We start from the raw sequence: 55,799 nt of genomic DNA, 5'->3' as shown, positions 1-55,799 counted from the left end.
GGTGAGCGCGCCACCTCGACGGGCGCGACCAGGGTCAGCGTCCCCGGCCGCCGCCGCGGGCGCCGCGCGGGCGGGTGAGGGTGAAGCGGTCGACGGGGACGAGGTCTCCGTACGGGCCGCTGACGGAGTAGTAGGTGACAGCGATGGTGGTCCGGCCGCCGCGCTCGCCCGGGTCGACCTCGAAGGCGGCGAAGCCGTACGGGTTGTCGGCGTCGCGGAAGGCGGACCAGGGGGCGTCCTCGATCACGTACTGCGGGGGCCGCTTGCCGGTGGCCGGGTCGACGGCGCCGACGCCGGTGATGACGCGGGCCTTGGCGGGCTCGAAGAAGAGGTGGTTGGAGGGGGCGGAGGTGCCGCCGCCGCCGATCACCATGTGAACGGTGCCCCGGGTGGTGTCGATGGTCCGGGTGTCGGTGGCGACCGGGATGGGGGTGCGGGTGTCGGTCTGCTGCTGGCCGCGGATCGGGTGCGAGCGCTCGTAGTGGTGCTCGTGGCCGCAGACCACCAGGTCGACGCCGTACTTGTCGAACAGCGGCACCCAGGTCTCGCGGATGCCGAGGTCGGCGCCGTTGAACTTGTCGGCGGTGGAGATGACGACCTGGTGCATGCAGACCACGATCCAGTCGATCTCGGGGTTCGCGTTGGCGGCGGCCAACTCCCGTTCCAGCCAGCGCTGTTGGGCGCCTCCGGAGTAGCCGTGGACGTAGGAGTCGCCGGCGTCCTGGTAGGCGACGTCGTCGTTGTTGAGGCTGATGACGCGGACCGCGCCGGCGGTGAATGCGTACCAGAGGCCGTGCAGTTCGTCGTCGGAGCCGGACGGGGGGAGGTCGAAGTAGGCCTGGTAGGCGCCGTAGCCGGTCGGGCCGTTGCCGCGCTCGTTCTCGTGGTTGCCGGCGGCGGGCATCCAGGGGCGGTGGCGGGCGGAGCGGCTGTTGTTCTCGAACCAGTCGGACCAGGTGCGGACCCGGTCGGTGGCGAGGTTGGCGTAGCAGAGGTCCCCGTTGACGAGATGGAACAGCGGGGCGATCCGCTCGACTCCGGCGGTGGTGTCGCCGGCGGCGGGGCTGCCCAGGTTGTCGTTGGCGTAGCCGTTCGCGGTCTTCTTGCCGAGGGTGGGGGTGCCCTGGTCGCCGAAGCTGGTGAAGGTGAAGGCGGCCCGGCCGCGCGGGGCGGTGCGGACGGTGCCGAGCTCCGGGGTGGCGCCGTCGTGGACGGCGGCGTACACGTAGTCCGTGTCGGGGTGCAGGCCGCTCAGCCGGGCGTGGTGGATCTGGACCTCGGTGCCGGACTTGGCGTCCCGGTAGGTGCTGGTGTCGGCCTGTACGCTGCGGCCCAAGCCGCCGTTCGAAGTGCCGTACCGGACACGGGGGTTGCCGACCGAGGCGGTGGTGTGCCAGGAGACCACGACCTCGCGCGAGGCGTCCGAGCCGAACTGGAGGTGCAGCCCGGCGACGCGCGGGGCGCCGGAGCGGTCCGGCCGCTCCAGCAGCAGCGGGGAGGCGGCGGCGGGCGTGGCCGCGATGCCGGAGAGGGAGACGGCGCCGCCGAGACCGAGACCGGTGGCACCGGCCAGGATCCCGCGGCGGCTGACGGGGGGATGTCCACTGGAAGCGTTCATGGCCGCCAGCCTCACCGGGCGTTGGTGAACCGCGCCGGGCCCGTGACGTGAACTTCCCGCCCGCCGGGCTCGTGACGTGGACCTCCCGTCCGTCGGGCCCGTGACGTGAACTTCCCGCCCGCCGAGCTCGTGACGCGAACTTCCCACCCACCGGGCCGCATTGGCGGCGGGCGGGGCCGGCGGTCCGGACGGGCGTGGCAGACTGCCTGCCGTGACGAGTACGAACGGTGTGACGAGTGCGAACGGTGAGTGCCCGCGGATCATCCGTACGCTGATCGCGGACGACCAGGAGGGCGTCCGGCGCGGCGTCCGTCGGATCCTGGCGGCGCAGCCGGACATCGAGGTGGTGGGGGAGGCCGCCGACGGGCTGGCCGCGCTGGAACTGGCGGCCGAACTGCGCCCGGACGTCGCGCTGGTGGACATCCGGATGCCGCGGATGGACGGACTGGAGCTGACCCGGCGGCTGGCCGGGCCGGGGGTGGCGGAGCCGGTGCGGGTGGTGGTGCTGACCACCTTCGACCTGGACGAGTACGTGTACCCGGCGTTGCGGCACGGTGCGTCCGGGTTCCTGCTGAAGCGCTCGGGGCCGGCGCTGCTCGTCGAGGCGGTGCGGGCGGCGGCGGACGGGGAGAGCCTGATCAGTCCGTCGGTCACGGTCCGGCTGCTGCGGCAGGTGACGGCGCCGCGCCGTCCGGAGCCCCGCTCGGCGCCGGTGGTGCCGTTGACCGAGCGGGAGGTGGAGATCGCCGGTCACGTGGCGGCGGGCCGGACGAACGCGGACATCGCCGCCGAACTGTTCATCTCGCCGGGCACGGTGAAGACGCACGTGGCGAGCGTCCAGCGCAAGCTCGGGGTGGCGAACCGGGTCGGCATCGCCGTCCACGCCTGGGAGATGGGCTACCCGGTGCCGCAGTGACGGGCGCCGTAGTGACAGGCACCGCCGCGAAGGGCCCCTGCCGCGACGGACGCGTCCACGGAGCCGAGGGGGCGCTCCGTGGACGCGGGGAACCTACGAGGCGGGGGTGGCCTCCGGACATCGTGTCCTCCGGCCGGCAGTTCGATCGTCGACCGAGGTAGTACCAGTGGCAGACCCTGATCCGTCTCGATCTGTCACCACTGCCTCCTGCGGTCGAACTCCTTCAGCTGCCTCGCAGGTCCACTTCCCATCATGCGCTTCCCACGCCGCGTGCACCAGGGGTCAACCGCCCGAAATCGGATGGATTTCGCAAGTCGGGAGATTTCGGGCGGCGTTACGGCTTCGGCCAGCCGTCGACGAAGGAGAGCGTGCGGTGGTACGGCCCGTCGGGCCCGGTGCTGTGGTAGTCCTCGGTGCTGGTGCCGGTGCGGACGGTGGAGTCGCCGTCGTGGCGGCGGGCGGTGGGGCGCAGGGTGTGGTCGACGGTGGAGCGTTCGGTGACGTGGCCGCCGGTGGCCGCGGTGCTCTCGCGGTGGTAGCCGAGGTCCATGGCGGTCTGCTGGTCGGTGTTGCCGGCGGCGTCGTGGGTGACGCGGTAGGTGACGTCCAGCGGTTCGCCCTCGCGCACGGTGGTGGTGCGGTGCGGGCCGCCGCCCCAGGTGGCGGTGGTGCGGGCGAGGTCGGTGCGGTTGTGCAGGGTCACGTCGTTGCCGCTGTCGCGCAGCTGCTGGGCGGAGCGGAAGGCGAGGTCGTCGCGGACCTCGGTGGTGATCCGGCCGTGCGAGGTCTGGACCCAGCCGCGGGCGAGGTCGTGCCGGCCGGCGGAGACGGTCCAGTCGCCGCTGCCGCTGCCGCTGCCGCTGCCGCCGCCGTGGTCGGTGAGCCGGGTGTCGACGGCGGCTTCGGGGGCGACCCGGTGGTCGGTGAGCTGCCCGGTGGTGCGGGTGGCGCCGTGGTCGACGTCGGCGAAGAGGTTGATCTGGCCGGTCCAGGTGTCGTTGTTCTGCGCCTCGCTGGCGTTCACCGCGATGCCGACGGTGTGCGGGCGGCCGTCGAGCAGCAGTCCGACGTAGGGGGTGAGGTCGAGCCGGTAGGCGGGCAGGTCGAAGGCGAAGACGCCGGGGACGGGCCGCCAGAGCAGTGGGTCCCACCCGCCGGTGTAGATGACGGGGTAGGGCCAGACCGCGCCGGCCGTCCGCCCGTCGACGGTGAGTCGCAGTTCGCGGAACGGGCCCTTGCCGCAGGAGCCGAGGCCGGGGTTGGCGCTGACGAAGGCGTCGGGCGCGGAGGCGTAGGCGAACTCCTCGCAGGCGCCGCCGCCCCGGGTGTAGACCTCGGCGGTGAGGCGTTCGAGGTTCTGCGGGAAGGTGAGCTCGCGGGTGGCGGCGGGGGCGGCCTGGGTGAGCGCGAACGGCCCGGTGGTGAGCAGGCGGTCGGCGGCGCGGGCGGCGGGCCGGCGGTCGTTCGCGGTGTAGAAGGTGACACTGGCGCTGATGGTGAAGACGCCGGTGTAGGTGGCGTCGGTGACGTTGGCGAGGTCGAGGGAGAACGGCTGCGGTCCGGCGGCGAACAGCGGGGCGTAGCGGGTGAGATCGCGCTCCAGCTTCCATTCGATGCCGTCCTTGGACGGCTCGGGGGTGGAGGAGAGCAGCACCTGGACGCCGCCGACGCGGGCGCTGAAGATGCGGTCGAACTGCCGCCCGGCGACCTGCCCGTGGAGGTCCAGGACCACCGCCGACCAGGGTCCGGCACAGTCGGCGGGCGGGGTGAGGGTGGTGGTGTACGGGGTGTCGGGCGGGTTGCCGTACCCGTTGCGGAACTGCTGGTCGTGCATCACCTCGACGGTGCAGGAGCGGGTGTCGGGGCGGGTGAGCGGCCGGGTGGCGGTGACCGGGTCGTGGTAGTCGGTGCCGAAGTCGGCGTGGGCGGGGGCGGCGGCGGTGAGGGTGCCGGCGAGGGTCAGGGCGGCGGCGCCGAGGAGGCGGGCGGCGCGGCGAAGCAGCGGGCGGACGGCCAAGGCTGGTCCCCAGGGGTCGGGCGGCCGGCGGGCGCTGCCGCGGGCCGGGTGGGCGGTCCGGGCATCCTTTCGGCGGTGGCATGCCAGCGTCAAGGATTCGCCGGAGAGGGGGACGCTTCGGGTGCCTGGCGTCGCGGGCCCGGCAAGGGCCTAGTCGACCTCCAGGGCCGCCGCCTCCTGCCGGATCAGGTCGCGCAGGGTGGCCAGCCGGGGCCGGCGGTCGTCCAGCCGCCACTGCATCTCCAGCGGCAGGGTGGCCCGGCCGTCCAGCCGGACGGTGGCCACGTCCTCGGTGAGGTGGCCGGTCATCGAGCCGGGCACCAGCGAGAACGCGCGGTTGCGGGCGAGCAGGTAGAGCCGGGAGCCGACGATCCGCGGCGGGCTGACCAGCACCGGCGGGTCGACGCCGTGGTCCGCGCACAGGCCGAGCACGTGGTCGTAGTAGCGCGGGTGCTGCTCGCGCGGCCACAGCAGCAGCGGCAGGTCGCGCAGTTCGCCGAGGCGCACGCTCGTCCGACTGGCCAGCGGGTGGTCCCGGCCGAGGGCGACCCGTACCGGCTCGTCGGCGATCCGCTCCAGCCGGTAGCCGGCCACCTCGTCGAGGAAGCGGCCGAGGCCGATGTCGGCGAGTTCGGCGGCCAGTGCGGTGGAGACCTGGCCGGTGTCGACGGCGACCTCGGCGGTGGTGAGCGCGGGCAGCTCCTGTTCGGCGCGGCTGACCACGGCGGGCAGCAGCCGGTTCACCACGCTGGGGGAGGCCACGATCCGGGCCGTCCCCAGCCGGGACTCCTCGTGCAGCCGCACCCGGGCCAGCAGCGTCTGGGCCTGCCCGAGCAGCCGGGCGCTCTCGGCGGCCATCACCTCGCCGGCCTCGGTCAGCGCCACCGAGCGGCGGCTGCGGTCGAAGAGCTCGACACCGACGGTCCGCTCCAGTCGGGCGACCTCCTGGCTGACCGTCGGCTGGGAGATGTGCAGCCGTTCGGCGGCCCGTCCGAAGTGCAGTGTCTCGGCGACGGTGAGGAAGACCTCAAGTTGACGCAAGGTGAAGCCCATGGCCCAAGCCTAAGCCAACTCATAGGCCAGAGCCTATGGAAAGCCCCAGGACTCATTCTGGATTCCGATGCGAACCGTCCATACGCTGAGCGACACGTTGCCCCACCGCAGTGGCATCTCACAGAGAGATCCGACCATGACCGGACTGCCCCCCAGCACCCCCGAAGCCGCCGGCTCCGCGCCGGCCACCCGTTCCGCGCGGGCCATCCACGTCTCCGAGGAGGTCGCGCAGGCCGTGGCCGACGGCCGGCCCGTGGTCGCGCTGGAGTCGACCATCTTCACCCACGGCCTGCCGCGCCCCCGCAACCTGGCCGTCGCGCTGGAGGCCGAGCGGCAGCTGCGCGAGGCGGGCGTCGTCCCGGCGACCATCGGCGTGCACGCGGGCGTACCCACGGTCGGTCTGAGCACCGAGCAGATCACCGAACTGTCCGCGACGGACGGCCTGGACAAGGTGAGCCTGCGCGACCTGCCGGTGGTCGCCGCGCTCGGCCGCCACGGCGGCACCACCGTCGCCGCCACCGCCTTCCTCGCCCACCGGGCGGGCATCCGGGTGTTCTCCACCGGCGGCCTCGGCGGCGTCCACTTCGGAGCCTCCGAGAGCTTCGACGAGTCGGCCGACATGACCACCCTGGCCGCCACGCCGGTCACCGTGATCAGCGCGGGCGTGAAGTCGATCCTCGACATCCGGGCCACCCTGGAGCGCTTCGAGACCTTCAACATCCCGGTCATCGGCTACCGCACCCGCAAGTACCCCGGCTTCTACGTCACCGACTCCGGCCACGAGATCAACTTCAGCGTCGAGTCGCCCGAGGAGGCCGCGCGGCTCATCGAGGCCCGCGACCGCCTCGCCCTGCCGCAGGCCGTCCTGATCGCCAACCCGGTGGACCCCGCCAAGCAGCTGCCGCCGGAGGAGCTCGACGGCATCCTGGCCCGCGCCTGGGCCGAGGCCGAGCGCCAGGGCGTCACCGGCAACGCCTCCACGCCGTTCCTGCTCGACCACATCCAGCGCGACACCCAGGGCCGCAGCCTGGAGGTCAACGTCGAGGTCTACCGGGGCAACGTCCGGCTCGGCGGCCAGATCGCGACCGCGCTGGCGGCCGCCGCCCGCAGCGGGGCCTGACCCGTGCTGGGGGTGCTCGGCGACCTCGTCGAGGACATCGTGGTCTGGGTCGACGGCCCGCTGCGGCACGGCACCGACTCCAGCGCCCAGGTCTTCCGGCGGCGCGGCGGCAGCGCGGCGAACGTCGCGAGCTTCGCCGCCGGTCAGTACCCGGCCCGGTTCATCGGCTGCGTCGGCGCCGACCCGGTCGGGGACGGCATCGTCGCCGAACTGACCGGGCACGGCGTGGACGTACGGGTCGCCCGGCGCGGCCAGACCGGCAGCATCGTGGTCCTGATCGACCAGGCCGGCGAACGGACCATGCTGCCCGACCGCGGCGCGGCCAAGCTGCTGGACCGGGTGCCGGACGAGTGGCTGGCCGGCCTGACCCACCTGCACGTGCCTGCCTACTCCTTCGACGGTGATCCGGTCGGCCGCTCCGCGGTGGACGCGCTGGCGCGGGTCCGGCGGGCGGGCGGCACCACCTCGGTGGACGCCTCCTCGACCGGCATGCTGGAGCAGTACGGGCGGGAGCGCTTCCTCGCCCTGCTGGCCGAGTTGGCGCCGACCTTCGTGTTCGCCAACCGGTCCGAGGCGGAGTACCTGGGCCTGCTGGTGGGCGGGCTGCCGGGGCCGGAGCGGGCCCGGCTGGCGGCCACCACCGTGGTCACCAAGGCCGGCGCCCAGGCGACCACCGTCGACGTGCCCGGGGACGCGCCGTTCACGGTGCCCGTGCCGCCGGTGAGCGAGGTGCGCGACCTCACCGGCGCTGGGGACGCCTTCGCGGCGGGATTCCTGGCCGGCTTCCTGGAGACCGGCGACCTGCACCTGGCCGCCGGCCTCGGGCACCGCAGCGCGGCCCGGGTGCTGGCCACGCCGGGGGCCTCGTTCGCGGAGCGGTGACCTCGGGGGCGGCGTTGAGGCTGCGTCGGGGCTGAGCCGGGGCTGCGTCGGGGTGGGCTCGGGGCGGCGTTGAGGCTGCGTCGGGGCTGAGCCGGGGCTGCGTCGGGGTGGGCTCGGGGCGGCGTCGAGCTGACCGTGCGGTGGGCGGCCCCGTGCGTGGGGGCCGCCCGCCGGGGTGCCCGGCGGCTCGCTCAGCGCAGTGCGTCCTTGCGGAGGAAACGTTTCAGCCGCTGCCAGGGCCAGGTGTTGATCACGTCCTCGGCGGTGAGCCAGCCGCGCTGCGCCGTACCGATGCCGAAGCGCGGGTAGGCGAGCTGCCCGGTGGCGTGGGCGTCGCTGTCGATCGCGAAGCGGACGCCATGCCGCTTCGCCCGCAGGACGTCCTCGTCGCGCAGGTCGAGCCGCTGCGGGGAACTGTTGATCTCGATCGCGGTGCCGGTGCGCGCGGCGGCCGCGAACACCGCGTCCAGGTCGACGTCGATCGGGCCGCGGCGGCCGATCCTCCGGGTGGTGAGGTGGCCGATGACGTGCACGTGCGGATTCTCGCAGGCGCGGATCAGCCGGCGGGTCTGGGCGGCCCGGTCGGCGGTGAAGTGCGAGTGCACGGAGGCCACGCAGACGTCGAAGCCGGCCAGGAACCCGGGCGGCCAGTCCACCCCGCCGTCCGGGCCGATGTTCAGCTCGGTGCCGTGCAGGAGGCGCAGCTTCCGGTGGCGGTCGGCGAGTCGGCGCAGCCGCTCGCGCTGGGCGAGCATCTTCTCGTCCGTCATCCGCTGCATCACCAGGTCCGGGGCGTGGTCGGTGACGGCGTAGTAGGAGTAGCCGCGGGCGGCCGCGGTGTCGATCATCTCCTCCAGGGTGGCCAGGCCGTCGGTCAGGTCGGTGTGCGTGTGCAGGTCGCCGCGCAGGTCCGACTCCTGGACCAGATCAGGGAGTTCACCGTGCAGGGCGGCCTCGATCTCGCCCCGGTCCTCGCGCAGCGGCGGCGCGATCCACGGCAGGCCGAGCGCCGCGTACACCTCGTCCTCGGTCGCGGACGCCACCTTGGCGCCGTCCTCTTTCTCGCCGTCCTCTCCTTCGGCGGCGGTTCGGAACAGGCCGTACTCCGAGAGCTTCAGCCCGGCCCGGACGGCCATCGTGCGCAGCCTGATGTTGTGCGCCTTCGATCCGGTGAAGTAGACGAGCGCCGCGCCCCAGTCCTCCTCCGGGACGACCCGCAGGTCCACCTGCACGCCCCCGGTGGTGCGCACCGAGGTCTTGGTCGGACCGCTCGCGATCACCTCGGCCACGTACGGGAGTCCGGTGAGCGCGGCCATCAGCGGGGCGGAGTCGGCGGCGGTCGCCAGCACGTCGACGTCGCCGACCGTCTCGCGCATCCGGCGCAGCGACCCCGCGTACGCGCAGCGGGTGCAGCCGGGCACGGCGGACAGCGCGGCGACGAGCTGCTCGGCCAGCTCGGTGGCCGCGTCGAGCAGGGTGCGGCCGCCGGAGCGCCGCAGCAACTCGATGCCGTGCAGGATCTTCTCGCCGCTGCGCTCGCCGAAGCCCGCCACGCCGGACAGCCGGTCGGAACGGACCGCCTCGGCCAGGTCGTCGACGGAGACGATGCCCAGGTCGCGGTGGAGGGCGAGGGCGCGCTTGGGGCCGACGCCGGGTACGGCCGTCATCTCCCGGACCCCGGACGGGACTTCGGCGCGCAGGGCCTCCAGGGCGGCGATCCGCCCGGTGGCGAGGTACTCGGCGACCTTCTCGGCGGTGGACTTCCCGACGCCGGGGATCTGCTGCAGGCCCTTGACGTCCAGGCCGGCGACGTCCTCGGAGTGGCCGCCCACCGCGCGGGCGGCCTTCTCGTAGGCCCGCGCCCGGAAGGCGTCCCCGCCGGTGATGTTGATCAGGTCGGCGTACTCCTGGAGCAGCTCCCGCACCTGGTCGTTGAGCCGGGGCATGGGGCCAGTCTAGGGCGGGTCCTCGGGCTCCGGCCTGGGCGGCGGCCCTCCGGGCGGGCGAAGGGAGTTCGTGAGGCCCGGCCCGGGGCCGGCGGCGCTGCGTCGCGGGCCCGGGGCGGGCCTGGCCGGGCCGGTGGCCGGGCCTGCCCCGCCGGTCGGCGGGTGTGGCATCGGCCGACCGGCGGGGGTGGTGCCCGGTTCGCGTCCCGGAGCCGGATTGTCACCCGAACGAGTGAGGTGCAGGCTGACAGCAGGGCCTGGGAAGCGGCCCGCGCCGGTCGGCCGCGGCACTGATGACGGCCGCCGGCGATGCGTGAGGGGCAGGGCGATGGCAAGCGGGAAGCTCTGGGGCTATGTCGCATCGGGGGCCAGGGCGCTCGGCGCCCTCGGCGGGCCGGGTGGCCCCGGCCGTACGGGAAGGCCCGGCGGCGCGGTGGCGGGCGAGGAGGCCGGACCGTTCAGACCGGGCGAGATGGCCGGGCCCCGGGCGCTGTCCCGGCCGGAACTTGAGCGCGTCGAGTGGACCGACCGGCAGGCCGGCTGCGAGCCGCAGGCGCGGCACGTCCAGGTGACCGAAGTGGTCCGCAGGGTGGTGCGCGGCGGCGGCCGGGCGGCGGCGGTGACGGCCCGGCTGGCGCCGGGGCTGCCGGTGGTGGTCGGGGACGCCCGGCGGCTGGAGGCCGCGCTCGCCGGCCTGGTCGACCACGCGATCCGGCGCAACCCGCCCGGCGGGCGGGTGCTGGTCCGCGCCGAGGTGGCGGGCGGGCCGGGCCCGGCCGCGACGGCCCTGCGGGCGGCCGGGTTGAGCGGGGCGGCGCGACCGCGCGGGCGGGTGGAGATCCGGGTGGCCGACCGGGGGTCGTCCGAGCTGCCCGGGGCGCGGGAGTGGCTGCTCGCGGGCGCCCGCGCCGACGGGCCGGTCGGGCCCGCCGTGCACAGCCTGGTGCTGGCGGCGGGCGGACGACTGGCGGTGGAGGCCACGCCGGGCGGCGGATTGACGGTGGTGCTGCTGCTGGTGGTCGCGCACGACTGACGGACGGCCGGCGGGCAGCTCTTCGGGGCTCCATCCTTCACCGCAAAGACTTCTTCGCAAAAAACCCTTTGCAAAGATGTATTTGCGGTTCTACGCTCCTGCCATGACCGATGAACGCGGCTGGATGCACAGCGATGACCCGCACATCGTCCTCACGGCCAAGGGCATGCGGGCGATGGCCCACCCCGTGCGCATGCAGCTGGTCGGGCTGCTGCGCAAGCACGGTCCCTCCACGGCGACCAGGCTCGCCGAGCAGCTGGGGCTCAACTCCGGGGCGACCAGCTACCACCTCCGCCAGCTCGCCGCCGCGGGCTTCGTCGAGGAGGATCCCGAGCGCGGAAACGCCCGGGAGCGGTGGTGGCGTTCGGCCCACAAGTTCACCGTCTGGACGAGTGACGACATGGCCGACGAGGAGCTCGACACGGCCGTCGGCTTCCTGCGGTCCGTCCTCACCGCCCACGCCCTGGCGGCACAGCGGTCGGTCGACGCCTTCGAGACGATGCCGCGGGAGTGGCGCAAGGCGGTCGGCCTCAGCGACGTGCTGTTGCAGCTCACCCCCGAGGAGGCCGGGCAACTGGCCGCTGATCTGTCCGCGGTGGTGCGGCGTTACCGCGCGCTGGATACGGAGGGGCCGGCCCCGGAGGGCACCGAGCGGGTCGCCGTGGTCGTCCACGTGCTGCCCGACGCGAGCGTCGGCACCGGCGCTGGTACCGATGCCGACACCGCTGCCGACAGCGATGCCAGCACCGACACCGATACCGGTGAGGCGGGGTCCCGATGACCACCGTCGTCGACGCGCCCGCGCGCAGCCTCCGGCCGTTGGTCGGGGTGCTCTCCGCCATGGCCGTCTCCATCACCGGGACGCGTGTCTCGGCCATCGCCCTGCCCTGGTTCGTCCTGGCCACCACCGGCAGCGCCACCATGACGGGCCTGGTCGCCTTCGCCGAGATGGCGCCGTACGTGCTGGTCAAGGCGCTGACCGGGCCACTGGTCGATCGGCTCGGGCCGCGGGTGGTGTCCTGGACGACGGACTTGGTGAGCGCCGTCGCGGCCGGGCTGGTCCCGTTGCTGCACGCCCTGGGGCTGCTGCCGTTCGGGGTGCTGCTGGCGATGGTCGCGGTGATCGGCGCGATGCGCGGCCCGGGGGATCTGGCCAAGTCGGTCATGGTCCCGGAGGCCGCCGACCGCGCCCGGGTGCCGATGGAGCGCGCCACCGGTCTCTCCGGCGTCACCGAACGGCTGGCTTCCACGGTCGGCCCGGCGGTCGGTGGTGGGCTGGTCGCGCTGATGGGCCCGCTGGCCGGGCTGGCGCTCAACGCCGCCACCTTCGCCCTGGGGTCCCTCGTCATCGCCTTCGCCCTGCCGCGCGGGATGGGGCGCGCGGCGGCCCCGGCACCCGCTGCCGCGCAGGCCGCAGAAGCCGAGGCTGGGATCGGGACCGGAACCGGGGCCGGAACTGAGGCCGGAACTGGGGCCGAATCGGCGGGTTACTGGCGGATGTTCCGTGAGGGCTTCACCTTCCTGCGCTCCGATCCGCTGCTGCTCACCGTGACGGTGCTGGTCGGCATCACCAACCTGCTCGACGCGGGGTTCCTCACGGTCCTCCTCCCGGTCTGGGCGCGGGAGTCGGGGAACGGCCCGGCCGCCATCGGCCTGACCGGCACCGCCGGGGGGATCACGGCGGTCGTCGGCAGTCTGATCGCGGCGGCCGTCGCCCACCGGCTGCCCCGCCGGACGGTGTTCTTCGCCGGCTTCCTGCTCGTCGGGGCCCCGCGCTTCCTGGTGCTCGCGTGCGGCGCGCCGCTGTGGGTGGTGCTCACGGTCTTCGCGGTCGGCGGCTTCGGCGGCGGATTCCTCAACCCGATCCTCGGCGCGGTGCTCTTCGAGCGGGTGCCCCGCCACCTGCTCGGCCGCGTCCACGCCCTCGGCGACTCCCTCGCCTGGGCCGGTATCCCGCTCGGCGGCCTGCTGGCCGGCGCAGCGGTCAGCCTCGTCGGGCTGATACCCACCCTGGTCGCGGGCGGCACCCTCTACTTCGCCTCCACCAACCTGGCCGGGTTGCGGCCGGAGTGGCGTGAGATGGACCGCCGGCGCGGCCGGACGGGCACCGTCGACGGGGCGAAGCCCGAGCCCGAGTCTGAGCCGGGGACAGAGCCCGAGCCCGGGACAGAGCCCGAGCCCGAGCTTGCGCCCGCGTCGATCCCGGCACGCCCGTAGGCCTGTCGCGCAGGGGCGGCGAGGCGGGCGTGCGGTCGGAACCAGCCGGTCAGAACCAGTGCAGACAGTGCGGGGCGCGCTCGGCGCTGAAGAGGGCGTCGGCGAGGGCGGCCGCGCCCGGGCGGTGGGCCCGGATGTGCCCGGCCCGCACGAGCGTGCTCGGGGTGGTGCCGCCGAGGTAGACCGAGCCCAGGTCGCTCACGTCCAGGGACAGATCGGGCTCCCGGTCCGTCGGGACGCACTCGGCCTTCCCGTCCCGGACGGTCAGCAGGTAGCGGCCGTGCTCGCCGAGGAACGGGTCGTCGACGTCGAGGACGATCTCGCCGTCCACGAACCAGCCGCGCGAGGTCAGCGCACGCGGGACGTCCAGCAGCCGCGCCCAGAGCCAGTCGGTGCTGCTGCTCCTCTCGCCGGCGTTGAAGTCCACAAGCTGCCAGCGCAGCGGGTGGTCGGACGGAACGTGCTTGAACACGACCTGGGAGACCAGATCGTGTTCGAGCGCGAACCGGGCCAGGGCCGTGGCGACGGCGTCGTCGGTGGCGATGGTCTCGTCGACCGTCAAGGTGCCGTCGCCGAGCGAGTAGCAGGCGTAGCCGTCCGGGACACCGCCGGCATCCCGGTGGACGGCGACGTAGCGCGACGCCGAGGAGACTGGGGGCCGCCCCGCGCCCGAGGCCCACCAGCGGTGCGGCCGGGACAGTGCGCCGGGCTGCGTGCGGCGGTACCGGTCGTAGACCGCTTCCAGGATCTCGCCGCACTCGGCACGCCGCAGCAGCTCGATCGAGCCGGTGTCCGGGCCGGCCTCCGGGGTGGCGGCCGGGGTGGCGGCCGTTCCGCGTGCCCGGGGGAGGGCGAAGGCGGCCCGGTGGCGCGGCACCGTCAGCCGCTGCGTGTAGGTCGCCGGTCCGTAGCCGAACCTGCGGTAGATCACGGCCTCGGAGGCCAGCAGTACGGAGAGGAACTCCCCGCGGGCCCGAAACCCGGTGAGCTGGCGCCGCATCATCGCGGTGAGCACGCCCTGGCGCCGGTGCGAGGGCAGGACGCCGACGCCGGTCACCCCGCTGGTGGGGACGATGGCCTCACCGGGCAGGGTGAGCTCGAAGGTGTACGCGCCGGCGGTGCCGACGGGCCGCCCGTCCGCCGTCACGGCGAGCAGGTTGCGGTCCATCTCGGTCGCCGACCACCAGAGCCCGCCGCCGTCGGTCGGGGTTTCCGGGAAGAGCCCGAACGCGGCATGGAGCGTGTCGACGTAGACGTCGAGGTCCTGATCGGTTGTCGGACGGATCTCCATTGCTGCCGCTTCCTCCCCTGGATGACGACGGCACCACGGCTCGTGTGCCTCGCCACAGTGCAGCGTTGACCCGTGGCCTGGTCAAGCGAATTACGCTCCGGCCCCGGAGCTGTGCCCCGGGTCGTTCGGGTTCTCGGCCGGACTGTTTCCCGGACGGCTCCCGGGGCCTTCCGCGGGCCGCTCGTCCTCCGGCGGTACCCCGACGCCCTCCAGGGTTTCGCGGACGCTGCCCGGCATCGCCGGGTGGCGGCCGATCACGATCACCCCGACCACGATGGCCAGCAGTCCGGCGGACTGCCAGGCAAGCGCACCCGGCGTCACCCGCAGCCGGTCGCCGAGGAAGCCGACCGCGCAGGCGATCCCGGACAGCGGTTGGGCGGCGGTCAGTGCCGGCAGGGACATCCGCAGCGGCGCGGCCTCGAAGGCGCTCTGCACCAGCAGCAGCCCGACCACGCCCGCCGCCACCACCGCGTACGGCTGCCAGCTGCGCAGCACCGCGTCCAGTCCGCTGTGGTCGAGGCGCTGGGTGGTGGTGCGGGTCAGCGCGTCCTGGAGGCCGTAGAGCAGGCCGGCGGCGAGGGCCAGCAGGGTGGCCTCCTCGAACAGCGGCAGCCGCCGGGCCAGCGAGACCAGCAGCAGGGTCAGCCCGACCACCGTGCCGACCACCAGCCAGTGCCGCAGTTCCCCGGCGGGCGCACCGCCGCCGGTGGGCCGGCCGGCCACGATGAACGCCGTCACCCCGAGGCCGAGCAGCAGCACTCCGACCCAGCCCGAGCGGCCGAGGGTCTGGCGGGTCAGCACCCGGGAGAGCGCCATGGCGAACAGCAGGTTGGTCGCGAGCAGCGGTTCGACGAGCGAGACTTCGCCCTGGTTGAGGGCGAGCGCGGACAGGATCAGTCCGCACACCATGAACCCGGTGCCGAGCAGCCACTCGGGCATCCGCATCAGGTCCAGGAGCAGCCGCCAGTGCAGCAGGTCGGCACGGGGCGCCCGCTGCGCCGCGTGCTGCTGGAGGACGAAGCCGAGGCCCAGGCAGCAGGCGGCGCCGAGGGCGAGGAGGAAGACCGCCACGGAGGGACCACCCGGTTGTCACTGCCCGCGCCGCGCCGGCGGGTCCGGGTTCGGTCGGCGGTCGCGGCGCGCTTTCGTCAGCGTACCGTCGGGTCGGCGGCGGGGCCCGGTCGGCGGGGAGCAGGCGGAGAGCAGGCAGGGAGCAGGCGGGGCCCGGAGCTCCGGGGCGGGGGAGCTGGTTCCGGGGGCCGGGCCCGCAGCCCCGGGCCGGGCCCGCTTGCCGCCATGGGTCGGACGGGCGCACGCTGGTGTGAGCGGCCGCCACGGCTCACCGTCCGTGCCGGTCCGGACAGGCGCGAGGGGGCCGCTGCCAGGAGGTGTGGCATGCACAACCAGTGGGACGTGGAGCTGAGCTTCGAGGAAGACGGAGTGCACACGGCGTGCGAGGCCAGGCTGACCGGTGCGCGGGCGCCGGGCCTGCGCGCCCACGGGGAGTCGATGAAGAGCACGGACGACCGCCCGCTCGCCAGGATCGGTGAGGAGGTCGCGGCCTCCCGCGCCCTGGAGGAACTGTCCCGCAAGCTGCGGGCGCAGGCCACCGGGGAGATCGACGACGAAGGACACCGCCCGGGGTACCTGATCTACTGATCCCCGCCCGCCGCCGCCACGCTTGCGCGGGGCGGCTCGGGGCCACGCGGACGTCAGGACCAGGGGTTGGCCGGCTGGTCGTTGATCGCCGTCCAGAACCGGGTGCCCGCCGGGAGGGTGCCAGCCGCCCAGAGCGACCAGCCCTGCCCGTCGTGGAACTCGGCCATTCGCCAGCCGGCGCCGAAGGAGTCCTCGCAGAGCCCGTCGGCGTCGTCCCGGCTGGTCAGGTCGGACCCGGCCGTCGGGGCCGTCGCGGCGACCTCCCCGCCCGCCCAGCTGTGGAAGCCGGCGGTGGGGATCCCGGTGGGGGCCGGGCGGCGGTCCTGGTGGAGGCAGAGCACCGGCAGTTCGGTGTCGGCGGAGGTGTCCCCGAGGTAGGGGTTGCTGGCGCCGTCGGTGCCGACGTGCACCACACCGGCGCGCTGTTCCAGGGCGGTCCAGGTCAGCCCCGGGTGTTCGCCCGCCGAGGCGGCGACGGCCGGCCCGTCGCGGTCCACGGCGAACGCGCTGCCCGGGGTGGCGGCCAGCGCGGTGAGCGCGAGCACCGCTGCGGGGGCGAGGCGTCGGACGAACGTGGGCATGGCTGCTCCAGGGAGTGGTGGGCCGACGTGGCGACGCCAGTCTGCCAGCGCCAAGTCGAGTGCGGTACAAGGGATTTGGCGACGCTGGCGAGTTCGGGCCAATCCGTCGTCGGCGGCTTGCGCGCAGCGGCCGGGCCGGTTCGGCACGGGCGTGGCGACCGTGCCGTCCGAACGGCCCCGCCGTCAGCCGCGGGAGGCGGCGAGGAATCCGGTCAGCCGGGCGTTGACCTCCGCCGCGCCCGCCATGGGCAGGTGGTGGTGCGAGAGGCCCGGCAGGACGGCGACCGTCGCCTCGGGCAGGGTGCGGCGGGCGGCCTCGGCGACCCGGGGGGCGTGGTGGGTGCGGCTGTGCTCGGCGAACAGGGCGAGGGTCGGGGTGGTGAGGGAGCGCAGCCGGTCGGGGCCGGGGCGGGGGCCGGTGATGACGCGGGTGGCGGGGAAGTCGGCGTATCCGAGGGCGTAGACCTCGCGCCAGCCGGGGTCCGGGCGGGGGCCGTCGCCGGCCTCCCAGTCGAGGTAGGAACGGGCCCGGGCGGCGGTGCGGCGGGGGAGGAAGAGCGGCAGGGCGTGCAGCAGGTAGTCGGGGCGGAAGCCGGCGAAGCACTGGGTGGGATCGAGGAGGGCGAGCCGGCCGACCCGGGCGGGCGCGTGCAGGGCGTACTCCAGGGCGATCCAGCCGCCGTAGGAGTGGCCGCAGAAGTCGGCCCGGGGGAGGCCGAGTCGGTCGAGGACGGTGTCCAGCCAGCCGAGCAGCCCGGGGACGCCGGCGAGTGGGGCGCCGTCGTGGACGCTGCGGCCCGGGTCGCCGATGAGGTCGGGGGCGAGGACGCGGTGCCCGGCGGCCGTCCACACGGCGACGTTGGCGAACCACATGGTGGAGGTGGCGCCGCCGCCGTGCAGCAGGACGAGGGGGCGGCCGTCGGGCGGGCCGCAGGCGTTGATCCGGGTGGTGCCGTGGGCTGTTCGGACGGTGAGGTGCTCGACCGGGACGGGCCAGCGGGCCAGCAGCGCGTCGTAGGCGGTGAGGAAGGCGGCGGTGCGGGTGGGGGAGGGCGTGGTGCGGGCGGACATGATGGGCCTCCGCGGGGTGTAAGGAGGCACCCGACCGGTCTGCGGGCGCTGATCCGTCTGTTGGGCGCCTCCCGGGCCGGCCGGGTGGTGCCCCCGGGCCGGCTCGGGAAGGCGTTGCGGTTGGACTCGGCGGGCACCACCGGTCTGGTGGAGTGACCGGCGGGGCGTCAGAACCAGGTCTCGCCGTAGTGCGGCCCGGGGTGGTCCTCGCGCAGCAGGCAGATGTTGGGGTCGCGCGGCGGCTCCGGCCCCTCGTGCGGGCCGACGGCCGGGCAGCGCGGCCCGACCTCGACCAGGTACTCGGGCCAGGACGCCCAGTGCAGGTCGAAGCCGACGCCCTGGACCAGCGCGGAATGGGTGCCGCCGTGCCCGCCGGCGAGGTCGCAGCGCAGGCGCGGATCGATCAGGAAGGCACCGCGCGGAACGGTGTTGTAGTGGTCCACGTCCGTCTGCGGCAGCGTGACGACGGACGGACAGTGGTGGAACTCTGCGGAACGAAGGTCCGGTTGGCTCATGGCCGCCAGCATTCCACCGGGAGCCCGGCGAGGGCCCCGGTTCCCCGCTTTTGTACGGCTCGCGGGTGACAACTGTCGTGCCGTGTACGGGTGGCTGTCACCTCTCCGGAAGGCTCCGGCTACGCGGCGAGGGACCAGCTGATCACCGACAGGGTCGCCATCGACGCCAGGGTCGACCAGAGCACCGAGTCCCGGGCGAGCCCGGTGCCCTGCCCGTACTCGCGGGCGTAGACGTAGACGTTCTGCGCGGTGGGCAGGGCGGAGAAGAGCACCACGGTGAGGAGTTGGTGCGCAGGGAGGTGGAGCAGCGGGCCGGCCACCGCGAAGGCGACCAGCGGCTGTATCAGGGTCTTGACCGCGACGGTCAGCCCGACCTCGGCGTGGCGCGAACGGCCGGTGGCCGGCGGGCGGTTGTGCAGCGACATGCCGAGGGCGACCAGGGCGGTCGGCACGCCGGCGCCGCCGAGCAGCTCGCAGGAACGGTTCAGCTCGGCGGGCAGGTGAAGCCCGCCGGCGGAGGCGGCGGCGCCTAGCGCGGTGGCCAACAGGATGGGGTTGCGCAGCGGCAGGGTGAGCAGGGCCCGGCGGCCGGCCGCGCCGCCGTCGAGGACGGCCAGCACCGCGGGCGTGACCACCAGGATCTGGAACAGCACCACCGGTGCGACGAAGGAGGCGTCGCCGAGGAGCTGCATCGCCACCGGGATGCCGAGGTTGGCCGAGTTGACGTACCCGCAGGCCATCGCGCCGATCGCCAACTCGCCGGTCTTGCGCCGGAACAGCAGGCGCCCGGCGAGCAGCCCGAGGCCGATCGAGACGACGGTGCCCGCGGTGAAGGCGAGCATCGAGGGGTTGGCGAAGTGGTCCAGCGGGGTGCGGACGATCATCAGGAACAGCGAGGCCGGCATCGCCACGTGGAAGACGAACCGGTTGAGCACCGGCTCCGCGTGCGGCCCGAGCAGCCCGGTCCGGCCGACCAGGTAGCCGATCCCGGTCAGCGCCCAGATCGGGGCGAATCCGGACAGCAGGGGGTGCAGGGATGGCATGGTTCCTCGGATCGCTCGGACGGTCTGCCGGGTGGGCCGGGGGTCTCCCGCCCCGGGGCAGTAAACCAGTGAGCGTGAACGGGCAGACCACGGGCCTACGATGAGCCGATGGAGCCCGAGAACGCGCCGACGGAACCCGAGTACCTGAGCCTGGCCGAGGTGGAGGCGATCGCCCGCCGCGCGCACGAGGGGCAGGTCGACAAGAACGGCCACCCGTACGGCGAGCACATCGCGGCGGTCGCGCACGGGACGGCCGCGCGCGGTGGCAGCGACGCCCAGATCGCGGCGGGCTGGCTGCACGACACCGTCGAGGACGACCGGCTGAGCCGGGAGTGGCTGGCGGGGGCCGCGCTGCCCGGGGCCACCAAGACGATCGTGGACGCGCTCACCCGCCGCCCCGACGAGCCGGTCGAGGCGTACACCGCGCGGGTCCTGGCCACGCCGGGCGCGCTGCTGGTCAAGCGTGCCGACCTCGCCCACAACTCGGACCCGGCCCGGCTGGCCGCGCTGGACGCCGCCACCGCCGAGCGGTTGGCCGCCAAGTACGCGCGGATGCGGGAACTGCTCGGGCTCACCGGCGAGCTCTGAGCGGCGGGTGGCCCGGGCTGGGCGAACCAGGAGCAGGCTGGGCGAACGGCGGGGCGGGTCGGGTGAGCCGGGGAGCGGGCTGGGCGAACGGCGGGAGGCGCCGCGCGACCTGTGAGAGGTGTGCGCGAACCACGAGAGGGCCCGGGCCACGCGGATCGCGCGGGCCCGGGCCCTCTGGGGTCACCCCGGTGATCCCTGTCCGACCCCCGGGGTGAGGGGGGAGTGGTCAGGATGCGGGTGGAGTCCGGTGAGCCGAGGTGGTCGGCTTAGTACCAGTGGTTGGCCTGCCAGAAGTTCCAGGCGGCGTTCGGGCTGCCGTAGCGGGTGTTCATGTAGTCCAGCGCCCACTTGATCTGGGTGGTCGCGTTGGTCTTCCAGTCGGAGCCGTGCGTCGCCATCTTGGAGCCCGGCAGCGCCTGGGCCAGGCCGTACGCGCCCGAGCTGGCGTTGGTCGCCGTCACGTTCCAGCTGGACTCGTGGGCGATGATCTGGCTGAAGGAGGCCAGCTGGTTCGCCGGGACGATCTGGGCGGCCACGGCCTGCGGGGACAGGGTGGCGGCGTTCGCGGTGGCGGGCAGCACACCCGCGCCCAGGGCGGTCAGACCGGCGGCGCCGGCGAGAATCGCGGCGGAAGTGCGCATACGGAGCTTGAAAGTGGGCATGAAGAACAGGACCTCAATCAGGTTGGGCCGGGTCACGCCCCGCCTTGGACCACGGCCGGACAGGGGCCGAAACGGTCGTGGGGCGTGACCTGGCAGTAAGTCGCTACCGGCGGGACAGGTGCCGGTGCGGCTGACGACTGAGCCATTGTTGGCATGCCGGATCGGGCGCCGCCAAGACCCCCTTGTTACGACCCCCGGTCGTACGGGGGGCGGCCGCCGTGGATTCGAAGGGTCGACTGCGCGGGGCGCGCCGACCGGTCGTGACCTGTGCGAACACCCCGTCGGCAGGCTGTGGCGCGGGTGCCCGGAAGCTGCCACTATCGCCCGTCGTGGACCGCATTCCGGTGTGAGCGCACTCACCGTTTGGGCCGCTGCGGCCGTCACCCGCCGGTCTGCGGCCGGCACGTTGGGTACAGACGATCTCGGCCCCGTTGAGACCGGCGCCACACCCGCTGGGGCCCGGGGGAGACCGTCGGGCTGCGGCGGAGATCGACGGCCCCCACCGGGGGTTCAGCGGCGGTCGCCGACGTTCAGCGGAGGTCGCCGAGGCGGCGGTGACGCAGGGCCCGCGCCGCGAGGCGGTCCGGCTCAGGCAGCGCCGCCAGCCCGCCGAGCGCGGCGCCGACCGCCCGTCCGAGCCGCGCGCAGAACGCCTCCGGCTCGTCCGCCGCGTCCGGCCGCTCCTCGACCACCTCGTCCACCAGCCCCACCTCCGCCAGGTGGCCCGCGCCGATGCCCTGGGAGCGGGCCAGCTCGGCGGCGTGCCCGCCGTCCCGGTGGACGATCGCGGACGCGCCCTCCGGCGGCAGTGGCGCCAGCCAGGCGTGCCCGGCGGCGAGCACCCGGTCGGCCGGGAGCAGCGCCAGCGCGCCGCCGCCCGAGCCCTGGCCGAGCAGCACCGCCAGGACGGGCGTGCGCAGCGCCAGCAGGGTGGTTAGGCAGTGCGCGATCTCGACCGCGATCCCGTCCAGCTCGGCCTGCGCGGACAGTTCGGCCCCGGCCGTGTCCACGACCGTGACCAGTGGCAGCCCCAGCTGCTCCGCGACCCGCGCGGTGCGCCGGACGGCCCGCAGGTCGGCGGCGGTGAACGGGCGCTCGTGCTCCGGGGTCTGCCGCTGCTGGCCGACCACCAGCACCGGCCGGCCCCCGAGGACGGCGAGGGCGCGGACCAGCGCGCCGTCCCGCCCGCCGGGGGCGTCCAGCAGCACCAGTTCCTCGGCGGTGTGGCGCAGCAGCTCGCGGGTGCCCGGGCGGTCGGGGCGACGGGTGCGGCGCACGGAATCCCAGGCGTCGGGGTGTTCGGCGGTCTCGTCGGCGGTCTTGTCGGGGGTGTGGTCGGGGCCGGGGCCGGGGGCGCCGGTGCCGCCGGCGTCGGCGCTGCCCGGGGCGGGCGCGGCGGTGGCGAGGACGGCGAGCGTGCGGCGGACCAGCTCGCGCAGGTCCTGCGGTGGCACGACGGCGTCCACCAGACCGCGCCCGGCGAGCGTCTCCGCCCGCTGCACGTCCGGGGGCAGTTCCACGCCGCGCAGCTCCTCGTACACGCGCGGGCCGAGGAAGCCGAGCCGGGCGCCCGGCTCGGCGAACACCAGCTGGCCGAGCGTGCCCCAGGAGGCGAGGACCCCGCCCATGGTCGGGTTCCGTAGATAGGTGAGATAGGGGAGACCGGCCGCGCGGTGCGCCTGGACGGCGGCGGTGATCCGCAGCATGCACAGGAAGGCCGCCGACCCCTCCTGCATGCGCGTCCCGCCGGAGACGGGCAGGGCGAGCAGCGGCAGCCGCTCGGCGGTGGCGCGCTCGACGGCGCGGGTGATCCGCTCGGCGGTGGCGACGCCGATCGAGCCGCCGAGGAAGCCGAACTCGGAGGCGACCAGCGCCACCGGTCGCCCGCCGACCAGGCCGGCACCGGTGAGGACGGCCTCGTCGAGACCGGTGCGTGCGCGGGCCCGGTCGAGCGAGGCGCGGTAGCCGGGGTCGGCGGGCGGGCCTGCGGGCGGGTCGGTCGGCGGCTCGTCCCAGCCCTGGAAGGCGCCCGGGTCGACCAGCAGTCCGATCAGCTGCCGCGCGGTCAGCGGCGCGCCCGTGCCCGTGCCCGTTCCCGCACTCGGGCTCGGGTGCGCTCCCGCGCCCGCGCCCGTTCCCGTGTCCGTGCCCGTTGTCCCCGTGTTCATGCCCACCCCGTCAGCGGTCGTTCCGGCCCGACATGATCCGTCACTCTATGCGGCGCGACTGGAGCGGGGAGCGAACGTGAGGAAGCTGTGAGGAGGCCGACAGCGGCCAGGTCGCTAGTTCGACGGCGGTCGACCCATGGGGTGTCCGGGCGGTTCGTGGACGGCGCCGGCGGGGCTCGGGCCGGGGTCGGGATACAGCTCAAGTCGCTGGTCAGGCACGTGAGTTACCCGTCGGTTAATAGTTTGTCGCAGGGCTTCCGGAGTTGTCGGTGGCTGGTCACACTGGTGGACATGACCCGCACTCTACGCGCGTGGAAGACCCGCGCTGCCGCCGTCACCGCCGTCGCCCTGATGACCCTCGCGCCCGTCGCCGTCGCCACCGAGGCGCACGCCGACGTGAGCGGCACGGTGTGTCTGTCCACCCTCCCGCCCGAGGCGACCGACACCCTCAACCTGATCGCCACCGACGGGCCGTTCCCGTACTCCCAGGACGGCGTCGTGTTCCAGAACAGGGAGCACGTCCTGCCCGGCCAGTCCTACGGCTACTACCACGAGTACACCGTCATCACGCCCGGTGCCCCGACCCGCGGCACCCGCCGGATCATCACCGGCCAGGCGACCCAGGAGGACTACTACACCGGTGACCACTACGTCACGTTCTCGCTGATCGACCAGGGCTGCTGACACGCGCCCCACGCCCCTCCCGGCCCCGGCGCACGTCTCCGCCGGGGCCGCAGGAACACCGGGCCCGCAGGAACACCGGGCCCCGCAAGATCGCTGGGCCCGCAGGAACGCCAGGGGCGGCCCCCGCCCCGGCGGCCCGCCGCGACCGGCCTCAGAGCTCGGACGGCCCCCAGACGTCCACCACCAGCTCGTCCCCGACCCGCAGCGTGCCGGGCCGCAGCACCGCGAACTTGCTGCCGAACGCGACCCCGCCGCCCGCCGCCCGGCGGTAGCCGGCCAGCGTCCGCAGCGGCTCCGGACCGGCCTTGGCGCCCGTCGACTGGTCGACCAGCGTCACCGAGCAGCGGATCGCGAGCTTGGCGTAGGCCAACTCGGCGCCGCCCACGGTGATCCGGCGGGTCAGGTCCTCGGTGTGCGGCTCGTCCCAGCCGTCCACCACCAGGTTCGGGCGGAACCGGTCCACCGACATGGGGAGTCCGCCGCTCAGCGCGTTGAAGCGCTCCAGCGACGCACGGGACAGCAGGTGCACCGCGCAGCTGTCGGCGTAGCCGGACGTGCCCGGTACCAGCCCGTCGGACACCCGGTCGTGCTCCGGCGGCACCCGGACCAGCCGGCTGCGGACACCCAGCACCCCGGACAGCCAGCCGGCCACCTCCTCGCCCTGGTCGATCCCGAAGAACGGGGCGCCGAACAGCTGCACCGCCCGGCGCGGGCCCTCGGTGTCCACGGCGACGGTCACCGGCTCCACGCCCGGGGCGTCGAGGGTCAGCCGGCGGCCGTCCTCCCCGACCGTCGGGCGGACCGTGGCCAGGAGGCGGTCCCGGCGCTGGGAACGGAACACCCCGTCCTCGTCCACCACCATGAACGCCCGGTCGTGGGCCAGCCCCGCCGGAGTCAGCTCCGCGCGCGCCACCTCGACCCCGGCACACCCCTTCACCGGGTAGTACCGCAACTCCACCACTTCGGCCATGGCCGCCCCCTCGACTCACCGCGGTCCCTCGCGGGCCGCCGCGGACCCCGTGCGGAATCAACGCCTCCGTAGGGTAGTTGACCGCCGTCCGACCGTCCGACCGTCCGACCGTCCGACCGTCCGACCGTCCGACCGTCCGACCGTCCGACCGTCCGCCCGCCCGACCGCCCGACCGCCCGCCCCCGGGATTGCCAGGGGCGGGACATGGCACCGAGCGGCGCGAACCCCCGATCGGCGAGGAACACCTCGACCGGATGTTCGCCGACCTCTGGGAAGCCGAACCACCCGGGGCGTAGGCGAGCTGCTCCACGCCGTAGCGGCCCCGGAGCATCAGGGACACGTACGGAACGCCCGCGCGCGCGTCAGAGGCGTGTCAACGGGCGCCGGAGGTGCGGTGCCGGCCCGCTTTGCTGGAGGACGACAGCACGGCACGGCGGTACGGACCGAGAGGCGGGGCGAACCATGGCGGACAGCGAGATATCCGGCGCGGACGAGGCAGCGGAGCGGGCCGACCGCGCGGGCCGGATCGTCGTCGGCGTCAGCGGCTCGCTCGGCAGCCTCGCCGCCCTCCACCACGCCGTCGCCGAAGCCCACCGCACCGACGCCGAGGTCCTCGCCCTCCTCTGCTGGACCTCACCCGGCGAAGAGATCGGCTACCGCCGCACACCCTGCCCGGCCGCCATCACCGCAGGCCGCGACGCCGCCGTCGCCCGGCTCCGGCAAGCCCTCGACGAGGCCTTCGCCGGCCGCTACGCCGGAGTCCGGCTGCGTTGCCAGGCCGTCCGCGGCGACACCGGACACACCCTGGTCCGCTTCGCCGACCACCCCGACGACCTGATCGTCCTCGGCGCCGGCAGCAGCCGCGGCTGCCTCTCCCGCGCGCTGCGCCCCTCCGTCGCCGCCTACTGCGTCCGGCACGCGAGCTGCCCCGTCCTGGCCGTCCCCCGGCCGCCGCTGCAGCGCGACCTGGAGGCCATGGAACGCGGCCACGGCCTGCGCTCCCTCGTCGGGGGGCGGTAGGCCGCGCCCGCCCGCGGCGCCGCCCACCTACGACAGCCCGGCCGCCTACGACAGCCCGCCCACCTGCGACAGACCGGCCGCCTCGGCGAGGACGGCGGCGGTCCGGCGGCCGGCGCGCAGCACGGCTTCGGCGGTGGTGGGGAGGCAGCGGTCGGCGCCGGCGTCGTACACGGTCATGACGACGCCCGCGTGGTCGGTGGCGGGTTCGAGAACCCGTACCGCCGACATCTGCTTTGTCAGAGCAGCGCTCAGTTGCCGGGTGTGCTCGATGTCCAGCACCCCGTCCTCCGTGCCGTGGACCAGCCAGAGCGGGACGGGGGAGGGCTGCTCGGCCAGCAGGTCGAGGGGGGCGTCCCCGGTGGTGATCGCCGGGCGGGCGTAGCTGGAGGCGATGCCGACGGCGGCGATGGGACGCTGCTCGGCGGGGGTGTCCGGGTGAGTGGCCACGGCTATGGCCTCCCGGCCGCCCAGTGACCAGCCGGCCAGGACCAGGCGGTCCGGGTCCCCGCCGTACGCGGCGGCGATGCGGCGGGCGTGGGCGAGCGAGGCGAGCAGTTCGGCGCGGCCGCCGTCCGGCAGGTCGGAGCGCCAGTCCGGGACGAGCACCAGCAGGCCGAGCCCGGCGGCCTCCCGGGCGAGCGGCCGCAGCACGTCGCGCTCGTCAGGGCCCCGGCCGTGCCACAGCAGTACGACGGGCGCGGGCCCGACGGTGCCGGCGGGCGGGCGGTGCACGTCCATCAGCCGCCCGTCGGCGTACGGGATGGCCTCGGGTTGAGCGCTCGTCATGCGGGGTTCGCCTCCGGTTCGGTGCCTGATCACGGAGCTGGTACTGTACTTCTCGTCGCGAGGGAGATGATTCCTCGTCAGGCGTCAGTGGTGCTACCAGAGCACGTCCTACTTTCAGTAGGAAGAGTCCGTGCGATCCGGGCCTGGCGCTCCAATTGTCGGATGAGGTCCGGTGCCTTTCAAAGGGTGCCGGGCCTTGTTTGCTTTTGGGGTGGGGTTGGCGGGGGTTCGGTGTGTGGGTGTGGGGCTGGTATTGTTCTGGGTGTCGCGAGGGAGATGATTCCTCGTTAGGCGTCAGTGGTGCTACCAGAGCACGTCCTACTTTCAGTAGGAAGAGTCCGTGCGATCCGGGCCTGGCGCTCCAATAGTCGGATGAGGTCCGGTGCCTTTCAAAAGGTGCCGGGCCTTGTTTGCTTTTGGGGTGGGGGTTGGCCGGGGTTCGGTGTGTGGGTGTGGGGCTGGTATTGTTCTGGGTGTCGCGAGGGAGATGATTCCTCGTCAGGCGTCAGTGGTGCTACCAGAGCACGTCCTACTTTCAGTAGGAAGAGTCCGTGCGACCCGGGCCTGGCGCTCCAATAGTCGGATGAGGTCCGGTGCCTTTCAAAAGGTGCCGGGCCTTGTTTGCTTTTGGGGTGGGGGTTGGCCGGGGTTCGGTGTGTGGGTGTGGGGCTGGTATTGTTCTGGGTGTCGCGAGGGAGATGATTCCTCGTCAGGCGTCAGTGGTGCTACCAGAGCACGTCCTACTTTCAGTAGGAAGAGTCCGTGCGACCCGGGCCTGGCGCTCCAATAGTCGGATGAGGTCCGGTGCCTTTCAAAAGGCGCCGGGCCTCATCCGCTTTTTCGGGCTGTTTCGGTGCGCGGTCAGGACTTGGTGAGGCGGGCGAGTTCCGCCGGGGATTCAGGACGGCTGGCGGTCGGAGCCGAGTTCGCGGGAGATCCGCAGTCCGGCCTGGGCGACGACGGGGCCGAGGGCGCGGACGCGGGCGGCGGTCATGCGGGAGGTCAGGCCGGAGACCGACAGGGCGGCGGTGACCTCGCCGGCGTGGTCGAAGATCGGTGCGGCGACGCAGCGGACCTCGGGTTCGTTCTCGCGGTCGTCGATGGAGTAGCCGCGGGCGCGGATCCGGGCGAGGTCGGCGCGCAGCCGGGTCTCGTCGGAGATGGTCCAGGCGGTGACCGGGCGCAGGCCCGCGGCGACGACCTCGGTGACGGCCTCGTCGGGCAGCCAGGCGAGGATGGCCTTTCCGGTGGCGGTGCAGTAGGCGGGGGCCCGGCTGCCGACGCGGGAGGCCATGCGGACGTTGGTCTCGTCCTCGACCTTGTCCAGGTAGACGATTCCGGGGGCCTGCCAGACGGTCAGGTGGACGGTCTCGCCGGCCTCGCGCTGGAGCCGGCGCAGGTGTTCGGCGGCGACGCTGCGCAGGTCGAGGGTGGAGAGGTAGGCCTGGCCGAGGCGCAGTGAGCCGTGGCCGAGCCGGAACCAGCCGGTCTCGCGGTCGCGGTCGAGGAGGTGCTCGTCGAGCAGCGGGCCCGCGAGCCGCAGCACGGTGCTCTTGTTGAGGCCGAGCGCTTCGGCGAGCTGGGCGAGCGGGACGCCGCGCCCGTCGCTGTGGTCGCGGACGTGGCCGAGGACGGCGAGCGCGCGGCGCAGCGAGGACGACTGGTTGCGTTCGGTCGCGGGTTTGCGCCCGGCGGCCGCGCCCGAGGGCCGTTCGGCCGCCGCGCCGGTGGGTCTGTCGGCCGCCGTGCCCGCGGGCCGCTCGGTCTCCGCGTCGGGCCCCGTCTCCGTCATGGGTGGTCCGTCCCCTGTCTCGTTCCGCTGTCGAGTGCTACTGCCGTGCACTGCTGCCGTGTGCTGATGCCGCGTTCTGCCGGTGTTCCCCCGCTCGACGGCGGCGGTTGTCAGAAGGTACCCGTTCGCGTCCGCAGCGCCGCTTCTTCGACACAACGTTGTGCAGTGCAAAACTTCCCGAACCCCCTCTTGTTGGCGCCGATCGCCCGCGCTTAACGTCCCTGCCATCGAGCAGGCGACGCCGCCCCACCCGAACGGTCCGCCTTGCCGCACCCCCGTACCGGCCTGCCCGGGACGCCCCCCAACGCGTCCGGGCCGTCCTCCACCCACACCCACCATCGGCCCCGGTCAGGGCCTGCTTCGACGTACCCGTCCCCAGCGGCGCACGTCTCGGCGGCAACTGTCGGGAGGGGAGGTTCTCCACCCATGCGACTCATCAGACGGACTGCCGCGGCCGCCGTGCTCGCCGCCAGCTGCCTCGCCGCGACCGCCTGCGCGCCGGGCACCGCCGCGCCGGCCGGCGACAAGGCCGCCGACGACCGGACCGGCACCCTCCAGGTCTGGCTGTACAACGAGGCGGGCAACGCGGCCAAGGAGGCCGTGGTCGGCAAGGCGGTGAGCGAGTTCCAGGCCTCCCACCAGGGCGTCACCGTCAAGGTCAGCTACATCGACACCGACGCCTCCGCCCGCGCGGCCAAGATGAAGGGCGCCTTCAACGACCCGGGCAGCGCCCCGGACCTGGTCGAGTTCGGCAACACCGACCTCCCCGGCTACGTCGCGGCCGGCGGCCTCGCCGAGATCGGCGCCGACCTCGACAAGTGGCAGGACAAGGGCGACCTCGACCCGGCGATCGTCAAGACCGCCGTGGTGGACGGCAAGACGTACGGCCTGCCCTGGTGGGTCGCCGTGCGCGCGCTCTACTACCGCAGCGACCTGTTCACCGAGGCCGGGCTGACCCCGCCGACCTCGTACGCCGAACTGGTCACCGCCACCCAGAAGATCCACGCAGCGCACCCCGACACCTTCGGCATCGCCGTCGGCGGCAAGTACACCTTCGGGGCGCTGCCGTTCGTCTGGGACGCGGGCGGCGACATCGCCGCCAAGGACGGCTCCGCGTACAAGGCGGCCATCAACTCGCCCGCCGCGCAGGCCGGGATCAAGCGCTACACCGATCTCTTCGGCGCCGACGGCTGCCCCGCCCAGCAGTGCGCCGACCTCACCGGCGGCAAGACCGTCGACCTGTTCGCGGCCGGCAAGTCGGCGATGGCGATCCTGCCCAACTCCAGCCGCAGCAAGGTCGACGGGGGCCCGGTGAAGGGCAAGTACGGCGTGGTGCCGCTGCCCGGGGAGAAGGCCGGCTCGATCGCCCCGGCGTTCGCGGGCGGCAACAACCTCGGCGTGATGAAGGCGGCCAAGCACCGCACGCTCGCCCTCGAATTCGCCGAACTGCTGGCGGGCCCGGCGTACCAGGAGCAGATGTACGACGCGATGGGCAACCTGCCGACGCTCAAGTCCGTCAGCGGCAAGGTCGCCGCCAAGGACGCCTTCCTGAAGCCGTTCACCGACACCATCGCGGCCGGCACCAGGTTCGTCCCGCTCGACCAGGCGTGGGCGCAGATCGACGCCCAGGCGGTGATCCCGACCATGCTGCAGCAGGTGGTCACCGGCAAGGCGGACGTGGCGAAGGCCTCGGGCGACGCCGCGAACCAGATCACCTCGGCCTTCGCCGCGCACTGACGGCGGCTGCCCACCCACCCCCAACCTCTGGTCCCGTACCACCTCCTGGTCCCGCACCGACCTCCTGGTCCGCGGAAGAGAGCAGGTCCCGCACGTGTCCGCATCCACCACGACCGCCCCGACGGCGCCGCCTTCCCCGCGCGGGCGCCGTGGGGGCACGGCGCCGGCCGCACCCTCGGGCGGCCGGCGCCGCCGGCCCCCGCTGCTGCTGCTCCTGCCGGCCGCGGTCATCCTGATCCCGCTGGTCGCCTACCCGATCTACCAGCTGGGCCTGCTGTCCGTGCTGGACTTCGGGCAGGCCCAGGCCTCGGGGGGCGCCCCGACCTCCTTCGTCGGCTTCGGCAACTACTCGAAGATCCTGAGCGACGGCCAGTTCTGGTCGGTGCTGCTGCAGACGGTCGGCTTCGCCGCGTTCTGCGTGGTCGCCACCCTGGCCGTCGGCGCGACCCTCGCCGTCCTGCTGACCAAGGTCGGGCGGTGGCCCAGGCTGGTGCTGACCACCGCCGCGATGGCGGCCTGGGCGGCGCCGGCGATGACCGGTTCGACGGTGTGGAGCTTCCTGTTCGACACCAACCTCGGCCTGGTCAACCACACGCTGGTGAAGCTCGGGCTCACCGGCTTCCACGAGTTCAACTGGTTCTACGACAAGTGGACGGCGTTCCTGATCGTCGGCGCCGTCGTGGTGTGGCACTCCTTCCCCTTCGTGATGGTCACCCTCTACGCGGGGATCCGGGCGATCCCGGAGGAGATCATGGAGGCCGCCGCCCTGGACGGCGCCAACACCTGGACGACCTTCCGCCGGATCACCGCGCCGATGCTGCGGCCGATCCTGACCATCGTGGTGATCCAGTCGGTGATCTGGGACTTCAAGGTCTTCACCCAGATCTACGTGATGACCGAGGGCGGCGGCATCGCCGGCCAGAACCTGGTGCTCAACGTGTACGCGTACCAGAAGGCGTTCGCCTCCTCGCAGTACGGGCTCGGCGCGGCGATCGGCGTGATCATGCTGCTGATCCTGGTGATCCCGACGGTCCTCTACATCCGCACCCTGCGACGGACGGGGAACGAACTGTGAGCGCCCTGAACCCCGTCCGGGACTCCCGGACCGGCACCGGCGGAACCGGCACCACCCGGAGCCGCAATACCCGGAGCCGTAACACCCGTAGCACCCGCGGTCGTTGGCGGCTCGCCGCCAACACCGGCGCGATCGTGCTGGCCGTGGTCACCGCCTTCCCGATCTTCTGGATGGTGCTGTCCGCGTTCAAGCCCAAGGGCGAGGTGCGGTCGCTGGATCCGAAGCCGTGGACGGCCCACCCCACGCTGGAGAGCTTCCGCCAGGTGCTCAGCGTGGACGGCTTCGGCCGGTACTTCGTGAACAGCCTGGTGATCGCGGTGTCGGTGGTGGTGCTCTCGGCCGTCGTGGTGTTCCTGGCGGCGGTGGCCGTGACCAGGTTCCGGTTCAGGTTCCGCACCACCATCATGGTGATGTTCCTGATCGCCCAGATGATCCCGGTCGAGGCGCTCACCATCCCGCTGTTCTTCATGTTCCGTGACGCCGGCCGGTTCGCGCCGGGCATCGGGCTGAACACCCTCGCCTCGCTGATCCTGGTGCAGTTGGCGTTCTCGCTGCCGTTCGGCATCTGGATGATGCGCGGCTTCGTCGCGGCCGTCCCGGTGTCGATCGAGGAGGCCGCGCAGATCGACGGCGCCAGCCGCACGCGCATCCTGTGGCGGATCCTGCTGCCGCTGGTGGCGCCGGGCCTCGCCGCGACCAGCGTGTTCTCCTTCATCGCCGCGTGGAACGACTTCGTCTTCGCGAAGACCTTCATCATCAGCGCCACCCAGAACCAGACCCTGCCGTCCGCGCTGCTGGTCTTCTTCAAGCCGGACGAGAACGACTGGGGCGGCATCATGGCGGCGTCGACGCTGATGACGGTGCCGGTGCTGATCTTCTTCATCGCGGTCCAGCGCAAGCTGGTGTCCGGGCTGGCGGGCGCGGTGAAGGACTGACGTCGGCCGGCGCGGTGAAGGACTGACGCCGGCCGGGGCGGTCGGGCGGGTTTCCCCCGTCCGGCCGCCCCGGCGGTCGTGCCACGCCGTGCGGCCGGTACCGGACGCCGATCCGCGGGCCCACCGGCCTGGTCGTCTCCGGGGCGGCGGTTAGGCTTCCGCCATGCCTGGCCGGCACCGGTGGACGGGGCTCCCCTCCCGGGTGCGGCGGCCGGCGATCATCCACCGCGACGGCGGCTCCGCCGCACAGATGGGGAAGACGATGAGCAAGCCCACGAGGACGGCCGCGCAGCCGCCGGCGGCACCCGGTGCCGACAGTCACGACCTGATCCGCGTGCACGGCGCGCGCGAGAACAACCTCAAGGACGTCAGCGTCGAGCTCCCGAAGCGGCGGCTGACGGTGTTCACCGGCGTCTCCGGCTCCGGCAAGAGCTCCCTGGTGTTCGACACGATCGCCGCCGAGTCGCAGCGGCTGATCAACGAGACCTACAGCGCCTTCGTCCAGGGCTTCATGCCGACCCAGGCGCGGCCCGAGGTCGACGTGCTGGAGGGGCTGACCACCGCGATCATCGTCGACCAGCAGCGGATGGGCGCCGACCCCCGCTCCACGGTCGGCACCGCCACCGACGCCAACGCGATGCTGCGGATCCTCTTCAGCCGGCTCGGGCAGCCGCACATCGGCTCGCCCAAGGCGTTCTCCTTCAACGTCCCCTCGATCAGCGGGGCGGGCGCCGTCACCGTCGAACGCGGCGGGAAGACCGTCAAGGAGCGGCGCAGCTTCAGCATCACCGGCGGCATGTGCCCGCGCTGCGAGGGCCGCGGCAGCGTGTCCGACATCGACCTCACCCAGCTCTTCGACGACACCAAGTCGATCTCCGAGGGCGCGATCACCATCCCCGGCTGGAAGACCGACAGCTGGTGGACGGTGGGGATCTACGCGAACTCGGGCTTCCTCGACCCGGACAAGCCGATCCGCAAGTACACCAAGAAGGAGATGCAGGACTTCCTCCACCGCGAGCCGACCAAGGTCAAGGTCAACGGGGTCAACCTCACCTACGAGGGGCTGATCCCGAAGATCCAGAAGTCGATGCTCACCAAGGACCGGGACGCGCTGCAGCCGCACATCCGGGCGTTCGTCGACCGGGCGGTCACCTTCACCGCCTGCCCCGACTGCGGGGGCACCCGGCTCAGCGAGGCGGCCCGGTCGTCGCTGATCGGCGGGACCAGCATCGCCGACGCCTGCGCGATGCAGATCAGCGACCTGGCCGCCTGGGTCCGCGACCTCGACGAGCCGGCCGTGGCGCCGCTGCTCGGGACTCTGCGGCACACCCTCGACTCGTTCGTGGAGATCGGGCTGGGCTACCTCTCGCTCGACCGGCCCTCCGGCACGCTGTCCGGCGGCGAGGCGCAGCGGGTCAAGATGATCCGGCACCTCGGCTCGGCGCTCACCGACGTCACGTACGTCTTCGACGAGCCCACCACCGGCCTGCACCCGCACGACATCCAGCGGATGAACGAACTCCTGCTGCGGCTGCGGGACAAGGGCAACACGGTGCTGGTCGTGGAGCACAAGCCGGAGACCATCGCGATCGCCGACCACGTCGTCGACCTCGGTCCCGGCGCCGGGACGGCGGGCGGCTCGGTCTGCTTCGAGGGCACCGTCGAGGGGCTGCGGTCCAGCGGCACCGTCACCGGCCGCCACTTCGACGACCGGGCCGCCGTCCGCAAGGCGGTGCGCGAGCCGAACGGCACCCTGGAGATCCGCGGCGCGACGGCGAACAACCTGCGCGACGTCGACGTCGACATCCCGCTCGGGGTGCTGACCGTGATCACCGGCGTCGCCGGCTCCGGGAAGAGCTCGCTGGTGCACGGCTCCATTCCGGGGGGCGCGGGCGTGGTGTCCGTCGACCAGGGCGCCATCCGCGGCTCCCGGCGCAGCAACCCGGCGACGTACACCGGGCTGCTGGAGCCGATCCGCAAGGCCTTCGCGAAGGCCAACGGCGTCAAACCGGCCCTGTTCAGCGCCAACTCCGAAGGCGCCTGCCCCAACTGCAACGGCGCCGGGGTGGTCTTCACCGACCTGGCGATGATGGCCGGCGTGGCCAGCACCTGCGAGGAGTGCGAGGGCAAGCGTTACGACGCCTCGGTGCTGGAGTACCACCTCGGCGGCCGCGACATCAGCGAGGTGCTCGCGATGCCGGTGACCGAGGCCGAGGAGTTCTTCGGCACCGGCGAGGCGCGCATCCCGGCCGCGCACCGCATCCTCGCCAACCTCGCCGACGTCGGGCTCGGCTACCTCAGCCTCGGCCAGCCGCTCACCACGCTGTCCGGCGGCGAGCGGCAGCGGCTCAAGCTGGCCACCCACATGGCCGAGAAGGGCGGCGTCTACGTCCTCGACGAGCCGACCACCGGCCTGCACCTCGCCGACGTCGAGCAGTTGCTCGGGCTGCTCGACCGGCTGGTGGACTCCGGCAAGTCGGTCATCGTCATCGAGCACCACCAGGCGGTGATGGCGCACGCCGACTGGATCATCGACCTCGGCCCGGGCGCCGGCCACGACGGTGGCCGGATCGTCTTCGAGGGCACGCCCGCCGACCTGATCGCCGCCCGCTCCACCCTCACCGGCGAGCACCTCGCGGCCTACGTCGGGGGCTGACGGCCGCGGCGGTCGAACGTTTCGGCGGCAGGGTGGTGCCACGCCCCGGGCACTGCCCTGCCGCCATGGCGATCCACCACCGGGTCCAGCTCGTGCTGCCGGACCCGGTGCGCGGTGGTGGTGGACCGTTACGCGGGAGCGGGGTGGACGGTCCACCCGCCGACGACCGTGCGCTCGGGCCGCAGCTCGCGCAGCACGTCGACCGGGCAGCTCAGCGGATCGACCGGCCACACCGTCAGATCGGCCAGCGTCCCCGGCCGCAGGCTGCCGCGTTCGGCGCTCTCGCCCATCAGCCGGGCCGCGTGGACGGTGTGCAGCGCGACCGCCTCGGCCCGGTCGACGGCGTGCTCGGGCCCGACCACCCCGGCGGTGGTCCGGCGGGTCGTCATGCCCCACACCGACACCATCGCGCCGTACGGGCCGACCGGGAAGTCCGAGCCGGCGGCCAGCAGCGCGCCCTCGTCGAGCCATTCGCGCAGCGGGAAGATCCCGGCGGTGCGCTCCTCGCCCCAGGCCCGCTGCTGGGCGAGCGCGCCGTCGTGCAGCAGCGGGTGCTGCACGGTGACGGGGATGCCGAGCGCGATCGCCCGGGCCCGCTGGTCGGCCCGGGCCAGCCCGCCGTGCTCGACCACCAGCGTGCCGGGCGGCAGGCCGGGGCGCCGGCCGAGCACCTCCTCGAAGACGTCCAGCAGGGTGCGCAGGCCGCGGTCGCCCCAGGCGTGCACGCCGACCCGCCAGCAGCGCCCGACCACCCGGTCGACGGCCGCGACCAGCTCCTTGGGCTCCCAGAGCAGCCGGCCGTGGTAGCAGGGCCGGTCCTGGTACGGCTCCTCCAGCGCGCCGGCCTCGAAGCCGCCGTCGATGCCGAACTTCACCCCCCACAGCCGCAGCAGGTCGTCGTCCTCGCCGGCGGCGCGCCAGGCGTCCATCCGGTCCAGCAGCTCGTCGACCTGTTCGGGGGTGCGGGCGGCGAAGCCGGAGACCAGCGCCCGGACCCGGACGGCGAGCGCGCCGGCCGCCCGGGCCGCGAGCAGCACGTCGAGGTCCTCGACCGGGACGAGGCAGTCGCGGACGGTGCCGATGCCGGTGGCGGCGTAGTCGGCGGAGGCGGCGCGCAGGCCGGCCACCCGTTCGGCGAGCGCGGGGCGCGGCAGCACCCGCTCGACCAGTTCGACCGCCTTGTTGACCAGCCGTCCGGTGAGCCGCCCCCGGTCGTCGCGTTCGAGCAGGCCGCCGGGCGGGTCGGGGGTGTCGTCGGTGATGCCGGCGAGGCGCAGCGCGGCCGAGTTGAGCACCATGTTGTAGGCGCCGCGGCGGACCAGGACGGGGTGGTCGGAGGTGGCCTCGTCCAGTTCCGCGGTGGTGGGCAGCCGCTGCTCGGCGAGCAGCACCTCCTGCCAGTTGACGGTGGTGTGGATCCACTGGCCGGGCGGGGTCCGGGCGGCGCGTTCGCGGATCAGGCCGAGGAAGGCGGCGAGGTCGCGGGCCCGGTGGACGGGGACGCCGTGGACGCTGTGGCCGGCCAGGATCAGGTGGGTGTGGGTGTCGTCGAAGGCGGGCAGCACCGTGGCGGCGGGGGCGTCCAGGACCTCGGTGGCCGGTCCGATCAGGTCGTCCAGGCCGTGCGGGTCGGCGGACAGGGCGGTGATCCGTGCCCCGGTGACGGCGATCGCCCGCTGCGGCGGCCGACCGGGGACGAGGGTGTGGACGGCGGCGGCGCGGACGAGGAGATCGGCGGGGGCGGGGTCGGTCATCGCGGCTCCTGGTGGGGTGGGGCGCCGGCCGGCAGGCCGGTGACCTTCTCGACGTGCCGCAGGCTGGGCTCGGCGAGCAGCGCGTGCAGCTCGGTGAAGACGGCCCGCGCGGCGACGGCGTTCCAGTCGGCGGGCAGCAGCGGCTCGGGCAGGCCCGGGTCCAGGTAGGGCAGCCGGCGCCACTGGGTGAGCATCGGGACGTAGTCGCGGAACGCCTCGACCGGGTCGACCCGCGGCCGGCCGCGCAGTTCGGCGGCGACCGGGCGCCAGGCGTCGTCGAAGGCCGCGTACTGCGCCTCGATCGCCGGGAAGTCCCACCAGCCGGCCACCGCGGTGCGCAGTTCGGCGAAGCCCGCGTACTCGGCGGACAGGAACAGGTGCACGTAGGCGCTCAGCCCGAGGCGCTCCAGCAGCCGCCGGGCGTCCGGCAGCAGCCGGGCGGGCGCCAGCCAGACGCCGGGGGCGGCGTTGCCGAAGCCGAGCCAGCTCAGCCGGGAGCGCAGCTGGTGGCGGTGGGCGCGTTCGGACTCGGGCACCGAGAAGACCGCGACCACCCAGCCGTCGGCGAGTTCGGCGGGCTCCAGACTGTGGAAGATCCGGCGGTCGCCCTCCTCGAAGACCGGGCCCATCGCCGGGGCGAGCCGGTAGCCGGTGCCGTCGCGGCGCTCCTGGAACAGGGTGCCGGCCTTCTTCAGCCGGGAGATGGCCGAGCGCACCGCCGGGCCGTCGACGTCGAGTTCGGCCATCAGCGCGATCAGGTCGGCGATCGAGATCCAGCCGCCGAGGCGGCGCACGAACTCGCCGTACACGGTGTGGATGAGGGAGCTGGGCCGGGTCGTGCTCTCCGACATGGTGCGCCTCCTCCCCGGCAGCTCGTGGTGATCATAGCGGTGGGAGCTCCGCGTCAGGCGTGGGCGTAGGCGCCGGAGAGCAGGTGTCCGGCGCCGGGGGCGACGGCCGGCAGGCCGAGGGCGCGCAGCAGTTGGTGGGTGGTGCAGATCGCCGCCGAGACGACCGGCTTGCCGAGCTGCTGCTCGGCCTCCTCGACGGCGGACAGCGAGGGCAGCTGCACGCAGGCCGAGAGCACCACCGCGTCGGCCTCGGCGTGGGCGAGACGCCGGGCGATGGCGGGGAGCCGCGCCGGGTCGTGGGCGGCCACGTCGAGGTTGTCGGGGATCTCCAAGGCCGCGTAGTCGAGCACCTCGATGCCCTCGTGGGCCAGGTAGTCGACCACGGTCCGGGCCAGCGGCCGCAGGTACGGGGTGACGAGGGCGACCTTCTTGGCGCCGAGCGTGTGCAGGCCGGTCACCAGGGCGCCCGCGCTGGTGACCACGGGGGCGGGGGCGCCGTTCTCGGCGGTGCGCCGGTGCAGGCGCTGTTCGGCCTCGCGGTGGTAGCCGGGGCCGGTGGCCATCACGGCGACCAGGCAGGCGTAGCCGAGCACGTCGACCCGGGCGTCGGAGAGTTCGGCCGCGCAGCGGTCGGACTCGGCGTCCATGGCGCGCAGTTGCTCGGGGGTGACCCTGGTCATCCGCATCCGGCTGGAGTGGAAGGTGAACCGCTCGGGCGCGACCGCCTCGCGGGCCCGCAGCAGGGCGGGGACCTCGGTCTCCATGGTGACGTTGGAGCTGGGGACGATCTGGCCGATCCGGTAGGTGGTCATGGGGTGCTGGGGCTCCTCTCGGGAGCTGGCCGGGGTGGGGTGCTCCGCTCAGCGGGCGTCGACCACCGGGTTGGCGAGGGTGCCGATCCGTTCGATGGTGGCCTCGACCAGGTCGCCGGGCTGGAGGAACTGCGGCGGCACCAGGCCGGCGCCGACGCCGGACGGGGAGCCGGTGGCGATCACGTCGCCCGGTTCGAGGGTGACGCCGGAGGAGATGTCGGCGATCAGGCGGGCGATGCCGAACAGCATGTGGCGGGTGTTGGAGTCCTGCCGCAGCTCGCCGTTGACCCTGAGCGAGAGGTCGAGGTCCTGCGGGTCGGGGATCTCGTCGGCGGTGACCACGACCGGGCCGAACGGCGCGTAGCTGTCCTGCCCTTTGGAGAAGAACCACTGCCCGGAGCGGCGCTGGTCGCGGGCGCTGACGTCGTTGACGATGCTGTAGCCGAAGACGTGCCGCCAGGCGTCCTGCTCGGCCACCCGGAAGGCCGGTTCGCCGATCACCACGGCGAGTTCGCACTCCCAGTCGAGCTGCTTGGTCAGGTCGGCGTTGTGCCGGATGGGCTGGCCCGGGCCGGTGACGGCGGTCGCGGGCTTGCTGAACAGCACGGGCCGGTCGGGCAGTTCGCGTTCGGTGTCCAGGGTGCGGTGCGATTCGGCGACGTGCTCCACGTAGTTGAGGCCGACGCCGACGATCTTGCCGGGCCGCAGGGGCGCGCGCAGCGACACCTCGGCGAGCGGGCGGACGGCGGGGTGGCCGGGCCCGACGTGGGCCAGCAGCGTGCGGGCGGTGGTCAGCGCGGCCTCGCCGGCCCGGACCAGGCCGAGCAGGCCGTCGGGCAGTCGGGCACCGGCGGCGGTGGCGAGGGCGGTCAGGTCGGCGACCTGGTCGCCGAGCCGGGCGCCGAGGCGCGGGGTCTCGTCGCCGTCCGCGCAGTAGGTCAACAGGTGCATGGTCGGGGCTCCTTGGGGGTGCCGGGCGGTGGTGGGCCGGGGTGTGTCCTGCGGGTCAGGCCGGGCCCTGGTGGCCGTCGTGCTCCGGGTATGCCTCCTCGCGGTAGAGGCCGAGCGAGTGCATCACCGGGAAGTCGTTGAAGGAGAACAGGCAGGCGTCCTCGCCGGGGTCGAGGTTCGCGTGCTCGTGCCAGGCCCAGGACGGGACGACGAAGACGTCGCCCTGCTGCCACTCGAAGCGCCGCCCGGCGATCACCGAGACGCCCCGCCCCTTGGCCGCCGTGTAGACCACCGAGCCGGTGTGGCGGTGGGCGCGGGTGGCCTGGCCGGGGCGCAGCAGTTGCAGGTGGGCGGCCATGGTCGGCATCACCGGGCCGCCGGTGACCGGGTTGGTGTATTCCATGATGACGCCGTCGTACGGCGATCCCCCGGTGGCGCGGGCGAGTTGGCGCAGCGCGTGGTAGCTGGGCTCCCAGGGCCAGCCGAGCAGGGGGGAGTAGGGCCTGCTCCAGGTCTCGACGCCGTACGGGAGCAGGTTGCCGCTGTAGCTGAGCAGCGAGGAGTTCACCACCGTGCCGGGCCGCTGGTAGAGCTCCGGGTGGACCTCGTAGAAGTTCGCGTCGAGCATGTTGACCAGCGGGATGTCCAGGCCGTCCTGCCAGATCACCGGGGCGTCGTCGGACTCGTTTCCGTGCTCGTGCCAGGAGTTGTTGGGCGTGATGGCGAAGTCGCGCGGGCCGACCTTGAGCTTCTGGCCGTCCACGACCGTCCAGGCGCCGGTGCCCTCGTGGACGAAGCGCAGGGCGGCGGCCTGGTGGCGGTGCGCGGTCATCGCCTCGCCGGGGCCCATGATCTGGAGGCCGGTGTACAGCAGGCCGACGGCGGCGCTCAGTTCGCGGCGCCCGGGGTTGACCAGCATCACCACCCGGCGGCCGGCGTCGTCGGCCTTGACCAGCGGCAGCGCCTTGCGGACCAGCGGGCGCAGGTCGGCGTAGCGCCAGAGCACCGGCACCGACTTGGGCTGCGGGTACCAGGGCTCGATCTCGTTCGCCACCGTCCACAGGGCGCCGGCCTCGTGTTCGGCCAGTTCCTCGTAGTAGGCGGTGAGTTCGGGGCTGTCGGTGACTCTGGCGCGGCCGAGCTGGTCGTCGTCGTGGCCGGCCGTGCGCCCCTGGTCGGTGGCGCCGTGGGGGTCGGTGGTGCCGTGGCGGTCGGTCGTGCCGTCGTGGCTGGTCATGCCTGCTCCTCCGGGAACACCAGCGGCCGCAGCGGGCGGTTGTCCACGTGCAGCCGGAAGACGTCGAAGCGGTTGTAGTGGCCGACGATGTCGTGCATCTGCTTGGGCTGGATGCACCGGCCGAGGTCGATCTCGGCGTAGACGATGCCCTCCTCGTCCACCAGCGGCTCGCCCACCGGGCGCCCGTCGGGGCCGAAGACGCCGGACAACGCGCTGCGCGGGCGGGCGAGTTGCTTGCGCACCTGGTGGTCGTCACCGGCGATCAGGTCCACCATCTCGGGCGAGATGGTGGAGCAGGAGACCACGGTGAACAGCTTGCCCTCGAAGCAGTGCGCGGCGGCGCGCAGCGCGATCGCCTCCGCCATGTCGTAGTCCTCGGGGGCCACCGGCAGGGCGATGTAGCTGGCGGCGTGGACGAGTTCGCCCTGGGCCAGCAGCGTGAAGCGGGCCAGGGTGTTGGTGTTCTCGCCGCAGGCCAGCGCGCCGAGCGGGCCGACGGCCGTGCGGTGCACCCGCAGGGAGCTGCCGTCGCCGGGCGTCCAGGTCAGCTTCTCGGCCCAGGTCGGCACCAACTTGCGGTGCACATCGAGGAGTTCGCCGTCCGCGCCGATGATCAGCAGGGTGTTGTAGAGCACCCCGAGGCTGTGCCGGCCGCGTTCGTTGACGCCGATCACCAGCACCACACCGGCCTGCCGGGCGGCGGCGCGCAGCGTGTCCACGTACGGGCCGGGGACGTCGACGGCGGCGCGGTAGAGGCGCTCGTACCAGGGCGAGCCCTGCACCGGGTTCATCGTCCAGTTCCAGTACGGGTAGCCGGGGACGAAGACCTCGGGGAAGACCACCAGGGCGGCGCCGTGGCCGGCCGCCTCGTGGATGAGGGCGACGGCCTTGTCGACGGTGGCGGCCGGGTCCAGGTAGACGGGGGCGGCCTGGACGGCCGCGGCGGTGAAGCGGGGCAGGTCGGGCATGGTTCCTCCTCGGCTGCTCAGCGCGGTTCGGGGGTGGGCGGCGGCCAGCGGCGGTGCACCGGCGCGGCGGGCTCGGCCAGCAGGTGCAGGCGCGGTGCGACCCGGTCGGCGTTCGGGCCCGGCGGTCTGCGGCTGCCCGCCGACCAGGGGTCGGGCCAGTGCGCGCCCGGCCCGGTGTAGCCCTGCTCGGCGGCGGCGTGCAGCGTCCAGAGCGGGTCGTACAGCTGGGCCCGCCCGATCGCGACCAGGTCGGCCCGCCCGGCCAGCAGCACGGAGTTGGCGTCGTCGTGCCCGGAGATCGCGCCGACCGCGATGGTCGGCAGGCCGGTGGCGGCGCGGATCAGTTCGGCGAACGGGGTCTGGTAGCCGCGTCCGTACGGCGGCCGCTGGTGGGCGACCACCTCGCCGGTGGACACGTCCACCGCGTCCGCCCCGCCGTCGGCCAGCGCGCGGCCGATCGTGACGGCCTCCGGTGCGGTGGTGCCGCCGGGCGCCCAGTCGCAGGCCGAGATCCGCACCAGCAGTGGCCGCCCGGCCGGCCAGAGCGCGCGGACGGCCGCCAGCACCTCCAGCGGCAGCCGCAGCCGGTGTGCGAGCCGGCCGCCGTAGCGGTCGGCGCGGCGGTTGGTCAGCGGTGAGAGGAAACCGGAGAGCAGGTGCCCGTGGCCGAACTGCAGCTCCAGCGCGTCGAAGCCGGCCCGCGCCGCGCGTTCCGCCGCCTCGGCGAAGTCCTCGACCACGGTGGCCAGTTGGGCGGCGGTGGCCGCGTGCGGGGCAGGGCTGTCCGGGCCCCAGGGGAGCGGGGAGGCGGCGAGCAGCGGCCAGCCGTCGGCGAGCGGGCGCCCGATCCCGTCCGGGCCGGGTGCGGCGGTGGCGCCCCGGCGGCCGGCGTGGGTCAGCTGGAGGCCGACCGGGGTGTCGCTCACCGCGCGGACGGCGTCGACGAGTTCACACCAGGCCGTCTCCTGGCGGTCGTTCCACAGCCCCGGGCAGCGGTCGGTGGCCCGGCCCCCGGGGCTGACGGCGGCCATCCCGGCGAGGACCAGCCCGGCGCCGCCGAGCGCGTGCGCGGTCAGCTGGGCCCGGTCGAAGCCGCTGGGCAGGGTGTCGGTGGAGGTGAAGGTGGCGAGCGGGGGCACCACGACGCGGTTGCGCAGCTCCAGGGCGCCGAGCTTCAGCGGCCGGAACATCGGCGGCACACCGGGCGGGCCGCCGGCGGCGGCGTCCACCGCGTCGACGAACCCGGGGTCGCGGGCCCGCAGGTTGCCGTAGGTGACCCGGCGGCTGCGGGTGAGCAGGTTGAACGCGAACCGGTCGGCGCCCTGCCCGGCGCGCCGCTCCACCGTCTCGAACCACTCCAGGCTCGCCTGCGCGGCCCGCTGGGTGGACTCCACCACCGGGCGCCGCTCCGCCTCGTAGGCGGCCAACGCCTGCTCCAGTACCGGTTGTTCGTGCAGGCTCGCGGCGAGCGCGAGGGCGTCCTCCAGGGCGAGCTTGGTGCCCGAGCCGATCGAGAAGTGTGCGGAGTGCGCCGCGTCGCCGAGCAGCACCACGTTGCGGTGGCGCCAGCGGGCGTTGCGCACGGTGGTGAAGCGGATCCAGCGGGAGGCGTTCGGGATCAGCCGGTGGCCGTCCAGGTGTCCGGCGAGCAGCTCGGCGCAGCGCCGCACGCTCGCCTCGTCGCTCTCGCCGCGGGCCGGCTCCCGGGCGGCGAGGGTGTCGAACCCGGCCCGCCGCCAGGCGTCTTCGGCGATCTCCACGATGAAGGTGGAGCGGGTCGCGCTGTAGGGGTAGGCGTGCACCTGGAGGGTGCCGAAGTCGAACCGCTCGACGATGAAGGTGAAGGCCTCGAAGACCTTGTCGGTGGCGAGCCAGATGTAGCGGCAGTGCCGCTCGTCCAGGTCGGGCCGGAAGGTGTCGGCGTGGGCCGCGCGGGTGCCCGAGTGGATGCCGTCGGCGGCGACCACCAGGTCGTACTCGGCGGCGAGCCGGTCGACCGGAGGGGCGGGGGTGCGGTAGCGCACGTCCACCGCGAGCTGCTCGCAGCGCCGTTGCAGGATCGCGCGCAGCCGGTTGCGGTCGAGTGCCGCGAAGCCGTGCCCGCCGCAGGTGCGGACCTCGCCCGCGTAGCGCACGTCGATGTCGTTCCAGCGGGCGAACTCGGCGCCGATCGCGGCGAAGACCTCCGGGTCGGCCTGGGCGATGCCGTCCAGGGTCTCGTCGGAGAACACCACGCCGAAGCCGAACTCGTCCTGTCGGCCGTCGCGTTCGAACACGGTGATCTCCCGGTGCGGTGCCAACCGCTTGGCGAGCGCGGCGAAGTAGAGCCCGCCCGGACCGGCGCCGATCACCGCGATGCGGCGGGCCGCGCTGGTGCGGGCGGCGGCTGGGATGGTGGTGCGGTCCGCGGTGGTCACCGCACCACCTCCGGCTGTTGCGGTCCGGCCTCGGCCAGCGCGCGGCGCACCGGCGCGGGCCAGGGCTCGGCGCCCTTGGCGTTCGGCGCGGCGTGCACCACCGACATCCGCCCGGACGCGGCCAGGCCCTGCGGGCCGTGCACCTCGAAGGCGTAGTGCAGCGAGGAGCCGCCGACCCGGACCACCCGCAGCTCGGTGCGGACCAGGTCGCCGAACCAGAGCCGCTCGCGGTAGTCGGCCTCGAAGTGCACCCGGGGGATCCGCCCGAACAGCTCGGCCAGGCCCAGCCGGCGCAGCAGCGCCGCCTCCGCGGCCTCGGCCCAGCGCTGGACGGCCGAGAAGTGGTAGTGCCCGGCCGCGTCGGTGTCGGACCACTCGACCCGGCGCTCGATCGCCACGCTGGCCGGGGCGGTCGCGGCCCGCCGGCGCAGTTCGGCGCGGTGCAGCTTGCCGGTGGCGGTGCGCGGCAGCCGGGTGACGAACTCGACCGCGCGCGGGTACTTGTACGGCGCGATGGTCCGTTTGACGTGCTCCTGGAGGCTCCGCACCTGTTCCGGCCCGGTGGGCGCGCCCTCGCGCAGCACCACGTAGGCCTTCACCACCGTGCCACGCCGTTCGTCCGGCGCCCCGACCACCGCGCAGTCGGCGACGTCGGGGTGGGCGGCGAGGGCCTGCTCGACCTCGGGGCCGGCGATGTTGTAGCCGGCCGAGACGATCATGTCGTCGTTGCGTGCCTGGTACCAGAAGTAGCCGTCCCGGTCGCGGAGGTAGGTGTCGCCGGTGAGGTTCCAGCCGTTGCGGACGTAGTCGCGCTGGCGTTCGTCGTCCAGGTAGCGGCAGCCGGTGGGGCCCTTGACGGCGAGCAGGCCGGGCACGCCGTCCGGCACCGGCCGGCCCTGCTCGTCGAGGACGGTGGCCCGGTATCCGGGGACGGGGCGGCCGGTCGCGCCGGGGCGGATGTCGCCGTCGGCGGCGGAGATGAACACGTGCAGCAGCTCGGTGGCGCCGAGGCCGTCGATCAGCCGCTGCCCGGTGGCCGCGTGGAAGGCCTCCCAGAGGGCGGCGGGCAGGTGCTCGCCGGCCGAGATGCAGCGCCGTACGCCGGACAGGCGGTCGGCGAGCCCGGCGGCCAGGATCGCCCGGTAGGCGGTCGGAGCGGTGAACAGCACGCCGACCCGGTGCCGGTGGACCTGCTCGGCGAGCTGCTCGGGGGTGGCCTGCTCCAGCAGCAGGCTGGCGGCGCCGGCGCGTAGCGGGAAGACCACCAGGCCGCCGAGCCCGAAGGTGAAGGCGAGCGGCGGGGTGCCGGCGAACAGGTCGTCGGGGGTGGGGCGCAGGAGGTGGCGGGAGAAGGTGTCGGCGTTGGCGAGCACGTCGCGGTGGAAGTGCAGGGTGGCCTTGGGCCGTCCGGTGGTTCCGGAGGTGAAGGCGATCAGCGCGACGTCGTCGGCGGCGGTCGGGACGGCGGTGAAGCCGCCGCTCTTGGCGGCGCAGCGGGCGGTGAGGTCGTGGGGGCCGGGCCCGCCGAAGGGGAGCACCCGCAGGCCGGGTGTCTCGGCGCGGGCGAGGTCGTCCAGGTAGCGGTGGTCGCACAGGGCGATGGCGGGCCGGGCGATCCGGTGCAGTCCGGTCAGTTCGGCGGCCCGCAGCAGCGGCATGGTGCTGACGGCCACGCCGCCGGCCTTCAGGACGCCGAGCCAGCAGGCCACCAGCCAGGGGGTGTTGGGGCCGCGGAGCAGCACCCGGTTGCCGGTGGCCAGGCCGAGGTCCTCGGTCAGCAGCCGGGCCACCCGGTCGGCGTGGTCGCGCAGTTCGCCGTAGGTCCACTGGCCGGTCGGGGTGAGCAGGCAGCGGCGGTCGGGGCCGTACCGGGTGATCGTTGCGTCGAGCAGCGCCTGGGCGCAGTTCAACCGGTCCGGATAGGCCAACTCCGGTATGTCGAAGAGGAGTTCGGGCCACTGGTCGAAGGGCGGGAGATGGTCGCGGCAGAACGTGTCCACGTGCGCGGAGGGGGATAGCTCCATGGGCGGGCACCTCATCGTGCGAGCGGGGAGTGAGGCCAGTATGGCGTGTTGGTGACGCCAGTCAAGAGAGCGATACATGCATTCGGGGGAGCGGGCGCCGCGCGGCCTCACCGGTGGCCCCACCCGTGTCCCGGCGCAACGGCAGCCGCACCCGGCGACCGGTGCGGTCGGGGTGCGGCGGGTTGGGTAGGGGCTGCGGCAGGCGGGGGTGCGGCAGGGTCAGGCGGTGGCCCCCTGGGCGGCGGCGTCGGGCTCGCGGCCGTCCTCGGCCTGCTGGGCGCGTTCGGCCAGCAGGCGGGCGAACAGAGCCAGCACCGGAGTGGCGGCGTCGGCGCCCGGGCCCGAATCGCGGACGTACAGCAGCGTGGTGCCGACCCGCACCAGGGCCTCCGCCCCCTCCGCGCCGTGCGTCCGGGCGGCCCGCTGGTCGCCGATCGAGGGGAGGGGGGCGGCGGCGGCCGCGTCGGCGCCGCCGACGTGGGCGAGCATCGCCTCGAAGGCCCGGCCGGCGGCGTCGGCGGAGGCGAAGGTGACCACGGTGAACTGTGCGCTGTGCGTGGTCACGGCGCGGAACGTCACGGTGGCGTACGCGAGTTGCTGGTCACAGGCATCCGGGAGCAGGCAGGGCACGTCCTCGCCCGGGCCCGCCCCGGACTGCGGGCCGCTCTCCACCTGCCAGCCGCCCGGCATGGCCCGCAGATCGGGCAGTACGCCCTGCACCTGGGCGGGGTCGCGCAGCGTCCGCCCGGCGTGGGCCAGGTCGGGCCCGCCCGGCCGCAGCAGCGGGCGCGAGCCCAGGTTGATCCCGACGGCGACCAGGGCGGCGACCACGATCAGCGCCAGCGTGACGAGGACGGGGGCGGCGCCGATCCGGGCGGCCCGGGCCTGGGCCCCGGCGACGGCCGGATCGACCCGGAGGTGGACGGTCGGCGGGTCGGCGGGCCGGCCGAGTTCGGTGGTGGCCAGGTACCGGGCGAACGCCGGGTCCGAGGTGAGCAGTTCGCCGACGGCGGCGGTCAGCCCGGCCCGCGCCCGGGCGTCCCCCGGGCTCGCGTCGACCGCGTCCACGGCCCGGGCGCCCTCCGGCGTGGCCCGCAGCCGCGCCCGCACCAGATCCGCGACCGCCCGCCCCGGGCCGCCCGCCACCCCCTCGGCCGCCCGTATCAGCACGCCCACCACCACGGGCACCAACTCCTGGCCGTCCCCCATGGCAACTCCCCCCGCCCCACGAGTCGTTGCCCCCACGATCCCGGACCGGACGGCGCCGCGCCCCCCACCGGACGGAACGGAGACGGAACTGCAACCGGGCCCGGACGGACCTGGGGCGGGCGTGACCCGGGGGGCCACTGGTACCCGAACGGGCCGGCCGAGGGGGCGGATCGGCCGCGAGTTGTGTCCTGACAAGGGGGGCGGACGGATGCCAGGCGCACCTGCTCGGCCGGGGCCGTGCTCAGCGCAGGCCGCTCAGCGCAGGTCGAAGACCAGGCGGGCGGAGACCTTGCCGCCCAGCACCTCGTCGAAGCAGGCGTTCACCTCCTCCAGGCGGCGGGGCTCAAGAATGACGCGGGTGCGGCCGAGGGCGTGCAGGCGGAAGACCTCGGCGAGGTCCTGGCGGGTGCCGACGATCGAGCCGATCACCCTGGTGCCGTTCAACACGGTCTCGAACACCGGCAGTTCGAGCTTCCCGCCGGCCGGGAGTGCCACCAGCACGAGCGTGCCGCCGCGCCGCAGGGCCCCGTAAGCGGCCTGGAAGGAGGCGTTGCTGACGGCGAGGGCGATGGCCGCGTGGGCGCCGCCGAGCGCCTGGACCTCGGCCGCGACGTCCTGGGTGCGGGCGTCGAGGACGTGGTCGGCGCCGAGTTCGCGGGCCAGGGCGAGCTTGTCGTCGGTGACGTCGACCGCGATGGTCTCGGCGCCGAAGATCCGCGCGTACTGGAGCGCCAGGTGGCCGAGCCCGCCGATGCCGGAGACCAGGACCCGGGTGCCCGGGCGGGCGCAGGAGACCTTGAGCGCCTTGTAGGTGGTGACGCCCGCGCAGGACAGCGGCGCGGCGTCGAGCGGGTCGAGGCCGTCGGGGACGGGCACCACGTAGTCGCCGTGCGCCAGCGTGTACTCGGCGTAGGCGCCGTCCACCGAGTAGCCGCTGTTGTGCTGCTGGAGGCAGAGCGTCTCCCAGCCGGAGACGCACTGGTCGCAGCGCCCGCAGGCGTCGGCCAGCCAGGGGATGGCGACCCGTTCGCCGACCCGGACGTTGCGCACCTCCCCGCCGACCGCCTCGACGATCCCCACGCCCTCGTGGCCGGGTACGAACGGCGGGTTCGGCTTGACCGGCCAGTCGCCGTGGGCGGCGTGGATGTCGGTGTGGCAGAGGCCGGACGCCTCGATCCTGACCCGGACCTGGTGCGCCGCGGGCTCGGGGACTGGGCGGTCCTCGATGACCAGCGGCGCGGTGAAGTCGTGGACGACGGCGGCCTTCATGCGCTCTCCCTCGGTCGGTGGTGATGCTGCTGGCGGCTGGGCGCAGCCGTCAGCAGCATCACTCGACGGGGTGAGTGCCGCAGCCCGGACTACTCCGGACGAGTGGACGAGCGGACGAGTGGACGAGTGAAGGTCAGCCGGCCGCCACCGGCATCGACATGTAGACGGCGCGCTTGCCGTAGCAGGCCGGCACCGTCACCTCGCGGTGTGCGCGGTAGCCGAGCAGCCGCAGCAGGATGTCGGTGCCGCGGACCGCGACCATGGAGATCCGCTCGAAGCCCTGCTCGGACGCCTGCTCCCGGAAGTGCCGGATGAACCCCAGCGCGACCTCCCGGCCGCGCAGGTCCTCGGCGATCACCAGGTCGTGCACGTGCAGGTTGTCCGACGCGAACACCGCCTCCTCCGGCCGGTCGAGGCTCGGGCAGCGCAGCGGCGGGTACGGCAGGCTCAGCAGGTAGCCGCGGACGGTGCCGTCCTGCTCCAGCACGAAGCAGGTCCGCGGCGAGGCGAGGGCACGGGACTGCAGCGCCTCCCGGCCCTCCGACAGGCCGTCGGCCGCGTAGGCGTCGTGCTCCAGTGCGACCACGGCGTCCCAGTCGCCGTCGGCCAGGAGCCGGATCCGGAGGTCCTCGCTCACCCGGCCGCGACCTCCGAGGCGGTGCCGAGCCCTTCCGCGCGGGAGGCGGCCACCAGCGCCGCCCAGGCTCCCATCAGCACCGCCCAGCGCTCGGCGTCCTCCTGCGCCTCGTCCAGGAGCTGCTGGCGCTGCTCGGCCACCGCGTCGGCGAGCTCGGCGTACTTGCCGCCCAGCTTGCGGTAGGAGCGGTCCAGGACGTCCAGGCAGTGCTCGTTCCCGGCTCGGTCCCAGTCGACGCTGCCCCGCACCAGGCCGAGGATCGGCTCGATCTTCAGCCCGTGCCGCTCGTCCAGCAGGTCGCGGCCGAGGTCGATCATGCCGCCGTAGACCGGGTACAGGTACAGCATCGAGAGCAGGAACTTGACGAACCGCATCTGGTAGGAGATGAAGCCGTCGCCGATGCGCCGCTCGGGCGTGTAGTAGTTGACGATGTGGCGGTTGTGGACGACGCCGGGCAGCCGGGAGTGGACCATGGCGTGCAGCAGGGCGTAGTCGCTGCCGATGGTCTTGACCGAGGGCAGCAGCGGCAGCACCTCGTAGGCCCGGTGGTCCAGGGCGATGTTGCACATGTAGACGTCCCAGATGTCGGGCACGCCGAGGACGGATTCGTCGGTGGTGAACGGCTCGGAGCCGGCGCCCTTGAAGGAGACGTCCACCATCGCGTCCCGGTCCTCCTCCGGCCACACCGGCGGGGTCCACAGGCGCACCACGTCGCGGTAGATGTCCGGGTCCAACTCGTGGATCTCGCTGATGTCCACGTTGAGCTCGCCGATGAAGGAGCCGCTGACCAGCATCACCGGCTTGTCGGCGTCGGCCGGGTCGAGCTCGGAGCGGGTCACGCCGGCCGCCGCCTCGCCGGCCGGTCGGCCGATCGAGAGCAGCTCGTGGTGGATCGGGAAGATCTTCCGACCGTCGACGACCTGGAAGTCGGCGTCGTCGTTGCGCAGGTGCGCCGAGGTGCAGCCCAGGGCGGCCGCGCCCAGGAAGAGCCGGTTGACGCAGGAACCGTACGCGACGGCCGGCGGGAGCATCATGTCGAGCAGCAGTCCGGGGTCGGCGGCGCCGGAGCGCTCGGCGACCCGGCGCAGGAACTCCCGCTGCTGCGCGTTGCCGAGGTGGTGGACGACCACGCCGGGGGTGGGCTCCAGGGCGGCCACGGCGCCCGCGTTCTTCGCGAACTGGACGGCGTCGGTGGTGTCGAGGATGAGGAGGTGCACCTCGACGTCGAAGTTCGCGACGGCGTAGGCCGCTTCCTCGGCGAGTTCCACGATGGTGTCGGGGCAGGATCGCATGGTGGGCAGGGCGAGGCAGACTCGTTGCATAACGGTGGAATCTCCGTCGGTTCGTCAGAATCGTGGCGGTGATGACGGTATGAGTGCTTTTCGCGCACCACCGTGGACTAGACCAGTTCCGAAGTCAACGATTGACAGAGCGGCTGCGGCGGGGTGGAATGCGCCCCCGCCCGACGGCTTTCCGGAGCCTCTCGGGCTTCCTTCCGGGCAGGGCGGAGCGCGGGTCCGGTGGCACGCGGTTCGGGCCCCCGGGTCCGTACGCGAGGACGAATTCCCGTTACAGATCCGAACGGGCGCGCGAGCATGGGTGGTTCATTGCCGTGTATTGCGCCGTTGGGGTCAATCCGGAGGGCGAACCTGCCGATACCCGCAACGACGTCCGTTCGCCGCCTGGAGGAGACCGCATGTCCGACCTGTGGCTGCCCGGTGCCGAGATCCACGACCTCGGCGACCACGCGCCGACCGACCAGCAGTACCCCCCGAAGGCCATCGCCCACATCACCTGGGACCGCAACGCGACCGCCGCCGCGCCGCAGGACTGGTGCACCTACGAGGACCTGGTGAGCTACTTCACCGGCAGCGGCGCCGGCGACGCGCCACACCTCATCTGGGACCCGTTCAGCGGCCGGATCGCCCAGCTGTTCCCGGCCGACTCCCGCTCGAAGAGCCTGCTCAGCCCGACGACGAGCCCGACCCGCACCAACCGGGCCGGGCGCGTGGTGATCCAGATCGAGGCGGTGTTCTTCCCCTACTGCAACTACCAGGGCACCGTGTACGCGCGGCTGGTCGACACCCCGTGCGCGGGCTGGGACCGGATCCACGCCTGGATCGCCTCCTGGGGCGTGCCCGACGTCTGGCCGATGGGCCGGCCGGTCGACTTCACCAGCCACCGCGACGAGCAGGTGTGGGAGGCCGGCGGCGGCTGGTACGCACACGCCCACGTCCCGTTCAACGACCACACCGACCCCGGCTCCTGGCCCGACTTCACGGCCGGCCCCGGCACCCCGATCCCCGCGCCCTCGCAGCACCCCCCGGTGCCCCCGGCTGACCCGACCCCGGCCCGGTACCAGACCACCATCAACGGCCTCCCGTACGGCTACGGAGCCCAGGGCTACCAGGTCACCGTGGTCGGCCGGGGGCTCGTCGCCCAGGGCTTCGGCGCCCACTACTGCTCCGGCCCCGGGCCGAACTGGACCGACGCGGACACCGAGAACTACGCGGACTACCAGCAGAGCCTGGGCTACTCCGGCCAGGCGGCGGACGGCGTGCCGGGGGAGAGCTCGCTGCGGCGGCTGCTCGGCTACCTGCCCGGGCCCCGGACGGTGTCGCTCGCGCACGTCGTGGCGGCGGCCCGCACCGACCCCGGCGCCGAACAGGGGCACCGGACGTACGGCGCCGAGGTGGCGATCGTCGAGCAGGCCCTGGCGGACGAGGGGCTGCTCGAACAGCGCTGGGTGGACGGCTCGTTCGGCAGCCTGACGGTCACCGCCTACGCCGGGTGGCAGCGCCGGTGCGGGTACACCGACGCCGCCGCGGACGGGATCCCGGGGCAGGACTCGCTGCACCGGCTGGGCACGGCACAGGGCTTCGCCGTCACGGACTGACCGGGCCCGTCCGCGGCGCCGGGGCCCCTCCGTATCCGGGGCGTGGCGGTGGGGGAATGCCCGGCTCGGCGGCGGGCGTTGTCCACCGCGTGACCAGCGCTGCGCCCATGACCAGGCTCTCCGTCCTCGACCGCTCCCGGACCAGACGGGGCGAGGAGCCGGCGCAGGCGCTGCGGGACACGGTGGCCTTCGCCCGCGAGGCCGAGCGGCTCGGGTACCACCGCTTCTGGGTCTCCGAGCACCACGGCGTGCCCGGGGTCGCGGGATCGGCGCCGACGGTGCTCGCCGCGGCGGTGGCGGCGGCCACCACCCGGATCCGGGTCGGCACGGGCGGGGTGATGTTGCCCAACCACCAGCCCATGGTGGTGGCCGAGCAGTTCGGGGTGCTCGCCTCGCTCTTCCCCGGCCGGATCGACATGGGGCTCGGCCGTTCGGTCGGGTTCACCGACGGCGTGCGGCGGGCGCTGGGCCGGGAGAAGGACTCCGCGGACGACTTCGGCGCCCAGCTGGCCGAACTGCTCGGCTACTTCGACGGCTCGCAGCGGGCCCACCCCGGCGTCCACGCCCGCCCGGCCGAGGGCCTGCGGGTACCGGCCTTCGTCCTGGCCACCGGCGCGGGCGCCGACCTGGCCGCCGACGCCGGGCTGCCGCTGGTCATCGCCGCCGCCCGGGGGGAGGAGCGGATGCTCGCGGCGATCGACCGCTACCGCAGCCGGTTCCGCCCCTCGGCGCAGGCCGCCGAGCCGTACGTGGTGGTCTCGGGCACGGTCGCGGTCGCCGAGAGCGCCGACCGGGCCCGGGAGCTGCTCGTCCCGGAGGCGTGGTCCGGCGCGTACTCCCGCACCCACGGCGAGTTCCCGCCGCTGGCGCCCGCCGCCGAGATCCTGGCCCGGCCGATGAGCCCGCGCGAGCAGGCCGCCTACGAGCAGTCGCTGAAGGGCCACATCGCGGGCACCCCGGAGCGGGCCGCCGCCGAACTCGCCGCCCTGGTGGCGCGCAGCGGCGCGGACGAGTTCCTGGTCACCACCAGCACCTACGACCGCGCCGCCCTCCTCGACTCCTACCGGCTGCTCGCCGAGGCGGTCGGCCAGGCCTGAGGCCGCCGGCCGGGTGTGCGGCGGCCGGCCAGGCCTGAGGCGGTGGGCCGGCCCTGCGGCGCCGCCGCCCGCTCAGCCCGCGTCGACCTCCGACGTCCCGAGCCGGGCGTACACCTCGGGCCGCCGCGCCCGCAGCCGCAGCGCGATGGCGACGCCCGTCAGGAACACCACCGGCACGATCGCCACCAGCGGCCAGTTGACCTCCGGCCCGGCATTGGTGAACAGGTCGAGCCGCCACACCACCAGCGCCGTCGCCCCGCACAGCAGCACGGTGGCGGCGACCGGCGCCACGACCGTCCGGAACACCCCGGCGCTCGCGGCCGCCTCGCGATTGCGGCGGAAGAAGGCGTACACGGACAGCCCGGCGAGCGCCTGCAGCACCAGGATGCCGACCACGCCGGGGGAGTTCACCCAGAGGAAGAACTGGTTGTACGGGTCGGCCCCGATCAGCGCCGCCACCACGACGGCCACCGCCGCCAGCACCGACTGCGCGATGCCGCCGATCCACGGGGAGCCGTGGCGCGGGTGGACCCGGCCGAGCGCGGCCGGGGCGGCCTGCTCGGTGGCGAGGGCGTAGCCGTAGCGGGTGATGGTGTTGTGGAAGGCGAGCAGCGCGGCGAGCAGGCTGGTCACGATCAGCACCCGCTGGAGGTCGGTGGCCCAGGCGCCGACGTAGTCGGTCATCGCGGTGAAGAACATCCCGGCCGGGTCGGCGGTGGCGGTCGCGACGGCCTCGGTGGCGCCGAAGGCCTGCACGATCATCCAGGTGATGAAGGTGTAGAAGAGGCCGAGGAAGGCGATCGCCGCGTAGGTGGCGCGCGGCACCGTCCGCCGTGGTTCGCGGGCCTCCTCACGGTAGATGGCGGTGGCCTCGAAGCCGATGAACGCGGCGAAGGAGAGCCCGAGCACCCCGCCCATGCCCCCGGAGAACACGTTGTGCGGGGCGAACGAGGACAGGTCGAGCCCGTGCGCGCCGCCGCGCACCAGCACCGCCACGGCGAGCACGAGCAGGATGCCGGTCTCGGCGATCAGCAGCGCGCCGAGCACCTTGGCGCCGAGGTCTATCGAGCGGTAGCCGAGGAGCCAGACCACCGCGACGCCGAGCAGCGCCCAGACCGGCCAAGGCAGGTCCAGGCCGAGCAGGTCGGCGGCGGTGGTGTGGGCGAAGAAGCCGAAGGCGCCGTACATGCCGATCTGGATGGCGTTGTACGAGAGCACCGCGAGCAGCGCGGCGCCGAGCCCGGCGGGGCGGCCGAGGCCGCGGGTGACGTAGGCGTAGAACGCGCCGGCGTTGCGGATGTGCGCGGTCATGGTGGTGAAGCCGACCGCGAAGAGCGCCAGGATCACGCCGGTGGCCAGGTAGGCGACGGGCGTGCCGATGCCGCCGAAGGCGATCGCGAACGGTGCCACGCCGGCCATCACAGTCAGCGGTGCGGCGGCGGCCACGACGAAGAAGACGATGTCGCCGGTGCCGAGCACGCCGCCTTCCAGGCGGGCGGGGCCGGTGGAGCCGGCGGCTGCGGTGCCGGGCCCGGTGGTGCCGGGCCCGGCGCTGGGTCCGGCGCGGCCGGTGTCGGGGCCGGTACGGGGGGAGCCGGGTGCGGTCGGGGAGGCCGCGTCGGAGGGCAGGGTCATGGGGAGCTCTCCTGGGGTCGTACGGACGAGGGTAGAGCGGTCGGCCGCCGATCGGGTGCGGGCGGTCGACGGGGGAGCGGACGCCGTGGGGGGCGTTCCGGCGGGCGGGGTACGGGGGGATCCCGGGGGGTCAGTGCGTGCGGCGGCCGCCGAGCCAGGTCCCGGCCACCGGGACGGCGGCCAGCTCGGCGGCCGGCACCGCGTAGGGGTCGGCCGCCAGGTGCACCAGGTCGGCCCTCATCCCGGGGCGCAGCACGCCCCACTCCGCCTCCTCGAAGGCCTGGTGCGCGACGCCCGCCGAGTACGCCGCGAGTGCCTCGGTGAGGCCGATCCGCTCCTCGGGCAGCCAGCCGCCGGCCGGCAGGCCGTCCGGGGTCTGCCGGGTGACGGCGGTGGCGAGACCGGCCAGCGGCTCGTAACGGGTGACCGGCCAGTCGCTGCCGAAGGAGACCCGGGCGCCACCGCGCAGCAGGGCGGCGATCTGGTACTGCCGGGCGCCGCGCTCGGGGCCGAGCCGGGGGAGGGTGAGTTCGGTCATCAGCGGGTCGGTCTGGGCCCACAGCGGTTCGAAGTTGGCGATCACGCCGAGTTCGGCGAAGCGGGGCAGGTCGGCCGGGTCGACGAGCTGGACATGGGCGATCACCGGGCGGCGGGCGCGCAGGCCGTTGCGGCGGGTGGCGGCCTCGACGGCGTCCAGGGCGATCCGGACGCCGTGGTCGCCGATGGCGTGGATGTGCGGCTGGAAGCCGAGCGCGTCGACGGCGGTGACGGCGTCGGCCAGTTCGGCGCCGGTCCAGTTGGCGACGCCGTGGGAGTGCGGGCAGTCGCTGTAGGGCGCCAGCAGGGCGGCCGTCCCGGACTCGACGACGCCGTCGGCGAAGAACTTGACCGCCCGGGCGGTGAGCCGGCCGCGCCCGCCGGCCTCGACCCGCTCCCGGTCGGCGGCCAGGGCGGGGAGCCGTGCGCGCCAGCCGTCCGGTTCGAGCAGCAGCGCGAGCCCGGCCCGGACGGGCAGATCGTGCTCGGCGACGGCGGCGAGCCAGGTGTCGACCTGCGCGGGCTCGATCCAGGCGTCCTGGAGCCAGGTGAGCCCGGCGGCGGCGAGCGCGGCGGTGGTCTCGCGCAGGGCGGCGACCTGCTCGGCGAGCGGGAGCGGCGGGACGAGCGCGAGGACGGGGTTGAGGGCGCCGAACTCGCGCAGGGTGCCGAGCGGGGTGCCGTCCGGGCGGCGGACGATCTCGCCGCCCACGGGGTCGGGCGTGTCCGGCCCGTACCCGGCGCGGCGCAGCGCCTCGCTGTTGGCCCAGCCGGTGTGGTGGTCCATGGTGCGCAGCAGGACGGGCCGGTCGGGGACGGCGGCGTCGAGTAGCCGGGCGTCGAACAGGCCGCCCTCGGCGAGCCACGGGTCGACGGCGTCCCCGGTGATCCACTCGGCCTCGGGGTGCCGGGCGGCCCAGGTGCGGACGGCCTCGACGACCTCCTCCAGGCTGGTGCAGTCGCGCACCGGCACGCCGCGCAGCCCGATGGCACCGATCAGCGGGTGGAGGTGGCCGTCGCCGAAGGAGGGCAGCAGGGCGCCGCCCGCCAGGTCGACGGTCTCGGTGTGGTCGTCGCGCAGGGCGAGCGCCGCGTCGCCGAGGGCGGTGATCCGCCCGGCGGTGACGGCGAGGGCGTGGGTGGCGGGGTGGGCGGGGTCTCCGGTGTGGATCCGGCCGCCGGTGAAGATCGTGTCGGCACGCATGGGGGAGCGTCCTCTCCGGGTCGCGGCAGGCGACGAGGGCGACCTGCCTAAACCGAATGGGGTTCGGTTACCGTAGGCGCGGCACCGGCGGGTGCGGAAGAGTTTTATTGAAAGCCATTCAGTAACGCTTGGGTAACGATGATCTTGAGGGTTCTCCGGAAGGCTCCCTGAAGGGCTCCCCGAAAAACTCCCCGAAAGACGAGGAACCGGCATGGCCAGGCCGCGCACACCCCTGCTGGACCGGCAGCGCATCGTCGACACCGCGC

The 55,799-nt window shown here is 74.0% G+C and carries 46 protein-coding genes, 1 tRNA gene and 2 pseudogenes (2 of these 49 running past the window's edge); 17 read left to right on the top strand and 32 right to left on the bottom strand.

The genetic code is table 11. The features are described from left to right. Both AB0R04_RS14430 and AB0R04_RS14425 read right to left on the bottom strand, forming a co-directional pair. Positions 1-14, bottom strand: partial view of a (2Fe-2S)-binding protein gene (locus AB0R04_RS14430; protein WP_363371041.1) — the start only. Its footprint begins 847 nt before the window's first position; the window shows 14 of its 861 coding nt (coding positions 1-14); its start codon is at positions 12-14; its stop codon lies beyond the left edge, outside the window. A gap of 20 nt (positions 15-34) precedes the next feature. Continuing rightward, the gene (locus AB0R04_RS14425; RefSeq protein ID WP_363371039.1) at positions 35-1,618 is read right to left on the bottom strand and encodes a metallophosphoesterase family protein; all 1,584 of its coding nucleotides are present in this window, start codon (positions 1,616-1,618) and stop codon (positions 35-37) included. A gap of 211 nt (positions 1,619-1,829) precedes the next feature. On the opposite strand from AB0R04_RS14425, the gene AB0R04_RS14420 reads away from it, so the two are divergent. Beyond that, complete coding sequence (locus tag AB0R04_RS14420; protein WP_363371036.1) at positions 1,830-2,534, top strand: response regulator transcription factor; 705 nt, start codon at positions 1,830-1,832, stop codon at positions 2,532-2,534. 334 nt (positions 2,535-2,868) lie between these two features. Here the strand turns inward: AB0R04_RS14420 and AB0R04_RS14415 are convergent, their stop codons facing one another. After that, positions 2,869-4,551 carry a peptide-N4-asparagine amidase gene (locus AB0R04_RS14415; protein ID WP_363371034.1) on the bottom strand — a complete coding sequence of 561 codons (1,683 nt, stop codon included), beginning with the start codon at positions 4,549-4,551 and terminating at the stop codon, positions 2,869-2,871. Between the two features lie 150 nt (positions 4,552-4,701). Next, positions 4,702-5,604 (bottom strand): LysR family transcriptional regulator, encoded by a 903-nt coding sequence (locus AB0R04_RS14410; RefSeq protein ID WP_363371031.1) that lies wholly within the window; start codon positions 5,602-5,604, stop codon positions 4,702-4,704. A 136-nt stretch (positions 5,605-5,740) separates the two neighbouring features. Here AB0R04_RS14410 and AB0R04_RS14405 point away from each other — a divergent pair, with 136 nt between their 5' ends. Next, positions 5,741-6,724 carry a pseudouridine-5'-phosphate glycosidase gene (locus tag AB0R04_RS14405; protein WP_363371028.1) on the top strand — a complete coding sequence of 328 codons (984 nt, stop codon included), beginning with the start codon at positions 5,741-5,743 and terminating at the stop codon, positions 6,722-6,724. A gap of 3 nt (positions 6,725-6,727) precedes the next feature. Then, complete coding sequence (locus tag AB0R04_RS14400) at positions 6,728-7,606, top strand: PfkB family carbohydrate kinase (protein ID WP_363371025.1); 879 nt, start codon at positions 6,728-6,730, stop codon at positions 7,604-7,606. 191 nt (positions 7,607-7,797) lie between these two features. Here the strand turns inward: AB0R04_RS14400 and polX are convergent, their stop codons facing one another. Beyond that, positions 7,798-9,552 carry a DNA polymerase/3'-5' exonuclease PolX gene (gene polX, locus AB0R04_RS14395; protein ID WP_363371023.1) on the bottom strand — a complete coding sequence of 585 codons (1,755 nt, stop codon included), beginning with the start codon at positions 9,550-9,552 and terminating at the stop codon, positions 7,798-7,800. Between the two features lie 328 nt (positions 9,553-9,880). Between polX and AB0R04_RS14390 the strand changes: the two genes are divergently transcribed. From AB0R04_RS14390 to AB0R04_RS14380, 3 genes are all read left to right on the top strand, one after another. Beyond that, positions 9,881-10,585, top strand: coding sequence for an ATP-binding protein (locus AB0R04_RS14390; protein WP_363371021.1), 705 nt, complete (start codon positions 9,881-9,883; stop codon positions 10,583-10,585). A 103-nt stretch (positions 10,586-10,688) separates the two neighbouring features. Beyond that, on the top strand, positions 10,689-11,366 hold the full coding sequence (locus tag AB0R04_RS14385; RefSeq protein ID WP_063350240.1) for a helix-turn-helix domain-containing protein: 678 nt from the start codon (positions 10,689-10,691) through the stop codon (positions 11,364-11,366). Next, positions 11,363-12,802, top strand: a complete 1,440-nt coding sequence (locus tag AB0R04_RS14380; protein WP_363371020.1) for an MFS transporter — start codon at positions 11,363-11,365, stop codon at positions 12,800-12,802. Before AB0R04_RS14385 ends, AB0R04_RS14380 begins: the two co-directional genes overlap by 4 nt. Positions 12,803-12,851: 49 nt before the next feature. Here AB0R04_RS14380 and AB0R04_RS14375 read toward each other — a convergent pair whose 3' ends face one another. Together AB0R04_RS14375 and AB0R04_RS14370 are read right to left on the bottom strand one after the other, a co-directional pair. After that, positions 12,852-14,093 (bottom strand): GNAT family N-acetyltransferase, encoded by a 1,242-nt coding sequence (locus AB0R04_RS14375; protein WP_363371018.1) that lies wholly within the window; start codon positions 14,091-14,093, stop codon positions 12,852-12,854. Positions 14,094-14,183: 90 nt separating this feature from the next. Next, positions 14,184-15,164, bottom strand: coding sequence for a DMT family transporter (locus AB0R04_RS14370; RefSeq protein WP_363371017.1), 981 nt, complete (start codon positions 15,162-15,164; stop codon positions 14,184-14,186). Positions 15,165-15,488: 324 nt separating this feature from the next. Here AB0R04_RS14370 and AB0R04_RS14365 point away from each other — a divergent pair, with 324 nt between their 5' ends. Next, entirely contained in the window at positions 15,489-15,752 is a 264-nt protein-coding gene (locus tag AB0R04_RS14365) for a dsRBD fold-containing protein (RefSeq protein WP_063350242.1), read from the top strand. 53 nt (positions 15,753-15,805) lie between these two features. On the opposite strand, the gene AB0R04_RS14360 is transcribed toward AB0R04_RS14365, so the two are convergent. From AB0R04_RS14360 to AB0R04_RS14345, 4 genes are all read right to left on the bottom strand, one after another. Continuing rightward, on the bottom strand, positions 15,806-16,333 hold the full coding sequence (locus AB0R04_RS14360) for a hypothetical protein (RefSeq protein WP_363371016.1): 528 nt from the start codon (positions 16,331-16,333) through the stop codon (positions 15,806-15,808). 183 nt (positions 16,334-16,516) lie between these two features. Continuing rightward, complete coding sequence (locus AB0R04_RS14355) at positions 16,517-17,404, bottom strand: alpha/beta hydrolase (RefSeq protein ID WP_363371014.1); 888 nt, start codon at positions 17,402-17,404, stop codon at positions 16,517-16,519. A gap of 167 nt (positions 17,405-17,571) precedes the next feature. Beyond that, on the bottom strand, positions 17,572-17,919 hold the full coding sequence (locus tag AB0R04_RS14350; protein WP_159398553.1) for a hypothetical protein: 348 nt from the start codon (positions 17,917-17,919) through the stop codon (positions 17,572-17,574). 119 nt (positions 17,920-18,038) lie between these two features. Continuing rightward, positions 18,039-18,962: an AEC family transporter gene (locus AB0R04_RS14345; protein ID WP_363371012.1), complete on the bottom strand. Its 924-nt coding sequence runs from the start codon at positions 18,960-18,962 to the stop codon at positions 18,039-18,041. A gap of 108 nt (positions 18,963-19,070) precedes the next feature. On the opposite strand from AB0R04_RS14345, the gene AB0R04_RS14340 reads away from it, so the two are divergent. Further along, positions 19,071-19,550, top strand: a complete 480-nt coding sequence (locus AB0R04_RS14340) for an HD domain-containing protein (protein WP_063350248.1) — start codon at positions 19,071-19,073, stop codon at positions 19,548-19,550. A 266-nt stretch (positions 19,551-19,816) separates the two neighbouring features. On the opposite strand, the gene AB0R04_RS14335 is transcribed toward AB0R04_RS14340, so the two are convergent. Beyond that, positions 19,817-20,191 (bottom strand): transglycosylase SLT domain-containing protein, encoded by a 375-nt coding sequence (locus AB0R04_RS14335; RefSeq protein WP_244293519.1) that lies wholly within the window; start codon positions 20,189-20,191, stop codon positions 19,817-19,819. Positions 20,192-20,742: 551 nt separating this feature from the next. Then, complete coding sequence (locus tag AB0R04_RS14330; protein WP_363371010.1) at positions 20,743-22,380, bottom strand: carboxyl transferase domain-containing protein; 1,638 nt, start codon at positions 22,378-22,380, stop codon at positions 20,743-20,745. A gap of 351 nt (positions 22,381-22,731) precedes the next feature. Between AB0R04_RS14330 and AB0R04_RS14325 the strand changes: the two genes are divergently transcribed. Next, a complete protein-coding gene (locus tag AB0R04_RS14325; RefSeq protein WP_244293725.1) occupies positions 22,732-23,064 on the top strand; it encodes a ribonuclease in 333 nt (110 codons plus the stop codon). Between the two features lie 151 nt (positions 23,065-23,215). Here the strand turns inward: AB0R04_RS14325 and AB0R04_RS14320 are convergent, their stop codons facing one another. Further along, positions 23,216-24,034 carry an MOSC N-terminal beta barrel domain-containing protein gene (locus tag AB0R04_RS14320; protein ID WP_363371009.1) on the bottom strand — a complete coding sequence of 273 codons (819 nt, stop codon included), beginning with the start codon at positions 24,032-24,034 and terminating at the stop codon, positions 23,216-23,218. A gap of 462 nt (positions 24,035-24,496) precedes the next feature. Here AB0R04_RS14320 and AB0R04_RS14315 point away from each other — a divergent pair, with 462 nt between their 5' ends. Then, positions 24,497-25,054, top strand: a complete 558-nt coding sequence (locus tag AB0R04_RS14315; protein ID WP_363371007.1) for a universal stress protein — start codon at positions 24,497-24,499, stop codon at positions 25,052-25,054. Positions 25,055-25,099: 45 nt separating this feature from the next. Here the strand turns inward: AB0R04_RS14315 and AB0R04_RS14310 are convergent, their stop codons facing one another. The 3 genes from AB0R04_RS14310 to AB0R04_RS14300 form a co-directional block, all read right to left on the bottom strand. After that, the gene (locus AB0R04_RS14310) at positions 25,100-25,231 is read right to left on the bottom strand and encodes a hypothetical protein (RefSeq protein WP_363371006.1); all 132 of its coding nucleotides are present in this window, start codon (positions 25,229-25,231) and stop codon (positions 25,100-25,102) included. Positions 25,232-25,244: 13 nt separating this feature from the next. Further along, positions 25,245-25,320: transfer RNA gene (locus AB0R04_RS14305), tRNA-Val, on the bottom strand. 1,418 nt (positions 25,321-26,738) lie between these two features. Next, on the bottom strand, positions 26,739-27,632 hold the full coding sequence (locus tag AB0R04_RS14300; protein ID WP_079136066.1) for an IclR family transcriptional regulator: 894 nt from the start codon (positions 27,630-27,632) through the stop codon (positions 26,739-26,741). A gap of 426 nt (positions 27,633-28,058) precedes the next feature. Here AB0R04_RS14300 and AB0R04_RS14295 point away from each other — a divergent pair, with 426 nt between their 5' ends. The 4 genes from AB0R04_RS14295 (at position 28,059) to AB0R04_RS14280 (ending at position 34,035) form a co-directional block, all read left to right on the top strand. After that, positions 28,059-29,369, top strand: coding sequence for an extracellular solute-binding protein (locus AB0R04_RS14295; protein WP_363371004.1), 1,311 nt, complete (start codon positions 28,059-28,061; stop codon positions 29,367-29,369). 94 nt (positions 29,370-29,463) lie between these two features. Further along, positions 29,464-30,444: a sugar ABC transporter permease gene (locus AB0R04_RS14290; protein ID WP_063350256.1), complete on the top strand. Its 981-nt coding sequence runs from the start codon at positions 29,464-29,466 to the stop codon at positions 30,442-30,444. A gap of 131 nt (positions 30,445-30,575) precedes the next feature. Next, positions 30,576-31,379 carry a carbohydrate ABC transporter permease gene (locus AB0R04_RS14285; protein WP_063351601.1) on the top strand — a complete coding sequence of 268 codons (804 nt, stop codon included), beginning with the start codon at positions 30,576-30,578 and terminating at the stop codon, positions 31,377-31,379. Between the two features lie 262 nt (positions 31,380-31,641). Beyond that, entirely contained in the window at positions 31,642-34,035 is a 2,394-nt protein-coding gene (locus AB0R04_RS14280; RefSeq protein ID WP_363371080.1) for an excinuclease ABC subunit UvrA, read from the top strand. Positions 34,036-34,163: 128 nt separating this feature from the next. Here AB0R04_RS14280 and AB0R04_RS14275 read toward each other — a convergent pair whose 3' ends face one another. The 13 genes and pseudogenes from AB0R04_RS14275 to AB0R04_RS14215 all read right to left on the bottom strand — a co-directional run bounded on the left by AB0R04_RS14275 (position 34,164) and on the right by AB0R04_RS14215 (position 49,486). Continuing rightward, a complete protein-coding gene (locus AB0R04_RS14275; RefSeq protein WP_363371002.1) occupies positions 34,164-35,789 on the bottom strand; it encodes an amidohydrolase in 1,626 nt (541 codons plus the stop codon). Next, positions 35,786-36,640, bottom strand: coding sequence for a PaaX family transcriptional regulator C-terminal domain-containing protein (locus tag AB0R04_RS14270; protein WP_350879095.1), 855 nt, complete (start codon positions 36,638-36,640; stop codon positions 35,786-35,788). Before AB0R04_RS14270 ends, AB0R04_RS14275 begins: the two co-directional genes overlap by 4 nt. 53 nt (positions 36,641-36,693) lie before the next feature. Next, the gene (locus AB0R04_RS14265) at positions 36,694-37,452 is read right to left on the bottom strand and encodes an Asp/Glu racemase (RefSeq protein WP_363371001.1); all 759 of its coding nucleotides are present in this window, start codon (positions 37,450-37,452) and stop codon (positions 36,694-36,696) included. A 48-nt stretch (positions 37,453-37,500) separates the two neighbouring features. Beyond that, positions 37,501-38,403, bottom strand: a complete 903-nt coding sequence (locus tag AB0R04_RS14260) for a fumarylacetoacetate hydrolase family protein (protein WP_363370999.1) — start codon at positions 38,401-38,403, stop codon at positions 37,501-37,503. 55 nt (positions 38,404-38,458) lie between these two features. After that, complete coding sequence (locus tag AB0R04_RS14255) at positions 38,459-39,640, bottom strand: cupin domain-containing protein (protein ID WP_363370996.1); 1,182 nt, start codon at positions 39,638-39,640, stop codon at positions 38,459-38,461. Further along, complete coding sequence (locus AB0R04_RS14250) at positions 39,637-40,608, bottom strand: carbon-nitrogen hydrolase family protein (protein WP_350879099.1); 972 nt, start codon at positions 40,606-40,608, stop codon at positions 39,637-39,639. The genes AB0R04_RS14255 and AB0R04_RS14250 overlap by 4 nt, the downstream gene beginning before the upstream one ends. 17 nt (positions 40,609-40,625) lie before the next feature. Further along, the gene (locus AB0R04_RS14245) at positions 40,626-43,025 is read right to left on the bottom strand and encodes an FAD-dependent monooxygenase (protein ID WP_363370994.1); all 2,400 of its coding nucleotides are present in this window, start codon (positions 43,023-43,025) and stop codon (positions 40,626-40,628) included. Then, positions 43,022-43,393: pseudogene (locus AB0R04_RS14240) on the bottom strand (thioesterase family protein); the annotation flags it as partial. The gene AB0R04_RS14245 and the pseudogene AB0R04_RS14240, both read right to left, overlap by 4 nt. 48 nt (positions 43,394-43,441) lie before the next feature. Next, positions 43,442-45,049: pseudogene (locus AB0R04_RS14235) on the bottom strand (AMP-binding protein); the annotation flags it as partial. Between the two features lie 219 nt (positions 45,050-45,268). Continuing rightward, complete coding sequence (locus AB0R04_RS14230) at positions 45,269-46,258, bottom strand: hypothetical protein (protein WP_363370992.1); 990 nt, start codon at positions 46,256-46,258, stop codon at positions 45,269-45,271. A gap of 255 nt (positions 46,259-46,513) precedes the next feature. Beyond that, the gene (gene adhP / locus AB0R04_RS14225; RefSeq protein WP_363370991.1) at positions 46,514-47,527 is read right to left on the bottom strand and encodes an alcohol dehydrogenase AdhP; all 1,014 of its coding nucleotides are present in this window, start codon (positions 47,525-47,527) and stop codon (positions 46,514-46,516) included. Positions 47,528-47,660: 133 nt separating this feature from the next. After that, positions 47,661-48,164 carry a GNAT family N-acetyltransferase gene (locus tag AB0R04_RS14220; RefSeq protein ID WP_363370988.1) on the bottom strand — a complete coding sequence of 168 codons (504 nt, stop codon included), beginning with the start codon at positions 48,162-48,164 and terminating at the stop codon, positions 47,661-47,663. Then, positions 48,161-49,486, bottom strand: a complete 1,326-nt coding sequence (locus AB0R04_RS14215; protein WP_363370985.1) for a DUF6271 family protein — start codon at positions 49,484-49,486, stop codon at positions 48,161-48,163. Before AB0R04_RS14215 ends, AB0R04_RS14220 begins: the two co-directional genes overlap by 4 nt. Before the next feature lie 374 nt (positions 49,487-49,860). Between AB0R04_RS14215 and AB0R04_RS14210 the strand changes: the two genes are divergently transcribed. Both AB0R04_RS14210 and AB0R04_RS14205 read left to right on the top strand, forming a co-directional pair. Next, positions 49,861-51,060, top strand: coding sequence for a peptidoglycan-binding protein (locus AB0R04_RS14210; RefSeq protein WP_363370982.1), 1,200 nt, complete (start codon positions 49,861-49,863; stop codon positions 51,058-51,060). A gap of 107 nt (positions 51,061-51,167) precedes the next feature. Beyond that, positions 51,168-52,157, top strand: coding sequence for an MsnO8 family LLM class oxidoreductase (locus AB0R04_RS14205; protein ID WP_363370980.1), 990 nt, complete (start codon positions 51,168-51,170; stop codon positions 52,155-52,157). A gap of 72 nt (positions 52,158-52,229) precedes the next feature. Here the strand turns inward: AB0R04_RS14205 and AB0R04_RS14200 are convergent, their stop codons facing one another. Further along, positions 52,230-53,792 (bottom strand): APC family permease, encoded by a 1,563-nt coding sequence (locus tag AB0R04_RS14200; protein WP_363370979.1) that lies wholly within the window; start codon positions 53,790-53,792, stop codon positions 52,230-52,232. A gap of 130 nt (positions 53,793-53,922) precedes the next feature. Then, positions 53,923-55,533 carry an amidohydrolase gene (locus tag AB0R04_RS14195; protein WP_363370977.1) on the bottom strand — a complete coding sequence of 537 codons (1,611 nt, stop codon included), beginning with the start codon at positions 55,531-55,533 and terminating at the stop codon, positions 53,923-53,925. A 211-nt stretch (positions 55,534-55,744) separates the two neighbouring features. Here AB0R04_RS14195 and AB0R04_RS14190 point away from each other — a divergent pair, with 211 nt between their 5' ends. Then, positions 55,745-55,799, top strand: the start of a protein-coding gene (locus AB0R04_RS14190) for a TetR/AcrR family transcriptional regulator C-terminal domain-containing protein (protein WP_363370975.1). It continues 554 nt past the right edge of the window; the window shows 55 of its 609 coding nt (coding positions 1-55); the start codon lies at positions 55,745-55,747; its stop codon lies off the right edge, out of view.

The organism is Kitasatospora sp. NPDC056731 (genome assembly GCF_040687675.1).
Lineage (GTDB): Bacteria > Actinomycetota > Actinomycetes > Streptomycetales > Streptomycetaceae > Kitasatospora.
Note: the sequence above shows the minus strand (reverse complement) of the source record. Positions and strands in the feature narration are given on the sequence as shown.

What these genes read in the sequence shown, in the direction of transcription:
- AB0R04_RS14425 (WP_363371039.1), bottom strand. Translation starts at nt 1,618, where the DNA reads ATGAACGCTTCCAGTGGACATCCCCCCGTCAGCCGCCGCGGGATCCTG.
- AB0R04_RS14410 (WP_363371031.1), bottom strand. Translation starts at nt 5,604, where the DNA reads ATGGGCTTCACCTTGCGTCAACTTGAGGTCTTCCTCACCGTCGCCGAG.
- AB0R04_RS14405 (WP_363371028.1), top strand. Translation starts at nt 5,741, where the DNA reads ATGACCGGACTGCCCCCCAGCACCCCCGAAGCCGCCGGCTCCGCGCCG.
- polX (WP_363371023.1), bottom strand. Translation starts at nt 9,552, where the DNA reads ATGCCCCGGCTCAACGACCAGGTGCGGGAGCTGCTCCAGGAGTACGCC.
- AB0R04_RS14390 (WP_363371021.1), top strand. Translation starts at nt 9,881, where the DNA reads ATGGCAAGCGGGAAGCTCTGGGGCTATGTCGCATCGGGGGCCAGGGCG.
- AB0R04_RS14385 (WP_063350240.1), top strand. Translation starts at nt 10,689, where the DNA reads ATGACCGATGAACGCGGCTGGATGCACAGCGATGACCCGCACATCGTC.
- AB0R04_RS14380 (WP_363371020.1), top strand. Translation starts at nt 11,363, where the DNA reads ATGACCACCGTCGTCGACGCGCCCGCGCGCAGCCTCCGGCCGTTGGTC.
- AB0R04_RS14375 (WP_363371018.1), bottom strand. Translation starts at nt 14,093, where the DNA reads ATGGAGATCCGTCCGACAACCGATCAGGACCTCGACGTCTACGTCGAC.
- AB0R04_RS14365 (WP_063350242.1), top strand. Translation starts at nt 15,489, where the DNA reads ATGCACAACCAGTGGGACGTGGAGCTGAGCTTCGAGGAAGACGGAGTG.
- AB0R04_RS14360 (WP_363371016.1), bottom strand. Translation starts at nt 16,333, where the DNA reads ATGCCCACGTTCGTCCGACGCCTCGCCCCCGCAGCGGTGCTCGCGCTC.
- AB0R04_RS14355 (WP_363371014.1), bottom strand. Translation starts at nt 17,404, where the DNA reads ATGTCCGCCCGCACCACGCCCTCCCCCACCCGCACCGCCGCCTTCCTC.
- AB0R04_RS14350 (WP_159398553.1), bottom strand. Translation starts at nt 17,919, where the DNA reads ATGAGCCAACCGGACCTTCGTTCCGCAGAGTTCCACCACTGTCCGTCC.
- AB0R04_RS14345 (WP_363371012.1), bottom strand. Translation starts at nt 18,962, where the DNA reads ATGCCATCCCTGCACCCCCTGCTGTCCGGATTCGCCCCGATCTGGGCG.
- AB0R04_RS14340 (WP_063350248.1), top strand. Translation starts at nt 19,071, where the DNA reads ATGGAGCCCGAGAACGCGCCGACGGAACCCGAGTACCTGAGCCTGGCC.
- AB0R04_RS14335 (WP_244293519.1), bottom strand. Translation starts at nt 20,191, where the DNA reads ATGCGCACTTCCGCCGCGATTCTCGCCGGCGCCGCCGGTCTGACCGCC.
- AB0R04_RS14330 (WP_363371010.1), bottom strand. Translation starts at nt 22,380, where the DNA reads ATGAACACGGGGACAACGGGCACGGACACGGGAACGGGCGCGGGCGCG.
- AB0R04_RS14325 (WP_244293725.1), top strand. Translation starts at nt 22,732, where the DNA reads ATGACCCTCGCGCCCGTCGCCGTCGCCACCGAGGCGCACGCCGACGTG.
- AB0R04_RS14320 (WP_363371009.1), bottom strand. Translation starts at nt 24,034, where the DNA reads ATGGCCGAAGTGGTGGAGTTGCGGTACTACCCGGTGAAGGGGTGTGCC.
- AB0R04_RS14315 (WP_363371007.1), top strand. Translation starts at nt 24,497, where the DNA reads ATGGCGGACAGCGAGATATCCGGCGCGGACGAGGCAGCGGAGCGGGCC.
- AB0R04_RS14310 (WP_363371006.1), bottom strand. Translation starts at nt 25,231, where the DNA reads ATGACCGTGTACGACGCCGGCGCCGACCGCTGCCTCCCCACCACCGCC.
- AB0R04_RS14300 (WP_079136066.1), bottom strand. Translation starts at nt 27,632, where the DNA reads ATGACGGAGACGGGGCCCGACGCGGAGACCGAGCGGCCCGCGGGCACG.
- AB0R04_RS14295 (WP_363371004.1), top strand. Translation starts at nt 28,059, where the DNA reads ATGCGACTCATCAGACGGACTGCCGCGGCCGCCGTGCTCGCCGCCAGC.
- AB0R04_RS14280 (WP_363371080.1), top strand. Translation starts at nt 31,642, where the DNA reads ATGAGCAAGCCCACGAGGACGGCCGCGCAGCCGCCGGCGGCACCCGGT.
- AB0R04_RS14275 (WP_363371002.1), bottom strand. Translation starts at nt 35,789, where the DNA reads ATGACCGACCCCGCCCCCGCCGATCTCCTCGTCCGCGCCGCCGCCGTC.
- AB0R04_RS14270 (WP_350879095.1), bottom strand. Translation starts at nt 36,640, where the DNA reads ATGTCGGAGAGCACGACCCGGCCCAGCTCCCTCATCCACACCGTGTAC.
- AB0R04_RS14265 (WP_363371001.1), bottom strand. Translation starts at nt 37,452, where the DNA reads ATGACCACCTACCGGATCGGCCAGATCGTCCCCAGCTCCAACGTCACC.
- AB0R04_RS14260 (WP_363370999.1), bottom strand. Translation starts at nt 38,403, where the DNA reads ATGCACCTGTTGACCTACTGCGCGGACGGCGACGAGACCCCGCGCCTC.
- AB0R04_RS14255 (WP_363370996.1), bottom strand. Translation starts at nt 39,640, where the DNA reads ATGACCAGCCACGACGGCACGACCGACCGCCACGGCACCACCGACCCC.
- AB0R04_RS14250 (WP_350879099.1), bottom strand. Translation starts at nt 40,608, where the DNA reads ATGCCCGACCTGCCCCGCTTCACCGCCGCGGCCGTCCAGGCCGCCCCC.
- AB0R04_RS14230 (WP_363370992.1), bottom strand. Translation starts at nt 46,258, where the DNA reads ATGGGGGACGGCCAGGAGTTGGTGCCCGTGGTGGTGGGCGTGCTGATA.
- adhP (WP_363370991.1), bottom strand. Translation starts at nt 47,527, where the DNA reads ATGAAGGCCGCCGTCGTCCACGACTTCACCGCGCCGCTGGTCATCGAG.
- AB0R04_RS14215 (WP_363370985.1), bottom strand. Translation starts at nt 49,486, where the DNA reads ATGCAACGAGTCTGCCTCGCCCTGCCCACCATGCGATCCTGCCCCGAC.
- AB0R04_RS14210 (WP_363370982.1), top strand. Translation starts at nt 49,861, where the DNA reads ATGTCCGACCTGTGGCTGCCCGGTGCCGAGATCCACGACCTCGGCGAC.
- AB0R04_RS14205 (WP_363370980.1), top strand. Translation starts at nt 51,168, where the DNA reads ATGACCAGGCTCTCCGTCCTCGACCGCTCCCGGACCAGACGGGGCGAG.
- AB0R04_RS14200 (WP_363370979.1), bottom strand. Translation starts at nt 53,792, where the DNA reads ATGACCCTGCCCTCCGACGCGGCCTCCCCGACCGCACCCGGCTCCCCC.
- AB0R04_RS14195 (WP_363370977.1), bottom strand. Translation starts at nt 55,533, where the DNA reads ATGCGTGCCGACACGATCTTCACCGGCGGCCGGATCCACACCGGAGAC.